Below are 55,718 nucleotides of genomic sequence, written 5' to 3' on the forward strand. Positions count from 1 at the left end.
ATTGGCAGCAGGTGGATTTGCGCCGCTTACCGCTGTATCTGAATGCCGACGCACCACTGGCCTGTGCGCTACATCAGGCGCTGACGTTGCACGCCCAAGCGGTGTATGTGCGAAAGGCCGGCCAAACTGAGCGCACGGCATTGGAGGTGGTGTTCAGGCCCAAGGGCTTTGCCCCCGAGGATCGCTTGTGGCCCAAGGGCGACGCCTCGTTCAGTGGCTATCAGTTGTTGCTGGAGTACTTCAGCTTCCGCGAAAAATTCATGTTTGTGACCCTGTGTGGTCTCGAGCAATTGGACCTCGCCGCGACGGTGCCCTGGTTTGAGCTGGACGTGGTGTTGGCCGAGCAATGGCCGCAGGGTTTCGCGCTGAATTCGCAGCATGCGCGCCTGCACTGTGTGCCGGTGATCAATCTGTTTGCGTTAGAGGCCGACCCACTGACCCTGGCGCCACTGCAGGCCGACTATCTGCTGCGGCCCATGCGCTTGCAGGATGGCCATACCGAAATCTACTCAGTGGACGAAGTGACCTCGTCACGCGAGGCCGATCGGCGCGCGTATGTGCCGTTCACCAGCTTCCGTCACAAGGGCGGCATGATGCGCGACGAGGCACCGGAGCGCTATTTCCATACCCGCCTCAAACGCGCGGCGAACGGCTTGCTCGATACCTGGCTGATTCTCGGTGGCGAAGGGTTTGATCAGGATTGCCTGGGGGAGCAGAGCAGCCTGTCGCTACGCCTGACCGGCACCAACGGCCAACTGCCACGCAAAGCCTTGCAAAGCACCTTGCTCGATACGGTGGTGCAGGCCACTCAGACAGCGCTGCGCGTACGCAATCTATGCGCGCCCACCCAGCCCTGTTACCCGCCGAACCGCGACCGCTTTCATTGGCGGGTATTGAGCCATCTGGGCTCCAACTTTTTGTCGATGCTCGATAGCGCTGAAGTGCTGCGTGGCACCTTGGCGCTGTATGACTGGACCCAGAGCGAACTGAATCGCAGGCGGCTGGAGGCCATCGTCGAAGTGCGCCATCACCTGATTCAGCGCTTTGAGCGCGGCTTTCTGCTGCGCGGCGTGGATATCGAAGTGACGCTCGATGCCCAGGGCTTTTGCGGGGAGGGCGACATCCACTTGTTTGGCGAACTGCTGAGCCGTTTTTTTGCGCTGTATGCCGATGTTCATCTGTTCAACCAGCTCACGCTGATTCTTCTACCCACTGGTAAATGCCTGCGATGGAACGAGAACCACAGCCCGCGTATTCCCGGCTAACCGACAGCGGCCTGTTGACGGCGCTGCATGGGCGGATCGCCCAGGCCGACGTGTACCGCGTCTGCCAATTGCTGGAGTTGGCGTTGCCCGGGCAGCCGCCGCTGGGCAGCACGGCGCATCCGGCGGACGACCCCGTGCGTTTTCGGCCCGATGCGGGGATGGGCTTTCCGGCTGGCGAATTGAAAAGCATCGAGCTGAACGCGCAGGGGCCAGCGACGATTCGTACACGATTGTTGGGCCTGTACGGTGTCGATTCGCCGCTGCCGTCGGCGTACCTGGACGACATCACCCAGCGCCGCGACGGCCACGAAGCCCTCGAGGCGTTTCTGGATATGTTCAACCATCGGATTTTTACCCAGTTCTATCGGATCTGGCGCAAATACTCCTATCCCGCCACGTTCCAGGCCGGCGGGGTGGATGCCACGTCGCAGTGCCTGCTGGGCCTGGTGGGGCTGGGGATACCGGGCACCGCTGAGCACATCGCCACGCCGGTTTCGCGCTTTCTGGCCTTGCTCGGGGTAATGGGCCTGCCGACGCGCAACGCCGAGGGCATTCAGGCGTTGGTCACGTTGCTGGCGCCTGATACGCGGGTGCAGGTGACGCCCCATTGGCCCCGGCGTGTGGTGCTGGCGCAGCGTCCTGGCTTGAGCGTCGGGCAGCCGCTGCGGCTGGATCACGGTGTGCCATTGGGCGGCGTGGGGTGCGATGTAAACAGCGAAGTGCGGGTGACGGTGTTTGCCGAGAACCTGAAACAGGCAAGCAGTTGGCTGCCGGGCGGGCAGTTGCTTGAGGATTTGCGGGTGCTGTTGCGGGTGTACCTCGGCTGGCGCTGTAGCGCCCGGCTGCAGCTGTCCGCACCGCTGAGCTGCTTGCCACAACCGGTTTTGGGCGCCGCTACCTTGCTGCTGGGAATGACCACCCGCCTGCAGGCACCTGCCGACGACAACGCGTTTGTCACCGTCAACCTGGGCCGCTATCAAGGCCTGAGCGGCAACCCTTGCGCGCGGGAGAGTCAGCATGTTGCCTACCGTTTTTAATCACGCGTTGTGGCTAGGGCTTTGCCTCTCGTTGGCCGGCTGCGGCCTGGTACAGTCGGTGGGCGATGCCACCGCCGACGGTGCCAGGGCAGTGTTTTACAAACAGGTGAAAACACTGCGGCTGGATTTTTCTGCACGGGCGGCGCTGAACACGCACACCGCGGACATGAACGCGTTGTCGACGACTACGTTGGTGCGGGTTTATCAGTTGCGCGACAGCAAACGCTTCGCGCAAGCCACCTACGAGCAGCTGCTGAATCAGGGTGCCGATGCCTTGGGCTCTGACCTGCTGGATGAGCGGGCAGTGGTGATCAAACCTGGGGAGGGGGCTCAACTGAGCGCGCCGATACAGCCTGAGGCCCGATACGTCGCCGTGGTTGCGCTGTTCCGCCAACCGGATCTGCAGCAAAACGCCTGGCGCCTGATTCTGTCGCGCGATGAGCTGGACCCGGAGCGGGCCCGGGTGGTGGAGCTGGCAGACAACCGTCTGCTGTTGCGCGCGCCGGTCGAGGAGTGAGTGATGCCCGAACTCGGCCCGTCGCTGTATGAGTTGTTGCTGCAAAATTTTTCCGGCGAATTGGCGCTTGAGCAGGTGCGCGAGCAGGACCAGGTGATGCTTTCCGTGCTCGATAATTTGCAGCGGTTGTTCAACAGCCGCGCCGGCACGCTGAGCCATCTGCCGGACTACGGCATTACCAATCTGGAGCTGGTTTTACACGGCGTGACCGGTGCGGCGCACGGCATGGTGGAGCAGATGCAGGGCCTGTTGCTCCGCTACGAGCCACGGTTGGCTGCGGTGGCAGTTCGCCTGTTGCCGCCGACCCAGGCCGGGCATCTGGATTACGCCCTTGATGTGCAACTCGAGAGTGGCGAGCTGGCCACGTTCGGTACCGCATTGGCGCCTGAGGGCCGGGTGTTGTTACGCCATCTGACGCAGCAGTATCGAGTGCCGGGATGAGTACCGGTATACACACCAGCGCATCTCGACTGGGTGGCGATCCACAGGAGTTTGTCGAGTACCAGGCACTGCGCGAGGAGCTGAGCAAGCTAAACCACCCCGCACGGCCCGACGTGGCGTGGGGCGTAGTCGAACGGCTGAGCCTGGAGTTGCTGCAGCGCAATGGTGCGGAGGTGCAGACGCTGGCCTGCCTGGCGTTGGCGCGCAGTTATCGCTTTGGCGTGGCCGGTGCCATTGAGGGCGTGACACTGATGGATAACCTGCTGCGGGTGCACGATACGCGAGCCTGGCCGACGGGGACCGGCCAGCGCCTGGAAATTCTGGCGTGGCTGTTTAGCCATCTGCACATGCAACTGCGCGGCGTGCAGTGGGCAGTTAACGAGCAGGTCGCCGCGGCAGAGTTGGAGCGTGTGCTGGGGCACCTGCATGAGCTGTTGGACCGGCAACTTCAACGGCCTTTGCTGCAGCTTCATAGCTTGCGTCACCTGTTGCGCAGCGTTAGCCAGCGCTTGCAGCGCGAGGGGCGGTCATTCGCGCCGCAACCGCCAGGCGAGGCGTTGGTATTCAGGCTGGTGCCCGCCAAGGTGGGTGTGTCTCGGCGTCGATGGCTGTGGGGCGTGCTCGCAGCTGTTTTGGTAGGCGGGTTGTGGTGGGGGCGAACGCTACTGGGTGTCCCCGGGCAACCGCTGGAGTTGGCGTCGCCGGGTTCTGTCGTGACGGTCGCGACCGCAGAGCACCTGGCCAGCTTGGCGATCTTTCAGCCGGGCAGTGCGGAGCTGGGCGAGGAGTCGACCAAGGCATTGATCGGCGTGTTGGCCGGTATTCAGGCTACGCCAGGCTGGTTGCTGGAGATCACGGGCCACAGCGATGGTACGGGTGACGACGAGGCCAATCGGCGGTTGTCGCGGGCGCGGGCGACAGCGGTACGGGATTGGTTGCAGCGCGTTTCCGGCATTGCCGAGCACTGTTTCGTCATTCAAGGTGTGGGTGCCAGTCAGCCGATGGTCAGCAACGAAACGGCTGCCGGGCGAAGGGCCAATCGCCGTGTGGATATTCGGCGGGTGCCGGCGGAAGGGGCGTGTGTGGGTTTGCAGCCATAAAAAAACCCTCACGAGGAGGGCTTTTTTGTGTGGCTCTTTGCGGTTAAACGTTGAAGCGGAAGTGCATTACGTCGCCGTCTTTGACGATGTAGTCCTTGCCTTCCAGGCGCCATTTACCGGCTTCCTTGGTGCCAGCTTCACCTTTGTATTGGATGAAGTCGTCGTAGGCGATCACTTCTGCGCGGATAAAGCCTTTTTCGAAGTCGGTGTGGATTACGCCAGCGGCTTGGGGTGCAGTGGCACCGACGCGGACGGTCCAGGCACGTACTTCTTCAACGCCAGCGGTGAAGTAGGTTTGCAGGTGGAGCATTTCGTAGCCGGCGCGAATTACGCGGTTCAGGCCCGGCTCTTCCAAGCCCAAGGCCTCGAGGAACATGTCTTTTTCTTCGCCGTCATCGAGCTCGGCAATTTCTGCTTCGATCTTGTTGCACACCGGCACCACGATCGCGCCTTCTTCGTCGGCGATGGCTTTTACCACGTCGAGCAGCGGGTTGTTCTCGAAGCCGTCTTCGGCAACGTTGGCGATGTACATCACCGGCTTGGTGGTCAGCAGGTGGAAGCCGCGCACGATCAGTTTTTCGTCGGCGCCCCAGTTCTTCATCAGGCTGCGCGCTGGCTTGCCTTCGGTGAAGTGGTTGATCAGTTGTTCCAGCAACGCTTTCTGGGCGACGGCATCTTTGTCGCCGCCCTTGGCGTTACGGGTAACTTTCTGCAGTTGTTTTTCGCAGCTGTCGAGGTCGGCGAAGATCAGTTCGAGGTCAATGATCTCGATGTCACGCTTGGGGTCGACGCTGTTGGAAACGTGGATCACGTTTTCGTCTTCGAAGCAGCGCACCACGTGGGCAATGGCGTCGGTTTCGCGAATGTTGGCCAGGAACTTGTTGCCCAGACCTTCACCTTTCGAGGCGCCCGCTACCAGACCTGCGATGTCCACGAATTCCATGGTGGTCGGCAGAATGCGCTTGGGGTTGACGATGGCCGCCAGGGCGTCGAGACGCGGGTCGGGCATCGGCACGATGCCGCTGTTCGGCTCGATGGTGCAGAACGGGAAGTTCTCCGCCGCGATACCGGATTTGGTCAGGGCGTTGAACAGGGTGGACTTGCCGACGTTGGGCAGGCCGACGATGCCGCAGTTAAATCCCATGGTGTAATCCTCGCGGAAGAAATTCGCTGAAAAAGAGTGGTCAGGCCTTTTGGCTGTGCAGAAGTTTCATCGCCCGGTTCCATTCCCCGGCGTAAACCTCTGGCATCACGCCGAGGGCAAAGTCGATGCTGGCATCCAGTTTTTCCTGTTCGGCGCGGGGCGCTCGACCGAGAACAAAACCGGACACTTTACTGGCTTCACCGGGGTGGCCAATGCCGAGGCGCAGACGGTGAAAGGTATTCTGATTGCCGAGTTGCGCAATGATGTCGCGCAAACCGTTATGCCCGCCATGGCCGCCGCCTTGTTTGAATTTGGCAACGCCGGGGGCATGTCGAGTTCGTCGTGGGCCACCAGAATCGCGTCTACCGGAATGCGGTAGAAACCGGCCATGGCAGCAACTGCCTGGCCACTGCGGTTCATAAAGGTGGTGGGAATCAACAGACGAATATCGTGACCCTGATGGCTGAAACGCGCCGTCAGGCCGAAAAATTTGCGCTCTGCTACCAGGCTGACCCGTTGGGCCGCGGCGAGACGCTCAACAAAAAGGGCCCCTGCGTTATGCCGGGTCTGTTCGTATTCAGCGCCTGGATTACCCAGGCCGACGATCAGTTGTACGGCAGTCACGACAGGAGCCCTTCCTTAGACGAGGCGAGTATTACTCGGCTGCGCCTTCTTCTTCATCTTTCGGTACGCGCGAAGCGTGGATGTTGGCAACCGGCAGGTCTTTGCCGTGGGCCAGAGCAACCAGTTCAACGCCGGCTGGCAGAACCAGGTCCGACAGGTGAACGATTTGGCCGATTTCCACTTTAGCCAGGTCGACGTTGATGAATTCCGGCAGATCTTTCGCTTCGCAGGAAACTTCAACTTCAGCGGCGGTGTGGGAAACTTCGCCACCTTGCTGCTTCACGCCAACTGCAGTTTCCTGGTTGATGAAGTGCAATGGAACGAGAACGGTCAGTTTCTGGCCAGCTACTACGCGAATGAAGTCAGCGTGCAGAACGTGACCCTTGGCTGGGTGACGTTGCAGAGCTTTGATAACTACAGTTTCAGTCGCGCCGCCAACGGACAGGGCGATTACGTGGCTGTAGGCAGCTTCGTTTTCCAGCAGCTTGGCAACTTCTTTGGCCAGCAGGGTGATGGAAACAGGAGCTTTGTCACCGCCGTAAACTACGGCAGGAACTTGGGCGGCGAGACGACGCAGGCGGCGGCTCGCACCTTTCCCCAGGTCGGAACGCACTTCAGCATTCAGGGCAAAATCAGTCATGGTGAATCTCCAAAATAAACTTCGCCGCCTTTATTGCTTGCGACCGGCAATGGAAGGCGGTGAGGCAAAAAGCCCCGCACGAGGCGGGGCACTTTCGTTCTGCGTGATGCAGCCAGGGATTTGACCCTTAGCGGAACATCGCGCTGATCGATTCTTCGTTGCTGATGCGGCGTACCGCTTCAGCCACTACCGGCGCGATATCCAACTGGCGGATACGTTTGCAGGCTTGAGCAGCTGCCGACAACGGAATGGTGTTGGTCACCACCAGTTCGTCGAGCATTGAATTTTCGATGTTCTCGATGGCACGACCGGAGAGAACAGCGTGGGTTGCGTAGGCGAAAACCTTGGCAGCACCGTGTTCTTTCAGGGCCTTGGCCGCGTGGCAGAGTGTGCCGGCGGTGTCGACCATGTCATCCACGAGGATGCAGGTACGGCCTTCAACATCACCGATGATGTGCATCACTTCGGAGTGGTTGGCCTTCTCACGACGCTTGTCGATGATGGCCAGATCCACGCCCAGCGACTTGGCGACAGCGCGAGCACGCACTACACCGCCAATGTCCGGAGACACGATCATCAGATTTTCGAAACGTTGATCTTCGATATCGTCCACCAGTACTGGCGAACCGTAGATGTTATCTACTGGAATATCGAAGAAGCCCTGAATCTGGTCGGCGTGCAAATCAACAGTCAGAACGCGGTCGATACCGACAACGGTCAGCATGTCAGCCACCACTTTGGCGCTGATAGCAACCCGGGCAGAACGCGGACGGCGATCCTGACGGGCGTAACCGAAGTAGGGGATCACGGCTGTGATTCGAGTAGCCGAGGAGCGGCGGAAGGCATCAGCCATTACCACCAGTTCCATCAGGTTATCGTTGGTTGGCGCGCATGTCGGCTGGATCAGGAAGACGTCTTTACCTCGGACGTTCTCGTTGATCTCAATGCTGATTTCGCCGTCGGAAAACTTTCCAACGGAGGCATCGCCGAGTGGGATATGCAGCTGACGTACGATACGTCGCGCCAGATCGGGGTTAGCATTCCCCGTAAAGACCATCATCTTGGACACGCGCAGTACCTGCCGGCTGAGGGTATACCTGGATGAGTATAGAAAATGGCAGGGGCGGCTGGATTCGAACCAACGCATGGCAGGATCAAAACCTGCTGCCTTACCGCTTGGCGACGCCCCTGTAATGTGCAACTGGATGCTTAGCATCCGCTTCTCAGGACAGTTTTTGTAACCGCTGGTGCAACATCGAAACGTTACAACCTTTAGCAACAAACCCTGGCAGGGAGGCTGGAAGTTGGGCCGCGACTTTATCAGCTTCGGCTTTGTTAGGGAAGCTCCCAAAAACACAACATCCAGTGCCGGTTAATCTAACTGAAACAAATTTGTTTAGCAAGATCAAAGCGTTACGAACATCTGGGTAACGCCTCTCGACCACCGACTGACAGTCATTACGACCGCCCCGCTCGAGAACGGCCGACAATGTAATCGCCGGAGTATCGCGTGTCAACTCCGGGTCTGAGAAAATTTCTGCTGTGCTGACAGATACTTGCGGTATCGCTACAAGAAACCACGGTTCGTCCAACTCAACCGGCGTCAGCACTTCGCCTACACCTTCAGCAAATGCGGCGTGGCCACGGACAAATACCGGTACATCGGCGCCCAAGCCCACACCCAATTGGGCCAATTGATCAAGGCTCCAATCCAGCGCCCAAATATGGTTAAGGCCCAACAGGGTGGTGGCCGCATCGGAGCTGCCGCCACCAATTCCGCCACCCATGGGCAGCTTTTTTTCCAGCCAGATATCTGCGCCAAGCCGACACGCGCTTTTTTCTTGCAGCTGTCGTGCGGCTTTTACGATCAGGTTGCTGTCGTGGGGGACGCCTTCAATTTCGGTGTGCAAACGAATTTCGCCGTCATCGCGAAGATCGAAGGTCAGTTCGTCGCTGTAATCGAGAAACTGAAACAGGGTTTGCAATTGGTGATAGCCATCGGCACGGCGGCCGAGGATATGCAGCATGAGATTGAGCTTTGCCGGCGCCGGCAACGTGATACGCGCAGCCGACATCACTGACCCAGCTGGCGCGGTTGCCAGTCCTTGATCACCAGGGTGACGTCAAGGTTACGGCCGTGCAGCTTCATGCGCTCCGGCAGCCAATAGCCGTTCTGCTCGGCGTAGCTCAGGTATTCCACGTCCCAGCCGTCCTGGTTCAAACGCTGCAGGTGGCTTTCGGTATCGAGCACCACGGTGCTTTTGCTATCCGGCGCAGGTAGACCGCGCACCCACCAGGTCAGATGAGAGATGGGCAGCTTCCAGCCCATCTGCTGCTCCAGCAACTCTTCTGGTGTGGACGCCTGATAGCGACCCTGATTGGCCACTTCCAGCGTTACATCGCCGGCATGCCCGGTCAGCCGTGCCGCGCCGCGACCCAGTGGGCCGGACAGGCGAATATCGAAGTAGTCCTGGCGTTGCAGCCAGAACAGCGTGCCGCTGCCGGAATCTTTCGGCGCACGAATGCCCACCTTGCCGCTGATTTGCCAGCCATTGAGGGCGACGGTGCGGTCTTTGTGGGCTTGCCATTTGGCCGGGTCGCCCTGGCCTTCCAGCGATTCGTGGGAGGTGAGGCCTGCACAACCGCTAAGCACGGTGAGCAGGCCAATTACGAGGAGGTGGCGCAAACGCATGGGTTAAAGCTTCTCGGAACCGGTCAGGCGCAACAGGGTTTCGCGCAGGATGGTGTTGTCGGGTTGTTCTTTCTGCGCCGCAGCCCAGACTTTTCGTGCTTCCGTCTGTTTGCCGTTGGCCCACAGCACTTCGCCCAGGTGAGCGGCGACTTCCGCATCGGGGAACCGCTCTAGCGCCTGGCGCAGCAAGCTTTCAGCTTCGTCGAGGTTGCCGGTGCGGTAGTTGGCCCAGCCCAGACTGTCGAGAATGGCCGGGTCATCCGGGCTCAACTTGTGCGCGCGCTGAATCAGATCGCGGCCTTCGGCGTAGCGTGTGGTGCGGTCCACCAGGGTGTAACCCAGGGCGTTCAGCGCCATCGAGTTATCCGGTTCGCGGCTGAGGATGGTGCGCAAGTCGGCTTCCAGTTGGCCCAGGTCGTTACGCTTTTCCGCCAGCATCGAGCGGGTGTACAGCAGGTTCAGATCGTCCGGGTACTGTTTGAGCGCTTTCTGAATCACCGCCCAGGCTTCGTCGTACCGCTGCCGACTGGATTGCGCTTCGGCTTCGATCAGATACAGCTGAATGGCGTAATCGGGCTGACTGTCGCGGGCTTCGCTCAGCAGCTTCGAGGCTTCGCCGGTGCGGCCTGTGTCGAACAGAATGTTGGTCTGGCGCAGTTGCGCCGGCAGGTAATCATTGCCCGGGCCGACCAGACTGAACTCCTGCAAGGCGCTGTTCGGGTCTTTCAATTCTTCATACGCGCGACCGAGGTTGAAGTGCGCGGCGTCGACGTGGCTGTTGCGCTCCACCAGGTCTTGCAGATAACCGATCGCTTCCTGCCAGGCTTCGGCTTCCAGGCATACGAGTGCCAGGGAGAAGCGCAGGTCATCGTCATCGGGGTATTGCTGCACCAGGGAGGCGAACTCGACCTTGGCGTCGTCCAGTCGGTTCTGTTCCACCAGCAGACGGGCGTAGGCCAGACGCAGGCGTTTGTCGTCCGGGTGTTGCTTGATGCCTTTTTCCAGCAGCGGGATGGCTTCATCGCCGCGCTTCATGCTTTGCAGCAGACGCGCACGTAGCAGCAGCGGGGCCACATCGTGGGTCGCCGCTTTCTGGTCTTCAAGCAATTTCAGCGCGGTGTCCGGGTGGCCGTCCTGCTGCAGCAGCAGAGCTTTGCCGAACAGCAATTGGCCGTTATCCGGGTACTTCACCAGCAGCCGGTCGAAGCTTTGCAGCAGGCCTGCGCGGGTATCGGGGTCGGTTTCGGCGGCGGACAGAGCAAGGAAATCGAAGTGGGTGTCGCCCTGGCCTTGCAGGACTTTTTCCATGTACACCATGGATTCGTCATAGCGGCCGGCGCGGGCCAGTTGAATGGCCACGGCGCGTTGTGCTTCGAGATTGTCCGGGGCGTTTTTGGCCCAGATCAGCGACAGTTCCAGTGCCGGTTCATCGGCGCCTAGGTACTCGGCAATCCGGAAACCACGTTCGGCTACGCCGGCATCCTGGGTTTCGTTGGCTTGCTGGATATAGTTTTCCAGGGCGATATCGAAGCGGTTGCGTTGCCCGGCAAGCTCGGCGGTGAGCAGCGACAGCAGGGTGTCCTCGCTAAACGAGCCGTACACCTGTGGCTTGGCAACAACGGCCGGCGCGGTGTCTTCCACCGGCGGCGAACCGTCCTGGCTGGAGGGGCTCAGGTTGGCGCAGCCCCCGAGAAACATGACGGCGGCGAACAATGGCAGCGATTTATTCATATATAGGAAAGGGCGACTTACCTGCGGTTTGGGCATCATGACACAAGCCGTGGGGCAAAACCCATGGGGCAAGCGCCTATCTATGGTTGGCTCTGCGCGAGACAGGCTACCGGCTATTAGGACAATGGTCAGCGGTGGTTGTTCTCAATCTGGTGAAGTAGGACAATTGGCGGCTTCCCGTTTCTGTCAGCGACCCTGCATGACCTTTCTTGCCCTCGGTATCAACCATAAGACCGCCTCGGTGGACGTCCGCGAGCGTGTGGCGTTCACCCCGGAGCAGTTGGTTGATGCATTGCAGCAGTTATGTCTGCGCACCGCCAGCCGCGAGGCGGCCATCCTCTCGACCTGCAACCGCAGTGAGCTCTACATCGAGCAGGACAGCCTGACCGCCGACAGCGTGTTGGCCTGGCTGGCCGACTACCACAAGCTTAGCCTCGACGAATTGCGTGCCTGCGCCTACGTGCATCAGGACGATTCCGCCGTGCGCCATATGATGCGCGTGGCCTCGGGGCTCGACTCCATGGTGCTCGGCGAGCCGCAGATTCTCGGCCAGATGAAATCCGCCTATGCCGTCGCCCGCGAGGCCGGCACCGTCGGCCCGCTGCTCGGTCGGCTGTTTCAAGCCACCTTCAGCACCGCCAAGCAGGTGCGCACTGATACCGCCATCGGCGAAAACCCGGTCTCGGTGGCCTTTGCCGCCGTCAGCCTGGCCAAGCAGATTTTCAGCAACCTGAACAACAGCTCGGCGCTGCTGATCGGTGCTGGCGAAACCATCACTCTGGTGGCCCGTCACCTGTATGAGCAAGGCGTAAAACGCATCGTTGTCGCCAACCGCACCCTGGAGCGTGCCAGCCAGTTGGCCGAGCAGTTCGGCGCCCATGCGGTGTTGCTCTCAGAGATTCCGCAAGAACTTATCCACAGCGACATCGTGATCAGTTCCACCGCCAGCCAGTTGCCGATTCTGGGTAAGGGCGCGGTAGAAAGTGCGCTGAAGCTGCGCAAGCACAAACCGATTTTCATGGTCGATATCGCCGTGCCTCGGGATATCGAGCCGGAAGTGGGCGAGCTGGATGACGTGTACCTGTACACCGTCGACGACCTCCACGACGTCATCGCCGAAAACCTGAAAAGCCGCCAAGGCGCTGCCCAGGCCGCCGAAGAGCTGGTGGCCATTGGCACCAGCGATTTCATGTCGCGCCTGCGTGAACTGGCTGCCGTCGATGTGCTCAAGGCTTATCGCCAACAGGCCGAACGCCTGCGCGACGAAGAACTCTCCAAGGCCCAGCGCATGCTGGCCAACGGCACCTCCGCCGAAGAAGTGCTGGCGCTGCTGGCGCGCGGCCTAACGAATAAATTGCTGCACGCCCCCAGCGTGCAACTGAAAAAACTCTCGGCCGACGGGCGCATCGATGCGTTGACCGTGGCTCAGGAACTCTTTGCGCTCGACGAGAGCACCACGGATAAAACCCCGCAATGAAAGCGTCACTGCTGAACAAACTGGACATGATCCACGACCGCTACGAGGAACTGACGGCGCTGCTTGGCGACGCCGAAGTGATCAGCGATCAGACCAAATTCCGCGCCTATTCCAAGGAATACGCCGAGGTCGAGCCCGTGGTTCAGTTGCTGCTGGAGTTCCGCAAAGTCACCGCTGACATGCAGGGCGCCCAGGCGTTGCTCAAAGACAGCGACCCGGACATGCGCGAAATGGCCGAGCAGGAAGTGGCCGACAGCAAAGAACAGCTCGCCGATCTGGAAGCCCGCCTGCAACGCATGCTGCTGCCCAAAGACCCCAACGACGGCCGCAACGTGTTCCTTGAAATTCGCGCCGGCACCGGTGGCGACGAGGCGGCGATTTTCTCCGGCGACCTGTTCCGCATGTACTCGCGCTATGCCGAGAAGCGCGGTTGGCGCGTGGAGATTCTCTCGGAAAACGTCGGCGAACACGGCGGCTACAAAGAAGTGATCGCCCGCGTTGAAGGCGACAACGTCTACTCCAAACTCAAGTTCGAATCCGGTGCCCACCGTGTACAGCGCGTGCCGGAAACCGAGTCGCAAGGCCGTATTCACACCTCCGCCTGCACCGTCGCCGTATTGCCCGAGCCCGATGAACAGCAAGCCATCGAGATCAACCCGGCCGATCTGCGCGTCGACACCTATCGCTCCTCGGGCGCTGGTGGTCAGCACGTGAACAAGACCGACTCGGCGATCCGCATTACCCACATTCCGTCCGGTATCGTCGTCGAGTGCCAGGAAGAGCGTTCGCAGCACAAGAACCGCGCCAAGGCCATGGCCTGGCTGTCGGCCAAGCTCAACGACCAGCAGGAAGCCGCCGCGCACAAAGAGATTTCCGATACTCGCCGTTTGCTGGTGGGCTCCGGTGATCGCTCCGAGCGCATCCGCACCTACAACTTCCCCCAAGGCCGGGTGACCGATCACCGCATCAACCTGACCCTCTACAACCTGGACGATGTCTTGGCCGGTAGCGTCGACGCCGTGATCGAACCGCTGCTCAGCGAATACCAGGCCGACCAGTTGGCCGCGTTGGGGGACTGACCCTTGGCAGGCTTTGGCGGCGCCTCAACCATTCAGCAGCTACTCGCCAGCGTCGCGTTGCCGGGGTCGGACACCGCGCAGCTGGATGCCGAGTTGTTGTTGGCCGCCGCGTTGGGCAAGCCGCGTAGCTACCTGCGCACCTGGCCGGAACGTGAGCTGAACGACGAACAATTGCAGCGGTTTCAAGCCGCCATTGCCCGTCGCCAGCAAGGCGAGCCGGTGGCCTATATCCTCGGCCAGCAAGGCTTCTGGAGCCTCGATCTGGAAGTCGCGCCGCATACGCTGATCCCGCGGCCCGACACCGAGCTACTGGTGGAAACCGCCCTCGAACTGTTGCCGCACAACCCAATTGCCGCCCTCGATCTGGGCACCGGCACCGGCGCCATTGCCTTGGCCCTGGCCACTGAACGACCGGGCTGGACCGTCACTGGCGTCGACCGCGTGCCCGAGGCCGTCAGCCTCGCCGAACGCAACCGCAGCCGGCTGAAGCTGACCAATGTGCGCTTCAGCGAGAGCCACTGGTTCAGCGCCGTCGCCGGGCAACGCTTCACCCTGATCGTCAGCAACCCGCCTTATATCCGCGCCGATGACCATCATCTGGGCGAAGGCGATGTGCGCTTCGAGCCGGCCAGTGCACTGGTGGCCGGTGAAGATGGGCTAGACGATATCCGTTTGATTATTCAGCACGCCCCCGCGCACCTGGTGGCCGGTGGCTGGCTATTGTTGGAACACGGTTTTGACCAGGCTGCCGCCGTCCGTGAGCTGTTGGCAGGCCAAGGCTTTACTGAAATCGCAAGCCGCTTGGACTTGGGCGGCCATGAACGAATCAGCCTGGGGCGCTACACGCATGAATGACTCACTGAACGACGAGGAACTGCTGCGCTACAGCCGGCAGATTCTGCTCAGCCAAATTGATATCGACGGCCAACTGCGCCTGAAAAACAGCCGCGCTCTTATCGTCGGTCTCGGCGGTTTGGGCTCGCCGGTGGCGCTGTACTTGGCCGCTGCCGGCGTAGGCGAATTGCACCTGGCCGACTTCGATACGGTGGATCTGACCAACCTGCAACGGCAGATCGCCCACGACACCGCGAGCATCGGCCAGAGCAAAGTCGACTCCATGAGCGCGCGCCTGCTGGCCATCAATCCGCACCTCACCCTGCACGCTCACCGCACCGCGCTGGACGTCGACAGCATGGCCGCTGCCGTCGCGGCGGTGGACCTCGTACTCGACTGCTCCGACAACTTCGGCACCCGAGAGGCGGTGAATGCCGCCTGCGTGGCCGCCGGCAAACCGCTGGTGAGCGGCGCCGCCATTCGCCTGGAAGGCCAGCTGTCGGTATTCGATCCGCGTCTGCCAGCAAGCCCGTGCTACCACTGCCTGTACGGCCACGGCAGCGAAGCCGAACTCACCTGCAGCGAAGCCGGCGTGGTCGGCCCGCTGGTGGGCCTAGTCGGTTCATTGCAGGCCCTGGAAGCCCTGAAATTACTGGCCGGTTTCGGCGAGCCGCTGGTGGGTCGGCTGTTATTGATCGATGCCCTCGGCTCGCGCTTTCGCGAACTGCGGGTCAAACGCGACCCGGCGTGTGCCGTGTGCGGGCCGCGTCCATGAATAAGTCGGCGCCTATCGGTGTATTCGATTCCGGCGTCGGCGGCCTCTCGGTGCTGCTGGAAATTCAGCGCCTGTTGCCCAACGAAACCCTGCTGTATGTCGCCGACAGCGGCCACGTGCCCTACGGCGAAAAGACCCCTGAATTTATCCGTGAGCGCAGCACGGTTATCACCGACTTTTTGCTCGAGCAGGGCGCCAAGGCGCTGGTGGTGGCGTGCAATACCGCCACTGCCGCCGGCATCAACGAGCTGCGCGCGGCGTACCCGCAGTTGCCCATCATCGGCATGGAACCCGCGGTAAAACCGGCGGCGGCTGCCACTCGCAGTGGCGTGGTCGGCGTATTGGCCACCACCGGTACGTTGCAGAGCGCCAAGTTCGCCGCCTTGCTGGATCGCTTTGCCAGCGATGTGCGGGTGATTACCCGGCCGTGCCCGGGGTTGGTGGAACTGATCGAAGCCGGCGAATTGCACTCGCCTGTAACCCGCGAGCTGCTGCGCGGTTACGTCGAGCCGCTGCTGGCCGAAGGCTGCGACACCCTGATTCTGGGCTGCACCCATTACCCCTTTATCAAACCGCTGCTGCTGGAATTGGTGCCGCCTTCGGTGAGCCTGATCGATACCGGCACGGCGGTGGCCCGGCAGCTGAAACGGCTGTTGGGCGAACGAGAGCTGTTGGCCGAAACGCCGGGGCGCGACATTCGCTTATGGTCCAGCGGCACGCTGTCGAACCTGAAACAGGTGCTCCCGCTCTTGCTTGGCAAAGAGATCAGCGCCGCTGCCTTGCTGCGCTAAGTCCGGCGTTCAACTCAATCGCTTTATGTTCAGTTGCGGCTTTCGTTTATAGCGAACGTTTCTATAATCAGGCCCTACGCAGATATCTGTGATCAACCTGATACAAAAAGGATGTTGCGATGAAGTTGATTTCCTTGGCTGCGGCTGCAGCCCTCTCCTTGGGTATTTCCCTTTCCGCTCACGCTGCTGACCTCACCGTGGCTATAGGCCAAACCGGTGAGTCCACGATGGTGTATCGCCTCGGCGCGCAATTCGACTTTGACACCAAGTGGTGGCAGAGCGATGTCGGTTACCTGACCGGTTATTGGGATGCCGGCTACACCTATTGGGATGGCGACGACTCGTCCAGCAACCACAGCATTTCGTTTGCGCCAGTGTTCGTTTACGAGTTCGCCGGCGAAAACGTGCGGCCGTATGTCGAGGCGGGGGTTGGCGTGGCGCTGTTTGCCAATACCGAGGTGGAAGGAAACAAGCTGGGTTCGGCGTTTCAGTTTGAAGATCGCCTGGGCGTAGGCCTGCGTTTCGCTGGGCAGGAAGTTGGGCTTCGTGCGATTCACTATTCGAACGCGGGTATTAGTCAGCCGAACGATGGCGTTGAGGCGTACACCGTCCATTACCGCCTTTCCTTCTAAACAAAAAGCCCGGCAAAACGCCGGGCTTTTTGTTTATACATCTCCCGCTTCACCCACCGTCATCCCAGCGCAGGCTGGGATCCAGAGTTGCGCGTCGAGCACAAATTCGCGACTCATCCAAAATTCTGGATCCCAGCCTTCGCTGGGATGACGGATGTAGGTTTCGCAGCTGAGTAATTACTTCAGTTCGTAGCCTTGAACTGGCAAGTGAGATACCGATTGCTAAACCCATACCGCAGCATCGACCCCACGCGCGCCAGCAAATAAAACGGATGCGCGCGGTAGTACTGCAACACCGCATTGCCCACGCCCTCCGAGCGGTGTTGTTTCTGGTGGTCGGGTTTCTTGCTGAACAGCCCTTTGAATTGCCACCACTGAATCTGCTCGAACTCCTTTACCGAACGCAGGCCCTGGCTGCGAAACAGGCGGGCGAACGAGCCTTTGCTGAAGTCGTGCAAATGGTGCGGGTTGCCGTCCAGAGTCGGGGTGATCGGCACCGAGGCAATCACCTGGCCGCCGCTGGCCAACAAGCGGCTGTAGTTGGCCACTAACCGCGCCGGGCTGGGTAGGTGTTCGATGGTTTCCAGGCTCACGATGGTGTCGAAGCCGTGCTCGCTGGCAAAGGTTTCGGCGTTGCCGCACACGTAGGTGAGGTTGGGCAGTTGGTAGTGTGCCTGGGCATAGGCGATGGCGTCCGGGTCGATGTCCACGCCCGTCACGCTTTTATCCGGGTTCTGTTCGGCCAACAGCGCCGTGCCGTAACCGCAGCCGCAGGCCATATCCAGAATCCGCTGACCGCTGAGCAGGCCGGAGGCGAATTCGTAGCGCTGCATATGGATGGTCAGGGTGGCTTGGTCGGCGGGGTTTTGCGGGTCCAGGTCCATTGGATAAATGCGTTCGATGCTGTGCAACGTCATTCCTAATCCCTTAGCGATAAATGGTGGTCAGCTGCTCGCGCTCTTCCAGGCATTCGGGCGAGCCTTCTTCAAAAATCCGGCACACCCATGGCCGGTTTTCGTAGATGGTGCAGCGCATGGTGTCGCGGTCCAGGGCGATGCACCAGCCATCGTCCAGGCGCGCCATCACCTCGCCGCCCCACTCATCGGTGTCGATATAACGCTCGGGCACGCCGGTGTCGGTCAGCAACATCACTTCCAGCTGGCAGCAGCAGGCCGCGCAGTTGGTGCAGGCAACCGCAGGGGTAGGCTCAATGTTGACGACGGGAATGGGGGGGAGGGCGCTCATGGGGGCGATAGTCTACAGACTGCGCCGGCCCCTTGGCTGCAAATCGACCGGCTGCAAGCGCAGGGCCACCTGATGGAGCAGCGGCAATAACACTGCCCACAGCGCCGCCAACACCAGCAAGCTGGGCCAAAGCCCGAAGGGCAAACCGACGCCAGCCAGGCGAGCGCCGGCGTAGTACGACAGCGGCGCGGTAGTGGCGCCAAGCACGCTGGCCAACCACCAGGGCCGTGCAGTCCAGGCCAGGCAGTGGCGCAAGGTGGTGGCCAGCAGTGTCCACATCAGCACCAGCCAGGTTGGAATCAACCAGCGCGGTTCGCCAAACTCGAATAGCCCAACGTGCATTAACAGGCTGTCGATCAGCGTGCCCAGCACCGTGATCGCCACCAGTAATTTCAGTTCGCCCCGCCCAATCCACAGCAGATGCACCAAGGCCACCAGCAGCGGCACCAGCAATAGCGCGGGCTGCTGCGGGCTGAAAACAGTGGCGAACCAGGCCAGTTGAAACAGCCCGGCGTTCGCCAGGTTGTTAAGCATCAAAGCGGCCTAGCAAGGGCGCCGTTTGTGCCGCCGGTTTGGCCAGCAAAAGTTGTGCGGTGCCGATGGTGCGCTCGATAAAACCGCCCTCGCAGTAGCACAGGTAAAACTCCCAGAGGCGGAAGAAACTCTCGTCGTAGCCTTGCTCGTGCAGGCGATGGCGGGCGTTGCGCAGGTTGTCGTGCCAGATGCGCAAGGTGCGCGCGTAGTGCAGGCCGAAGTCTTCCATGTGCAGCAGGTTCATATCCGTGTCGCGGCTCAGCACCGTCAGCATATTGGTCAGCGAGGGCAGGGCGCCGCCGGGGAAGATGTAGCGCTGAATAAAGTCGACGCTGCGCTTGGCCTGCTCATAGCGCTGGTCGCGGATGGTGATGGCTTGCAGCAGCATCAGGCCGTCGTCTTTGAGCAGGTGCGCGCACTGCTGAAAATAGGTGGGCAGAAATTCGTGGCCCACCGCTTCGATCATCTCGATGGACACCAGCTTGTCGTACTGGCCGTCGAGGTCGCGGTAGTCCTGCAGCAGCAGGGTGATGCGGTCCTGCAAACCCTGCGCTTCGATGCGTTGCTGGGTGTAGGCGAACTGCTCGCGAGACAAGGTAGTCGTGGTCACTCGGCAGCCGTAATGCACGGCGGCATAAATCGCCATGCTGCCCCAGCCGGTGCCGATCTCCAGCAGATGGTCGCTGGGCTTTAGTGCCAGCTTCTGGCAGATGCGTTCGAGCTTGTTCAACTGCGCCTGTTCCAGGCTGTCTTCGGCGCTCTGGAACATAGCGGCCGAGTACATCATGGTCGGGTCGAGAAACTGTTCGAACAGGTCGTTGCCCAGGTCGTAGTGGGCGGCGATATTTTTCTGCGAGCCTTGGCGCGTATTGCGATTCAGCCAATGCAAACCGGCCATCAACGGCCGACCCAGCTTGGCCAAGCCGCGCTCCATGGCATCCAGTAAATCCAGGTTGCAGACGAACAGACGGATCACGGCGGTGAGGTCCGGGCTGTTCCAGTAACCGTGGATATACGCCTCGCCGGAACCGATGGAGCCGTTGCTGGCAACCAGCGCCCATACCGCCGGGTCGAGCACCTGAATCTCCGCCTGCAACTCGGCACCCGGCTGGCCGAACACCAGGCGCTCGCCGTTTTCGACAATGCTCAGCTGGCCGTGGCGCAGTTGCCCGAGCAGGCGCAGCACACCACGGCGCAACAAGCCGGCACCGATGCCGCTGCCGCTACGAATAAAGGATTTACTGCTCAGGCTAGGGCTTTTCATCGAGGCGGTCCGGCGAGGCCACGCGCACAGAACCCTGCGCTGGCTGGTGGGAAAACAAAGGCGTGCGTTTAACCAGCAGGCGCAGGGCCTGCCAATAGATGGCCAACAGCGTTTTTGCCGTCATCCACGGAAAGCTCAACAAGTGCCCGTGCAGGCTGGCGCGCGACAGTTCTTGCCGGCGCAGGCTGAGGCTGGCGTCGAACAACTTGAGATCGCCCTGCCAGTCGGCCATGTGCACGCCGAGGCGGTTGGTCGGCAGGCTGAAGCGCATGCGGTATTCCAGTTCGAGCGGCAAAAACGGCGACACATGAAAGGCTTTGTTCACCCGCACCTGGTACGGGCCGGGCACGCCGTCCGGGCAGGGCAGCACATAGTGGTATCGCTCTTGCCACGGCGTATTGCGCACTTCGCAAAGCACCGCTTGCAGCTGGCCGATGCTGTCGTAGCAATAGAAAAAACTTGCCGGATTAAACGCCAGCCCCCAACTGCGCGGCTGCGCCAACAGGCAGATACGGCCGAGCAGCGGTTGCCCCAGCGCTTCGCTGACCACCTGGCGCACGGCATCACTCAGGCGCATGCCGTGCTGGGTAAAGGTCGGCAGAAAATCGCCTTCACGAAAGGCAAACGGCGCCCAGCGCCCACGCCCGGCCAGCGGCGATAAACCCAGCACTTCGTCCTGTTCATCGAGGTCGAGAAACAGCAGCCCCATGCGGTAGCGAAACGCGTGGGCGCGCGGGCTAAAGCGCCGGTGCTGCACCCAGCCGCTGTACAGGGCGCTGTTCATGCCAGCGCCTCGCCGAACACCTGGCCAACGCGCAGCGCGCTGACTACGCCGTCTTCATGAAACCCATTGGCCCAGTAGGCGCCGCAGTAATAGGTGTGCTGCACGCCGAGCAATTCTTGCCAGCGCGCCTGCGCGGCAACGCCGGCCAGGCTGTATTGCGGATGGGCATAGGTGTGGCGCGACAGCACGGTGGCAGGGTCGATGGCATCGCTTTGGTTGAGGCTGACGCAGAAGGTCGTGTCGCTCTGAATACCCTGGAGGATATTCATGTTGTAGGTCACCGCTGCCGCGCGGCCGCGGTCGCCGTCGGGCGGGCCTTCAAGGCGGTAGTTCCAGCTGGCCCACGCCAGGCGCCGGGTCGGCAGCAGGCGCGTGTCGGTGTGCAGCACCACGTCGTTTTCGGCGTAAGGCAGGGCGCCGAGAATGCTCTGTTCGGCCTCGCTGGGTTTGGCCAACAGACGCAGCGCCTGATCGCTGTGACAGGCGAACACCACCTTGTCGAAACGCTCGCTGCCCTGGGCGCTGTGTACGGTTACGCCATGCTCATCGCGCTCGACTTGATGCACCGGGCAATTGAGCCGGATGTGCTGGCGGAACGAGGCGCACAGCGGCTCCACATAGCTGCGCGAGCCGCCGCTGACCACGTGCCACTGCGGGCGATTGGTCACCGACAGCAGGCCGTGATTTTTGAAAAAGCGGACAAAAAACTGCAGCGGGAAATTGAGCATTTCTCCCAGCGACATCGACCAGATCGCCGTGCCCATCGGCACGATGTAGTGGTCGATAAACCGTTGCCGGTAGCCGCGTGTGTGCAGGTAGCTGCCCAGCGTGGTGGCGGCGTCGATGCGTTGGTTCTGCAGGTCGTCGATGGCCTCGCGGTTAAACCGCAGAATGTCGCGCAACATGCCCCAGAACGCCGGCGACAGCAGGTTGCGCCGCTGGGCGAACAGGCTGTTGAGCGTGTTGCCGTTGTACTCCACGCCGCTGTGTTGATCGTGCACCGAAAAGCTCATTTCTGTCGGCTGATAGCCCACGCTCAGGTGGCTGAGCAGGCGGATAAAGTTGGGGTAGGTCCAGTCGTTGAACACGATAAAACCGGTGTCGATCGCGTGGCTGCGCCCGTTCACCTGCACGTCCACGGTATGGGTGTGGCCGCCGATCCAGTCGCTGGCTTCGAACACCTGAATCTCGTGCTGACGGTTAAGCAAGTAGGCCGTTGTGAGGCCGGAAATACCGCTGCCGATAATGGCAATTTTCATGACGCGTCCTTGCTTTTTTCGGTGCGCGCCATGCGTTTGCCGAGGGCCAGTTGCAGGCCGGTGGGCAGACTGGCGAGCAGTTTCAGAATGGCGATAAAGGGGCCGGGAAAGGCGATTTCATGGGGGCGTTTGTCGAGGCGTTTGGCGATGTGCGCGGCGGCTTTTTCGGCCGACCAGCGCATGGGCATGGCGAAGTCATTGCGCGCTGTCAGCGGCGTGTCGACAAAGCCCGGGCTGACCAGCGTGACGTCGATACCCTCGGCCGCCAGGTCGATGCGCAGCGCTTGCAGCAAATAGCGCAGCCCGGCCTTCGACGCGCCATACGCTTCGGCACGCGGCAGCGGCAGGTAGGTGACGGAACTGGCGACCGCCACAAGGTGCGGTTCATGACCAACACGCAGCAACGGCAGCGCAGCCTCGATGCAGTAGCTGGCCGACAGCAGGTTGGCGCGCAGCACGCGCTCGACCATGGCTGCCTCGAAGTGCTGGGCATCGATATATTCACAGGTGCCGGCATTCAGAATGGCGCCATCCAGCGCGCCCCACTGCTGAGCAATCTGCTCGCCGATTTCGCGCACTTGCTGGGCATCGCCCAAGTCGCCCGGCAACACCAACACCTGCTGTGGATAACGGTCGGCCAACGCCTGCAATGGCTCCACACGCCGAGCACTCAGCACCAGACGCGCGCCACTCGTCAGCAGTTGTTCAGCCAGCGCAGCACCAATGCCGCTGCTGGCGCCGGTCAGCCAGATACGCCGGGCGCCGCTCATGCGAGGCGACCTTTGAGCCAGCGAATCAACCGGCCCATCACCGGGAGGTGTTCGTAGAGCAGGGCGCCGGCATCGAAGTAGTCACGGTGGAAGTACACCTTGTCGCGCCACAGCAGGTGCGAGCAGCCGTCGACGTCGATGGGCTGGCCGCCTTTAAGGCGCGGGTGGCGGTAGGTCATTTTCCAGCGCAGGTAACCGGCGCCGGGATACAGCTGGTCGAAGCCGTAGAACTGGAAATGCAGGTCCTGCACATTGCTATACAGCTCGCGGAAATAGTCCTGCATGGCGGGCAGGCCCTGGATCTCATGCAGCGGGTCTTGAAAGCGCACATCGTCGGTGTAGAGCTGGTTCAGGCGTTCGAGGTTGTCGGCATTCAGGCTGGCAAAGGCGGTGGCGAAGCGCTGAAGAAATTCGCGCTGCACCTGTTCGCGGTCCGGGGTTTCTGCTCGTTCGAACTTCATGACGTCAGTTCCTCCAGGGGGCTTCGCTGTCATCGTCAAACAACGGCGGCAGCTTTGCCTCGCTCAGGCTTTTGAACGCGCTGATGGCGCGGGTACGGCTGCTGCTTAAATCGACGATGGGCGCCGGGTAATCCAGGCTGGCGAACAGATCGCCACCTTTGCGCGCCTGCGGGTTATGCACGTCCTTGTCGCTAAGGGCGTTCAACTCAGGCAGCCAGTGACGGATAAACCGCCCCTGGGCATCGAAGCGCTGCGACTGGCTGACCGGATTGAAAATGCGGAAATACGGCACCGAGTCGGTACCGGTGGACGCGCTCCACTGCCAGCCGCCGTTGTTGGCCGCCAGGTCGCCGTCGATCAGGTGCTGCATAAAAAGCGCTCGCCCTCGCGCCAGTCGATCAGCAGGTTTTTGGTCAGGAACATCGCCACCACCATGCGCAGGCGGTTGTGCATCCAGCCGGTGGCCAAAAGCTGCTTGATTGCCGCGTCGATCAGCGGAATGCCGGTGCGGCCTTCCTTCCAGGCGGCCAGGTCTTGCGGTGCATCACGCCACGGCAAGGCTTCGGTTTCCTGGCGGAAGGCGCGGTGGCGCGACACCCGTGGGTAGCCGGCGAGAATATGTTTGTAGAACTCGCGCCAGAGGAGTTCGTTGATCCAGGTGATGATGCCGGTGTTGCCGCTTTCGAACTCGCCCTGGTTGCTCATCAGCGCGCGGTGCAAGCACTGGCGCGGCGACAGCACGCCGGCGGCGAGGTAGGTGGAGAGCTGGCTGGTGCCGGGCTTGGCCGGCAGGTCGCGTTGTTCGTGGTAGTAGCCGATCGCCTCGTCGGCAAAGGTTTCCAGGCGCTCATGGGCCTCGGCTTCGCCAGCCGGCCAGTAGGTGCGCAGGCTTTCTTCGGGGGTGGCAAAACCCGGTACTGAATCGGGTACGACGTCGGCCTTGATACCCAGGGTTTTCTGTTTCGATGGCAGCGCTACCAACGGCGGCAAGGCGGTGTGCAGACGGCTGTAGCAAACCTTGCGGAACTGGCTGAACACCTGGAAATAGTTGCCGGCTTTGGTCAGCACGCTGCCGGGCTGGAACAGCAATTGGTCGAGGTGACTGCGCCAGTGAATACCCTGCTCGCCGAGGCGGTCGGCCACGGCATGGTCGCGCCGGGTTTCGTTAATGCCGTATTCCTCGTTCACCTGCACGGCGGTGATTTCATGCTCGTTGCACAGCTCGGCGATCACCTGCGGCGCCTGGTCCCAGGTGTCGGCTTTGCGAATCAGCAGCGGCACGCCCAATTGCCCAAGGGCTTCACTCAGCTGGCTCAGGTTGCGCAGCCAGAAGTCGACCTTGCACGGCGCGTCATCATGCTGCTGCCACTGCGCGGGGCTGAGCAGAAACACGGCCACGGTCGGTCCGGCCTGCATGGCGGCGGCCAGGGCGCTGTTGTCCTGAACCCGCAGGTCGGTGCGAAACCACATGAGCTGGCGCATTACGGCTTGGCCTTGTGTTGGCCGAGCAGGTCGAGCTGCTGCAGGGTTTCCAGGGCCAGCAACGGGTCATCAGCCAGGTGCAGGCCATTGAGCTGGGTTTGCAGGGCGAGCAGGTCGGCCTGATGAATACGCACAGTCGGGCCGACCAAGAGGCGCGGGCAACTGCTGTCGGCGAGCAGTTTTGGCAGCTGTGCGCTGGCCAGCGCCTGGCCGGAATACAGCAGGGTGGCGCGTGGTTTGATGTGCTCGATGGCCAGCGCCAGTTCCAGCGGCGGCAGCGGCCAGTCGAACACCTCCACAGCGCAGTCGGCGCTGCTCAGCAGCCAGGCGGAGAGCCACAGCGCCGGCTCCATCGGCAGGTCGGACAGGTTCACCAACAGCAGCGGCGCGCCGCCCAGCTGACGGTTGTTGAGGTAGATGCGTGCACCCAGTTTGCTGCGCAGCCAGGAGTAGAAAAAAACCTGCTCCAGCCGCGCACCGAACTGGCCTTGCCAGCGCTGTTCGAGCTCGGCCAGCAAGGGCAGAAGCAGCTGTTCGCAGAGCAGTTTCGGCGGGTACAACTTTTCCACGCGCTTGAAGACATCGTCCAGGCGCCGCTCGGCTTGTTCGCTGATGGCGCTCAGCAGCGCTTCGCGGGCGTTGCTCCAACCGTCGCTGTCGACATGGGCGTTGGGCAGGGCGGCAGTTTTCAGCAGCGCTTTCACTTGGCTGACCGCCACGCCGCGATTGAGCCAGGTGAGAATCGCCTGAATGCGGGCGATATGGTCTTGGGTATACAGGCGATGACCCTTGGCCGTGCGCTGCGGCACGATCAAGCCATAGCGGCGTTCCCAGGCGCGCAGGGTTACCGGGTTCACGCCGGTGGTGCGCGAGACTTCGCGAATCGGCAGCAGGTTATTGGCGAGCGCGGCTTGCAGCTCGGCATCGGTGCTGTCTTCAAGTTCATCGAGTTGGGCGGTGTTTTTGCTCATGGTGTGTGCGTACGTTCCAGGTTAGAGCGCATTGCGCAGGCTCAGGGTGGCCGGGTGGGGCTGCAGGTACACCTGCTGCGCAATGTAGCGATCGGGGTGCAAAAGAAAGTGGTGCTTGAGCAGGGTCAGCGGCACCACCAGCGGCACATAGCCACGGCGGTACTGTTCGATCAACTGCTGCATTTCAATTTTTTCTTCGCTGCTTAATGTCTGCTTCAGATAGCCGCTGATGTGCTGCAGCACATTGCTGTGGGTGCCGCGGGTGGCGCATTTGCGCAGGGCTTCCATCAGCGCGCTGAAATAACGCGGCGCGAGCTCGTGCAGGTTGTGTTTGTCGAGGCCGCCGAGCAGTTGACCGAGGAGGCGGTACTGCTCCGGGTGGGTGGCCAGCAGCAGGTATTTGTAGCGAGCGTGAAAGTGGGTGAGGCGATGGCGGGTGAGGCCGCGTTCCAGTAGCTCATGCCAGTCGGCGTAGGCGAACACGCGGGTGAGGAAGTTTTCCCGCAGCACCGGATCGTTCAGGCGGCCTTCTTCTTCCACCGGCAAATCCGGCAGGGCGGCGCAAAAGCTTTCGGCATACAGCCCGCGTCCACCACCTGGGGCGGGCAGGCCGTTGGCCTGATAGACCTTGACCCGGTACAGCCCGCACGACGGCGACTTCTGCATAAAGATGTAGCCGCTAATGCCCTTGAGCTGTTCAGCCATTTGGCTGCCGTAATCGCGCAAGGCGGTGCTGACATTCAACTCGGGGTGCACGCTGCCTACGGCCTGCGGTGCGGCGATATCGCCGACCAGGCGGATGGGTTCGCGTGGGGTGCCCAGGCCAATGGCTACTTCCGGGCAGACGCCCACCAGGTCTACATGGTCGGCCAGACGCTCAGCGCAAAGCTCCGAGCGCTTGTGCCCGCCGTTGAAGCGCACTTCATCGCCCAGTAGACAGGCGCTGATGGCGATTTTCGGCTTGCTCTGACCCATGACGGCCCCTGGTGGTTAGTTGTACAAGGTTGAGTTCTTGTACAGCTTTAGGGTCAGCATAGAGAGATTGTTGTACAGGTCAAGTTTCTTGTACAAGTTTTTGCTGGGGGGCGTGCAGGACCAGCAGCCGTCATTCCCGCGAAGGCGGGAATCCAGAGTTTTGCAAGAGACGGTGCTCGACGCGCCATTCTGGGTCCCCGCCTACGCGGGGACGACGGAGTTTTCGCCGTGATGGGGGTGTCGGCTAGCGCCGAACCAACAAAACCCCGGATTCCATATGGTGCGTATACGGAAACTGATCAAACAACGCACACCGCTCCACCCGGTGCGTGTCATTGAGCTGAGCAATGTTCGCCGCCAACGTCTCCGGGTTGCAGGAGATATACAGAATGTTGTCGAAGCGCCGGGTCAGTTCGCAGGTATCCGGGTCCATGCCCGCACGCGGCGGTCTACAAATACGCTGCCGAACTCGTAAGCCTTGAGATCAATGCCCTGCAACCGGCGGAACGGTCGCACTTCATTCAGCGCTTCGGTTAGCTCTTCAGCGGACAACCGCACCAGCGTGACGTTAGCCACCTGGTTGTCATCCAGATTGGCCAGCGCGGCGTTCACCGAGGTCTTGCTGATCTCGGTGGCCAGCACCTTACGTACGCGGGTGGCCAGCGGCAGGGTGAAGTTGCCGTTGCCGCAGTACAACTCCAGCAGGTCGTCGCTGCGCTCGCCGAGCGCTTCATAGGCCCAGTTGAGCATGTGCTGGTTCACCGTGCCGTTGGGCTGGGTGAAGGCGCCTTCGGGCTGACGGTAGCTGAAGGTGCGGCCGGCGATGTCGAGTTTTTCCACAACGTAATCACGGTCTACCACCAGCCGCTGACCGCGCGAACGGCCAACGATGCTGACGCCCAGATCGCTCGCCAGTTGCGCGGCCGCCACCTGCCATTCGTCATTCAACGGGCGGTGGTAGCACAGGGTAATGAGCCCGTCGCCGGCCAGGGTGGTGAGGAATTCCACCTGGAACAATTTGAAACCCAGCGCCTTGCTGCCCTGCCACGCGGCTTTCAGGCGCGGCATCAGTTCATTGATGCGCTGGCTGGCGATGGGGAAATCTTCCATCAGGATCGGCGTGTGTTTGTCGCCGGCGGCGAACATCGCGTAGAAGCGGTCTTCGCCTTCACGCCACAGGCGAAATTCGGCGCGCAGGCGATAGAACTCGCGCGGCGACTCGAATACCTGCGGGGCCGGGGCGTCGAAGGGCGCCAGCAGGTCTACCAGGCGCTGCTTTTTTTCCGCCAGTTGGGCGTCGTACGTGCTTGGGTCGAATTGCGGCGCACTCATGCGTTGAACCAACCCAGCTTGATCACGAACAGAATCGACAGAATCACCAGCGCCGGGCTCAGTTCACGCCAGCGGCCGGACAGCAGTTTGATGGCGGTCCAGGCGATAAAACCAAAGGCGATGCCGTTGGCGATGGAGAAGGTCAGCGGCATGGCCAGCGCGGTGATCACCACCGGGGCGGCGACGGTGATGTCGCTCCAATCGATTTCCGCCAGGCCGGCGGTCATCAGCACGGCCACGAACAGCAAGGCCGGCGCGGTGGCAAAGGCCGGTACGCTGCCCGCCAATGGCGCCAGGAACAAGGCCAGCAGGAACAAAATGGCGACGACCACGGCAGTCAGACCGGTACGGCCGCCGGCACTCACGCCGGCTGCGGATTCGATATAGCTGGTAGTAGTCGAGGTACCGAGTACCGAACCGACCATCGCCGCGCTGCTGTCGGCGATCAGGGCGCGGCCCATCTTCGGCATATGGCCGTCGGCGCGCATCAGGCCGGCTTTTTTCGCCACGGCGATCAGGGTGCCGGAGTTATCAAAGATATCAACGAACAGAAAGGCGAACACCACGGTGACCAGGCCGATATTCAGCGCGCCCTTGATATCCAGCTGCATAAAGGTTGGGGCCAGCGACGGCGGCATGGAGAACACGCCACCGAATTGCGACACGCCCAGGGCGATGCCGGCAGCGGTGGTGACCAGAATGCCGATCAACACGGCACCAGTGATTTTGCGGGCTTCCAGGGCAACGATGATAAAGAAACCGAGGATGGCCAGCAGGGGCTCGGGCTTGCTCAGGTCGCCCATGCCCACCAGGGTGGCCGGGTTGGCGATGACAATGCCGGCTTCTTTTAGGGCAATCAGCGCCAGGAACAGACCGATACCGGCGGCAATGGCCGAGCGCAGTTCCAGGGGGATGCTGTTGATGATCCATTCACGGATACGAAAGATCGACAGCAGAAAGAACATGCACGCCGAGAGAAACACCGCGCCGAGCGCCACCTGCCAGGTGTGGCCCATGTGCAGCACGACGGTGTAGGTGAAGAAGGCGTTCAGGCCCATGCCCGGGGCGAGGGCGATTGGGTAGTTGGCGATAAAACCCATGATCGCCGAACCAATGGCGGCTGCCAGGCAGGTGGCGACGAAGACGGCGCCTTTGTCCATGCCGGTCTCGCCGAGGATGCTCGGGTTGACGAACAGGATGTAGGCCATGGTCAGGAAAGTCGTGATCCCGGCAAGGATCTCGGTGCGCACCGTGGTGTTGTGTGCGTTGAGTTGGAACAGTCTTTCCAGCATGGGGTTGGGCTCCGCGGATGTGATCAGTGGCCGTCTTGTTTATAAACCGAGTGTTTAGAAGCAAAGCACAGCCGCCTGGGCGGCGCCGGTTTTGCCCGTTCTCGGTCTACAGGGTGCGGCGAAAAAAGCGGCGCATCATACCAGTTCGCACGGCGGTGCTTGTGCCTTGTATCGGGCACATGACTGAAAGGAGGCAAGTCAGGGAAGGAGAGTGAAACGGGCCCGCATACGGGAAATGTATGTAGGAAGCGGCTGATTGACGCTAGCCGGACTTCCGACTTTAACGAGACGGTGCGGGTACGCCAAGGGCTTTTCGTCGCACTGAAAAATAAACCTGGCAAACGCAAAAATTACTTTTTCCTGTCACGTTTTTTGGAGTATCTAAAAGGCAGACCGTCGAATGCTGAAGCACAGCACATGTGTACAGTTTTCCCCCGCTGCGGCCGGGGATATTGACGGTTTGTGCGGCGGAGCGCTGTTACGGCATTCCGTCGCTTGGCTCCTATAAGAAGGTGACCGAGTATGGATGACCACGGACGCTCCAGCCCTACTGCTCCAATCCTCTACGCCCTCGATACCAACGTTCTGATCCACGACCCCAACGCCTTACTGAACTTCCAGGAACACCACGTCGCCATCCCCATGACAGTTCTGGAGGAACTGGACAAGTTAAAGACCGGCAAGCAAGGCGTAGCAGCAGAATGTAGGCAAGCCATTCGCCTGATCGACAAGATTCTGGGCGGTGCCACCCCCGAAGAAGTGGAACACGGTGTCGCCATCCAGCGCGACAAAAGCGGTCCCTGCGGTTACCTCTCCATCCTTATGAGTCGGCGCGCCGAGCCCATCACCTGGCTGCCGGAAGACCTCAACGACAACAAAATCATCAACCAGCTTGTGGACCTGAAAGCCCGCAAGCCGGGCCTTTCAGTTGTGCTGGTCACCAAAGACATCAACATGCGCCTCAAGGCGCGCGCCTGTGGCATTGAATCCGAGGACTACCACACCGACCAGTTGGTCGACGATATCTCGCTGTTGCCCCGTGGTTACCACACCCTTACCGGTTCGTTCTGGGACCGCGTGAGCAAGGTCGATACCCGTCAGGATCGCGGCCGTGCCTGGCACCGCGTGCAAATGACCGACAACTTGCCGGCCGTGCATATCAACGAATTCATCATCGACGAGCAGGGTTTTGTCGGCTGGGTCAAAGGCATCAAGGCCGATGAGCTGCTGATTCTCGACCTGCATCAGGAGCCATTGCTGCATCAGGAAGCCTGGGGCCTGCGCCCACGGGATATCTACCAGAGCCTGGCGCTGTTCGCCTTGCTTGATCCGGACATTCACCTGGTCAACCTGTCTGGCGCTGCCGGTTCGGGGAAAACCATCCTGGCGCTCGCCGCCGCCATCGAACAAACCATGGTTACCAAGCGTTATCGCCGCATCATCGCCACCCGCAGCGTGCAGGGGCTGGACCAGGAGATCGGCTTTTTACCGGGTACCGAAGCGGAAAAAATGGAGCCGTGGTTGGGCGCCATCACCGACAACCTCGAAGCCCTGCATATGGACGACGAGAACACCCACGGCAGCGTGGACTACATCCTTGGCAAGGTGCCACTGCAGTTCAAATCGCTTAACTACATTCGCGGGCGCAGCTTCCAGCAGAGCCTGATTCTGATCGACGAATGCCAGAACCTGACGCCGCACCAGATGAAAACCATCATCACCCGTGCCGGCACCGGTTCCAAAGTGGTGTGCCTGGGTAACCTGGCGCAGATCGATACGCCGTATCTGTCGGCACCAAGCTCGGGGCTTACCTATCTGACGGAGCGCTTCAAAGACTTCCCGCATGGGGTGCATATCACCTTGCAAGGGGTGCCGCGCTCGGTGTTGGCGGAGTATGCAGAGGCGAATATGTAGGAGGGTGGTTTGTCGTAGTAAAGCCGGGCCTTGTGCCCGGCTTTTTATTGCGCGATTTCTCACGACGGTGTTTGGCTCGAAACTCTGGATTCCCGCCTGCGCGGGAATGACGGTGTTCTTAGCAAAGTCCTCCGTCATTCCCGCGAAGGCGGGAATCCAGAATATTGTGGCGTACGCCATGGTGTGCACAGCACACCCTACGTGGCGTCCGCTTGCCACGCCTCGATCACTTCCTGCGCAGCACGAAACGCCTCGCCTACAGCCGGCACGCCGGCATAGGCGGCGCAGTGCAGCAGCGTTTCGCGAATTTCTTCCACCGTACAGCCGTTATTCAACGCGCCGCGCACATGGCCTTTCAGCTCCTGCGGGCACTTCAAGGACGTAAGCGCGGCGAGGGTGATGAGGCTGCGGATTTTCAACGGCAGGCCGTCACGGCTCCACACCGAACCCCAGGCGTGCTCGTTGATAAAGTCTTGCAGCGGTTGGGTGAAGTCGGTGGCGTTGTTCAGCGCGCGGTCGACGAAGGCGTCGCCCATGACCTGGCGGCGTACCTGTTCGCCGGATTTGGTTTGCTCAGTCATAACGGTCTCCTGATTCAGTCGAGGCTTTGCACGCGCACCGGGGCTGTGCCGGTCTTCAGCATGTCCAGCTGTTGGGCGGCGGACTTGGAAATATCGATCAGCCGCTTACGGTTGAACGGCCCACGGTCGTTGATGCGTACGACCACGGATTTGTTGTTGTCCAGGTTCGTCACCCGCACTTGGGTGCCGAAGGGTAGGGTGCGGTGGGCGGCGGTGAGTTGCGCCTGGTCGAAGCGCTCACCGCTGGCGGTTTTCTTGCCCTGGTGCTTGGCGCCGTAATAGGAGGCTTCGCCACTTTCGTTGTAGTGGCCGTTGTAGCGGTCAGCGTCGTTGTCGTCGCTGGGGGTGTTGCGAAAAGAGGGGGTGGTACAGGCGCTCAGTAGAGCGAGAAAGCTTCCTGCCAGTAGAACGCGCCACATACCTGTGTCTCCGAAAATTAGAACCCTCTCCCCCAGCCCCTCTCCCGCAAGCGGGCAGAGGGGAGCTGATCGGCAACTCGGTCTAGTTCCCTCTGCCCGCTGGCGGGAGAGGGCTAGGGAGAGGGTTTTGCCGTTAGCCTTCCAGCTTCTGCTTCAACAGTTCATTCACCTGCTGCGGGTTGGCTTTACCCTTCGATGCTTTCATCGCCTGCCCGACAAAGAAGCCGAACATCTTGCCCCGCTTGGCTTCATCGGCGGCGCGGTACTGTTCAACCTGCTCGGCGTTGGCCGCGAGCATTTCATCGAGCACGGCGGAAATTGCGCCGCTGTCGGTTACCTGCTTGAGGCCCTTGGCTTCGATGATGTCGTCGGCGCTGCCTTCGCCATTGGCCATGGCTTCAAACACCATCTTGGCGATCTTGCCGGAGATGGTGTTGTCGGTGATGCGCTTGAGCATGCCGCCCAGTTGCTCGGCGCTGACCGGCGAGGTGTCGATTTCCACGCCTTGCTTGTTGAGCAAACTGCCCAACTCAACCATCACCCAGTTGGCCGCCAGCTTGGCGTCGCCGCTAATGCCCACCACTTGCTCGAAGTAGTCAGCCTGCTCACGGCTGGAGGCCAGCACACTGGCGTCGTAGGCCGACAGACCGAACTGCGCCTGGAAGCGCTCGCGTTTTTGCGGCGGCAGTTCCGGCAGGGTAGCGCGGGTGGTGACGAGGAAGGCGTCATCGATGATCACCGGCAGCAGGTCAGGGTCGGGGAAGTAACGGTAGTCGTTGGCTTCTTCCTTGCTGCGCATGGCGCGGGTTTCGTCTTTGTTCGGGTCGTACAGACGGGTTTGCTGAATGACCTTGCCGCCGTCTTCGATCAGTTCGATCTGGCGCTGCACTTCGGTGTTGATCGCCTTCTCGATAAAGCGGAACGAGTTGACGTTCTTGATCTCGCAGCGGGTGCCGAACTCGACTTGGCCTTTCGGGCGAACCGACACGTTGCAGTCGCAGCGCAAGGAACCTTCAGCCATGTTGCCGTCGCAAATCGCCAGGTAACGCACCAGGGCGTGAATGGCTTTTACATAGGCCACAGCCTCTTTGGCGCTGCGCATGTCCGGCTCGGAAACGATTTCCAGCAGAGGGGTGCCGGCGCGGTTCAGGTCGACGCCGGTCATGCCGCTGTAGTCTTCGTGCAGGCTCTTGCCGGCGTCTTCTTCCAGGTGCGCGCGGGTGATGCCGACGCGTTTGACCGTGCCGTCTTCCAGGGTGATATCCAGGTGACCCTTGCCGACGATAGGCAATTCCATCTGGCTGATCTGGTAGCCCTTGGGCAGGTCTGGGTAGAAGTAGTTTTTGCGCGCAAACACGTTGTGCTGGCCGATCTCGGCGTCAATCGCCAAACCGAACTTCACCGCCATACGCACGGCTTCTTCGTTGAGTACCGGCAGAACGCCGGGCATGCCCAGGTCGATCAGGCTGGCCTGGGTGTTCGGCGCGGAACCAAAGGTGGTGGCGCTGCCGGAGAAAATCTTTGATTGGGTGGCGAGCTGGGTGTGAATCTCCAGGCCAATAACAACTTCCCATTGCATGGTGTATCTCCTCAGAAGCCTGTCGGTGTGCGCGTGTGCCAGTCAGTGGTGAGCTGATACTGGTGAGCGACGTTGAGCAGGCGACCTTCCTGGAAGTAAGGCGCGAGCAGTTGTACGCCAACCGGCAAACCGTCGACGAAACCGGCTGGCATGGAAATACCCGGCAGGCCCGCGAGGTTGGCGGTGATGGTGTAGACGTCTTCGAGGTAGGCGGCGACGGGGTCGTTATTTTTCGCGCCGATCTTCCAGGCCGGGTTTGGCGTGGTAGGACCGAGGATCAGGTCGACATCCTGGAATGCCGTCATGAAGTCGTTCTTGATCAGGCGACGAATCTTCTGCGCTTGCAGGTAGTACGCGTCGTAGTAACCGGCCGACAGGGCGTAGGCGCCGACCATGATGCGGTTCTGTACTTCCACGCCGAAGCCTTCGGCGCGCGAGCGCTTATAAAGGTCGGTGAGGTCTTTCGGGTCTTCGCAGCGGTAGCCGAAGCGCACGCCGTCAAAGCGCGACAGGTTGGACGATGCTTCGGCCGGAGCGATGACGTAGTACGCCGGGATGGCGTGCTGCATGTTCGGCAGGCTGATTTCCTTGACCGTCGCGCCGAGCTTTTCCAGCTCCTTGACACTGGCGTGAATCAGCTCGGCAATGCGCGGGTCGAGGCCGGCACTGAAGTATTCCTTCGGCAAGCCAATGCGCAGGCCTTTGATGGAGTCGCCCAAGGTGGCGGAGTAATCCGGCACCGGCTCGTCGACGCTGGTGGAATCTTTGGCATCGAAGCCAGCCATGCCTTGCAACAGCAGGGCGCAGTCTTCAGCGGTGCGGGCCAGCGGGCCGCCCTGGTCGAGGCTCGAGGCGTAGGCAATCATGCCCCAGCGCGAAACGCGGCCGTAGGTGGGCTTGAGGCCGGTTGAGGTTGGTCAGTGCCGCTGGCTGGCGAATCGAGCCGCCGGTGTCGGTGCCGGTGGCGGCTGGCAGCAAGCGTGCAGCTACGGCGGCAGCGGAACCGCCGGACGAGCCGCCCGGAACGTGTTCCAGGTTCCACGGGTTTTTACCGCGCCGTAGTGGCTCGACTCGTTGGCCGAACCCATGGCGAATTCGTCCATGTTGGTTTTGCCCAGGCTCACGGCGCCGGCGGCGGCGAGCTTGGCGACTACGGTGGCGTCGTAAGGCGCGGTGAAGTTGTCGAGCATCTTCGAGCCGCAGCTGGTGCGAATGCCTGGGTGCAGAACAATCTTTGTGCGCGAGCGGCGCGCCGAGCAGGGCGCCGGTTTCGCCAGCAGCACGACGGGCGTCAGCGGCTTGGGCCTGCTGCAACGCGCTGTCCTGGGTGACGGTAATAAAGCTGTTGAGCTGCGGGTCGAGTTGGGCGATACGCGCCAGCAAACTCTGGGTCAGCTCAACAGAGGAGAATTTTTTGGCTTCAAGGCCACGGGCAATCTCGGCCAGGGTCAATTGGTGCATGTCCACGTCCTTACTCAATAACCTTGGGAACCAGATACAGGCCGTCTTGCACGGCCGGGGCGATGGCTTGGTACGCGTCGCGCTGATTCTGTTCGGTCACCTGGTCTGCACGCAGGCGTTGGGTGGCTTCCAGCGGGTGGGCCAGCGGTTCGATGCCGGTGGTGTCTACCGCTTGCATCAAATCGATCAGGCCGAGGATGTTATTGAGTGTTTCAGTGGTGCGGGGGATATCGGCTTCGTTCAGACCCAGTCGGGCCAAATGAGCGATTTTCTCCACCTCGGAGCGTTCAAGCGCCATCGGGTGTTCTCCAATTAATAGAACGGCCTGTGAGAGGCGAGTAGAAGTCCGTAGGGATTGTCGTACGGAACGGATAAGATCAGCGCGCGGTCATAAGCCGCTAACTGGGCGCCAATGCCGGGAAAAGGCGCCAATTTAACATATTGGCGCCTTGCCCAAAATCCCCGTCGTGTTAGAGTTTGCGCCACTTTTTTACCCACGCGTTGCCTAGGGTCCCTATCCCATGTTTAAGAAACTGCGTGGCATGTTTTCCAGTGATCTCTCGATCGACCTGGGCACTGCCAATACCCTGATTTATGTTCGCGAACGCGGCATCGTGCTGAACGAGCCATCCGTGGTCGCCATCCGTACCCACGGCAACCAGAAGAGCGTTGTAGCGGTCGGCACCGAAGCCAAGCGCATGCTGGGCCGTACACCGGGCAACATCGCTGCTATTCGCCCAATGAAAGACGGCGTGATCGCCGACTTCAGCGTCTGCGAAAAAATGCTTCAGTACTTCATCAATAAAGTGCACGAAAACAGCTTCCTGCAGCCCAGCCCTCGCGTGCTGATCTGCGTTCCGTGCAAATCCACTCAAGTAGAACGTCGCGCCATTCGTGAATCGGCCCTCGGTGCCGGTGCCCGCGAAGTGTTCCTGATCGAAGAGCCAATGGCTGCTGCCATCGGTGCCGGCCTGCCGGTAGAGGAAGCACGCGGTTCGATGGTGGTAGATATCGGTGGTGGTACCACTGAAATCGCCCTGATCTCCCTGAACGGCGTGGTTTACGCCGAATCCGTACGTGTTGGTGGCGACCGTTTCGACGAAGCAATCATCACCTACGTGCGCCGTAACTACGGCAGCCTGATCGGTGAATCCACCGCTGAGCGCATCAAGCAGGAAATCGGTACTGCCTACCCGGGCGGCGAACTGCGTGAAGTAGACGTACGTGGCCGTAACCTGGCTGAAGGCGTACCGCGCAGCTTCACCCTGAACTCCAATGAAGTGCTCGAAGCGCTGCAAGAATCCTTGGCCACCATCGTGCAAGCGGTGAAAAGCGCCTTGGAGCAATCGCCGCCGGAACTGGCTTCCGACATCGCCGAGCGCGGCCTGGTGCTGACCGGTGGTGGCGCATTGCTGCGTGACCTCGACAAGCTGCTGGCCCAGGAAACCGGTCTGCCGGTGATCGTCGCCGAAGACCCGCTGACCTGCGTTGCACGTGGTGGTGGTAAGGCTCTCGAGATGATGGACCGTCATACGATGGATCTGCTTTCCAGCGAATAAGTTGGTCACGCAGTAGCCGTTGATGCAGTAGTCGTTGGGCCCACTCCGGTGGGCTCATTGCATTTACAACGGTGCTTAGCCTTACACTCCGTCCACCTGCCAGCGATGCGGACCGTATGAACATTCAATTCAGCGTTGGAGCACTTAGCCATTAAGCCGCTCTTTGCCAAGGGCCCCTCGTTAGGGGTACGCCTGCTGGTGCTGGTTGTACTGTCGGCCACGCTGATGGTGGTCGATGCCCGTTTTGAATCCCTCAAGCCCATGCGCAGCCAGCTCGGTCTGGTGCTGACGCCGTTCTATTGGCTGGCCGACTTCCCGGTACGCATGTGGGACGGCGCCACGCAGCAGTTCACCAGCCGCAGTGAGCTGTTGGGCGAGAACGAGAAACTCAAGGCCGAAGCCCTGCTGATGCAGCGTCGCCTGCAAAAGCTCGCGGCTTTGACCGAGCAGAACGTGCGCCTGCGTGAGTTGCTCAACTCCTCGTCCCTGGTGGATGAAAAAGTGTTGGTGGGCGAGCTGATTGGCGTCGACCCCAACCCCTTCACTCACCGCATCCTGATCGATAAAGGCGGCAAAGACGGCGTGTTCCTCGGTCAGCCGGTGCTCGATGCGCGCGGCCTGATGGGTCAGGTTGTCGAAGTGATGCCCTATACCTCGCGGGTGTTGCTGCTCACCGATATCACCCACAGCATTCCGGTGCAGGTAAACCGCAACGGCCTGCGCGCCATCGCCAGCGGCACCGGCAACCCGGAGCGCCTGGAACTGCGCCATGTGGCCGACACGGCGGATATCAAAGAAGGTGACCTGCTGGTGAGTTCGGGCCTTGGCCAGCGCTTCCCGGCCGGCTACCCGGTCGCGGTGGTGAAAGAAGTGGTGCACGACTCCGGTCAGCCATTCGCCATTGTTCGCGCCGTGCCGACTGCCGCGCTTAACCGCAGCCGCTACGTATTGCTGGTGTTCACCGACACTCGCAGCCCGGAGCAACGCGCCAGCGATTCGGCTGAAGCGCAGGAAAAAGTTGATCGTCAGGCCGAGCAGAAAGCGGCTGAAGCGCTGCAAGGCCCGGCACCGGCTACCACTCCGGCGCCGGCCGCTGCGCCAGCTCCGGCACCTGCTGCACCCGCCGCTACACCGGCAAAACCTGCCGCTACGCCAGCCAAACCGGCTGCAACTCCAGCCAAACCAGCCACGCAAGGAGAGCGTCGATGATTGGTCTGCGCCCGCGAAATGGCTGGGTCATCTGGTTCAGCCTGGCGGTGGCACTGCTGCTCAGCGTCGCGCCGTTGCCAGACTTTATGGAAGTTGGCCGCCCGCTCTGGCCGGCCTTGATCCTCACTTACTGGGTATTGGCCCTGCCGCATCGCGTGGGCATGACCACTGCCTGGCTACTTGGCCTCGGCGTAGATGTGCTGTACGGCACACTGCTGGGGCAGAACGCGTTGATCCTCACGCTAATTACCTTCCTGGTACTCAGCCTGCACCAACGCCTGCGCATGTTCCCCATGTGGCAACAAAGCCTGGTGTTGCTGGTGGTGTTTGGCTTGGCCCAGTTGGTGCAGTTGTGGCTCAATGCGTTGACCGGTAACCGCCCGCCAACCCTGGCCTTTGTGCTGCCAGCGCTGGTCAGCGCCTTGCTCTGGCCCTGGGTGTCGGTGGCATTGCGCGGTATACAGAAGCGTTTGAACGTCAACTAAGCGCGGCAGGCCGTTTCCTGCTGGCGCACTGCTCGACAGGGAGAGGTCTGCATGGCCACGCTATACCTGGCCTCCGGGTCTCCACGCCGGCGCGAACTGCTGACGCAAATCGGCGTGGCCTTCGCGACCCTTGCTGCCCCCATCGACGAAAGCGTACTGCCCGGCGAAACCGCCGAGGTTTACGTGCAACGTCTGGCTCTGGCCAAAGCCAAGGCAGGCCTGTCGACTCTTTCCCATTCTTCCGATGCCGTGGTGCTGGGCGCCGACACTGCCGTGGTGGTCGACGGCCAGATTCTCGGCAAACCCGCAGACCAGGCCGACGCCCTGGCTATGCTGCAACTGCTTTCCGGCCGTGAGCATCAGGTGCTGACCGCCGTCGCATTGGCCGATGGCCAGCGTAGCGACGTGCGTTTGATCAGCAGCGACGTGCACTTTCGCCCGATATCAATTTCCGAAGCCAACACCTATTGGGCCAGCGGCGAGCCGCAGGACAAAGCCGGCGGCTACGCTATCCAGGGCCTGGCGGCGGTGTTCGTCAGTGGCATGCGTGGCAGTTATTCGGCTGTGGTCGGCCTGCCGCTGTGTGAAACTGCAGCCTTACTCGCCGAATTTGGCATCCCTTGCTGGCTAAGCGTGAATGACCAGCGCATTGAGCGAGAGCCGTCATGAGTGAAGAAATTCTGATCAACATCACCCCCATGGAATCGCGCGTGGCGGTGGTGGAAAACGGTGTGCTGCAGGAAGTGCACGTGGAGCGCACCCAGCGCCGCGGGATTGTCGGCAACATCTATAAAGGCAAAGTGGTGCGCGTGCTGCCGGGTATGCAGGCGGCCTTTGTCGATATCGGTCTGGAGCGCGCGGCCTTTATTCACGCCTCGGAAATCTCCACGCGCGAAGGCGCGGCGGTGGAAACCATCAGCGCCCTGGTGCATGAAGGCCAGAGCCTGACCGTGCAGGTGACCAAAGACCCGATCGGCAGCAAAGGCGCACGCCTGACCACCCAGCTGTCGATTCCCTCGCGCTACCTCGTGTATATGCCGCGCACCAGCCATGTGGGCATTTCGCTGCGCATCGAAGATGAAGTCGAGCGCGAACGCCTGAAAAAAGTGGTGGCCGATTGCATCGCCGCTGAAGGTATCGAAGAGGCCGGCGGCTTTATTTTGCGCACCGCCGCCGATGGTGCGGGTGCCGAGGAAATCGTCGCCGATATCCGCTATCTACGTCGGCTGTGGAGCCAGATCGGCAGCCAGATGAAAACCGCGCCAACGCCGTCGGTAATCTACGAAGACCTCAGCCTGGCCCTGCGTACGCTGCGCGACCTGGTCAGTTTGCGTACCGAGAAACTGCGCGTCGACTCGCGGGAAACCTTCCAGAAGGTGGCGCAGTTCGTCGACGAGCTGATGCCGGAAGTGGCCGACCGTATCGAGCATTACCCCGGCGAGCGGCCGATTTTTGACCTCTACGGCGTCGAGGATGAAATCCAGAAAGCCCTGGAACGCAAGGTGCCACTCAAATCCGGCGGCTACCTGATCATCGATCCGGCCGAGGCGATGAGTACCATCGACGTCAACACTGGCGCCTTCGTCGGTCACCGCACCCTCGAAGAAACCATCTTCAAGACCAACCTCGAAGCGGCCACCGCCATCGCCCGCCAGCTGCGCCTGCGCAATCTGGGCGGCATCATCATCATCGACTTTATCGACATGGAAGATGAGGAGCACCAGCGTCAGGTACTGCGCACGCTGGAGAAGCAACTGGAGCGCGACCACGCGAAGACCAACATAATCGGCATCACCGAGTTGGGCCTGGTGCAGATGACCCGCAAGCGCACCCGAGAGAGCCTTGAGCAAATTCTGTGTGAGCCGTGCATCAGCTGCCAGGGTCGGGGAAAACTGAAAACCCCGGAAACCATCTGCTACGAAATCTTCCGCGAAATTCTGCGTGAAGCGCGCGCCTACCAACCGGAAGGCTATCGTGTGTTGGCCAACCAGAAAGTGGTGGACCGCCTGCTGGATGAGGAATCGGGTAATGTGGCCGACCTTGAGAGCTTTATTGGCCGCACGATTAAATTCCAGGTCGAGAGTATGTATTCGCAGGAACAATATGACGTGGTCCTACTCTGACTCCTCTCGTGACCTTTATCGCCCCGCTCCATAACGGCAGCTCCACCGAATTGACTCGGTCCAACAATAAAAGGAAAGCCGCCTGACCATGCAGCGCCTTGCTCGCTCGATTGCCACCCTGACGCGCTGGGGCCTGTACCTTTGCGCCACCGGGCTGATTGTGGCGGCGCTCTACGTCAGCATCGGCCGGCAGGTGGTGCCGCTGGTTGCCGACTACCGTCTGCAAGCCGAAGACCGTCTGCGTGAGGCCGTCGGCCTGCCGGTCAGCATCGGCAGCCTGGAAGGCAGCTGGCGCGGGTTTGCCCCGTTGCTGGTCGCGCATGACGTGCAAGTGGGCGAGGGGCCGAGCGCCCTGCGGCTGGACCAGATACGCGTGGTGCCGGATTTGCTGGCCAGTATCAAAGGTCAGCAAGTTCGGATCGGCACTCTGGAAGTCGATGGCCTGCAGCTGAGCGCGGTGGAAGACGCCGACGGTCACTGGGCCATGGAAGGGTTGCCCAAGCGCGACAACGACACGCCGCTGGACCCCGAACAACTGCTGCGCAGCATGAAGCGCATCAAACAGCTTTCGCTGTTTAACAGTCAGCTGACCCTCGAGCCCAAAGACGCGGCGCCGCTGACCCTTACCTATATCAACCTCGACCTGCTCACCGGCAGTATCAAGCAGCGGCTGGACGGTCGCGTCACCTTGCCCGATGGCCAGCCGCTGAGCTTCAGCATCGCAGCACGGGTAAAGTCCAAAACCTGGCGCGAGGCGCAAGCCGACATTTACCTGAGTCTGCCGCAAAGCGACTGGGCGCGTTGGTTGCCGGCGGGCCTGTCCCGCGACTGGCATCTGGAGCGTTTCCAGGCCGGTGGCGATTTCTGGCTGGCCTGGGCCGACGGTGCCGTTCAGCGCGCGGTGGCGCGTGTGAATGCGCCCGAGCTGCGCGCCGCCTACGCCAAGCGTGAACCGGTGCAGTTGGATGACGTGGCGGTGATGGCGTATCTGAACCGCACCGAACAGGGCTACACGCTGCTGCTCAATTCGCTGGCCGCCACGTTGGGCAAAACCCGCTGGGGCGAAGTGCAGGTCGGCATGACCTACCAGCAAGCCGCCGCCGACCGCCCGCAAAGCTGGCAAATTACCGCCGACCGCCTCGACCTCACGCCGCTGATGTCAACCATCGAGGCCCTGGCCCCGCTGCCGGAAAAAGCCGCCGAAGTGCTCAAAGGCTTGGACCCGCAAGGCACGCTGCACAATGTGCAGGTGAGCATTACGCCGCAAGCCAGCAACCCGGATGAGCGCCTGCAATTTGCCACCAACCTGCAGCAGATCAACTTTAAGGCTTACGGCGGTGCGCCGGCGGCAGAGAACGTCAGCGGCAGCATTACGGGTGACCTTGGCCATGGCGAACTGCGCATGGACACGGAAAATTTCGCCCTGCATCTCGACCATCTGTTTCCCAAACCCTGGCGCTATCAGAAAGCCAATGCGCGCCTGACCTGGACCCTCAACGCCGACGCGTTCACCTTGATCGCGCCATATATGAAGCTGGTAGGCGACGAGGGCAAGCTGGCCGGTGACTTCCTGATTCGCCTGACCCTGGCGCCGGACACCGAAGACTATATGGACCTGCGCGTCGGCCTGCAGCAAGGTGACGCCCACTACGTCGAGAAATACCTGCCGACCCTGGTGCCGAGCTTTAGCCAGGACCTGGCCAAATGGCTGACCACCGCCATCCACAGCGGCGCCATCGACGAAGGCTATTTCCAATACCAGGGTTCGCTGAACCACGGCGCCGAAGACGCGGCCCACAGCATCAGCCTGTTTTTTAAAGTGCATGACACCGAACTGGCTTTCCAGCCGGGCTGGCCGGTACTGAAAAACGTCAGCGGCGATGTGCTGATCGAAGATACCGGCGTGCGCGTGCGGGCGCCTAGCGGGCAATTGCTGAACAGCACGGTGAGCGATGTAAACGTCGATGTGCCGCATGCCGCCAAAGGCCAGCCGTCGCGCTTGTTGATTACCGGTGATGTCGACAGCAGCATGGCCGATGCCCTGAAAATTCTGCAGGAAGCGCCGATTGGTACGGCCTCGATATTTAACGGCTGGGGCGGCGAGGGCGACCTCAAGGGCAAGCTGAATCTGGATATTCCGTTGGGTCAGGGCCCGCCCACACGGGCCATCGTCGACTTTACCGCCGACGGCGCCAAGCTCAGCATGCCGACGCCCAAGCTCGAACTTAGTCAGGTGAAAGGTTCGTTCCGCTACGACACCGCCACCGGCCTCAGCGCTCCGGATATCCGTGCCCAGGTGTTCGGCAAGCCGGTGCGCGGCAAGGCCATCGCCAGCAAAACCGTCGGCAAGCCCACCAGCCGTATCGAAGTTGCCGGGCAGATGCCGTTGAAAAGTCTTACTGATTGGCTGGGCGTCACCCGGCCGATTCCGGCGTCGGGCGATCTGCCGTTCCAGTTGGCGGTGACCCTGGATGGCGACAACAGCCAGCTGCAAGTCGACTCGAACTTGAAAGGCCTGACCATCGATTTGCCCGCGCCGCTGGGCAAAGCGCCGGCAGATGAGCGCGCCACGCAGTGGAGCATGAGCCTGCAAGGTGCCGAACGCAGCTATGCGCTCACCTACGCGAACCTTGCCAGCTTGGCGGCCAGCGCGCCGGCCAGTGGCTTTAATGACGGCCGTGCCGAGTTGCGCCTCGGCAGCACAGCCGCGCGCGTGCCTACGGCCAAAGGGTTGCAGGTAAACGGCGAGATCAGCGAATTGGACGCTACCGCCTGGCAGGACGTGGCCAAGCGTTATGCCGGCGATCAGGCAGCCAGCGCCAAACAGTTCTTCAATAGCGCCGACCTGCATATCAACACCTTCCACGGCCTGGGCGCCGATATCGATAACCTCGACGTGAGGATGACCCGCATCGACAGCGGCTGGACCATCGACCTGGGCAGCGCCAAGGTCAGCGGCCAGGTCGGTTTGCCCGATGCCGATGGCGCTCCCATTGATATTCAGCTCAAACACCTGCGCTTCCCGCCGTCGCAACCGCCACAACCTGCCGTCGCCAATGCGCCGGAAGTGGAAGAGCCAGACAGCCTGGCCAGTGTCGACCCTCGGCAGATTCCGGCCCTTAACCTGAATATTGCCCGCGTCTACCAAGGCGACGCGCTGCTCGGCGCCTGGTCGCTAAAAGCGCGGCCCAATGCCAACGGCATAGTGTTCAGCGACGTGAACATGGGTCTCAAAGGGTTGCAGGTTGAAGGCGACGTAGGCTGGGAGGGCGCGCCGGGCGCCTCCAGCAGTTGGTTCAAGGGCCGTATCGGCGGCAAGAACCTCGCCGATGTATTGCTGGCCTGGAGCTTTGCGCCGACTGCCACCAGCGAAGACTTCCATATGGATATCGACGGCCGTTGGCCAGGCTCGCCGGCCTGGATCAGCCTGAAACGCTTTAGCGGCACCCTCGACCCAACGTTGCGTAAAGGCCAGTTCGTCGAAGCGCAAGGCTCGACCGCCGCGCTGCGGGTATTCGGCCTGCTCAACTTCAACTCCATCGGCCGCCGTCTGCGCCTGGACTTCTCCGACCTGCTGGACAAAGGCCTTAGCTACGACCGGGTAAAAGGTTTTCTGGTCGCCACCAACGGTGTGTACCTGACCAAAGAGCCCATCACCCTGGTCGGCCCGTCGAGCAATCTGGAACTGAACGGCACTCTGGATCTGGCCAGTAACCAAGTGGACGCCAAGCTGCTGGTGACCCTGCCGCTGACCAACAACTTGCCGTTGGCGGCGCTCATCGTCGGTGCGCCGGCCATTGGTGGTGCGTTGTTTGTTGTGGATAAATTGCTGGGCAAGCAGGTGGCCCGCTTCGCCAGTGTGCAGTACAGCGTCAAAGGCTCCTGGCAGGACCCGCAGATCACTTTCGACAAACCCTTTGAAAAACCTCGCTAACCTTAAAGTGGTAAAGCGGACCTCGGAGTGCGTATGTCCCTCGCGGTAATTCAAATGGTCAGCCAGGACGATGTGCTGGCCAATCTGGCCCAGGCGCGCCTGCTGTTGCAGCAGGCCGCCGAGCAGGGCGCAAAGCTTGCAGTGTTGCCGGAAAACTTCGCCGCCATGGGCCGCAGCGACCTGGCGGCCATCGGCCGTGCCGAGGCTGAAGGCACAGGGCCGATTCTGCCGTGGTTGAAACAGACCGCCCGCGACCTCAACTTATGGATAGTGGCCGGCACATTGCCCTTGCCGCCGGTGGGGCAGCCTGCCGCCAAGTCCCACGCCTGTTCGCTGTTGGTCGACGAACACGGCGAAGTGGTGGCGCGCTATGACAAGCTGCACCTGTTCGATGTGGATGTGGCTGACAGCCGTGGTCGCTACCGGGAGTCGGACGATTACGCGTTTGGCAGTAATGTGGTGGTGGCCGATACGCCCGTAGGGCGACTGGGCCTGACCGTGTGCTACGACCTGCGTTTCCCCGAGCTGTACAGCGCATTGCGCGAGGCCGGGGCGGAACTGATTACGGCACCGGCGGCCTTTACTGCGGTGACCGGCGCGGCGCACTGGCAGGTATTGCTCAGGGCGCGGGCGATCGAAACGCAGTGCTACATCCTCGCCGCCGCACAAGGCGGCCTGCACCCGAAAGGGCGCGAAACATTTGGCCATGCGGCAATCATCGACCCCTGGGGTCGGGTGCTTGCCGAGCAGGCTCAAGGCGCGGCTGCGCTGCTGGCCAACCGTGATGCGGTTGAGCAGGCGGCCATCCGCCAACGTATGCCGGTGTACACACACCGCCGTTTTGCTGTGTCGTCGCTGAAGGCGTCGACCTGAAGGCACCGTTTTAAAGGCCACAGCGCCTATTGGAGTGACTATGAGCGACATGTTGCTGTCCGTCAGCGAGCACCTGTTGGGGCCCGGCGGTTTGAGCATTGACCACTTGCCGGGCGTGCTCGGTGAATTGGCCGGGCCGGGAATCGACGCCGCCGATCTGTACTTCCACGGTCAGGTCTCCGAGACCTGGGTGCTGGAAGACGGCATCGTCAAGGAAGGCAGCTTCAACCTCGACCAGGGTGTGGGCGTGCGTGCCCAGTCTGGCGAGAAAACCGGTTTTGCCTACAGCAACGCCATTACGCCGGAAGCCCTGAGCCAGGCCGCCCGCGCCGCGCGCTCGATTGCCCGAGCCGGTCAGCAAGGCAGCGTACAAGCTTTTGTCAGCCCGGAAGTGGCGCGTCTGTATGCGCCGGAAAACCCGCTGGAAGTGCTGACCCGCGCCGAGAAGGTCGAGCTGCTCAAGCGCGTCGACGTCGCCACTCGCGCGCTGGACCCGCGTATTCAGCAAGTGACCGTCAGCCTCGCTGGCGTATGGGAACGCATTCTGGTGGCCGCTGCCGATGGCAGCCTGGGCGCCGATATCCGTCCGCTGGTGCGCTTTAACGTCAGCGTGATCGTCGAGCAGAACGGCCGTCGCGAGCGCGGCGGGCAGGGCGGTGGCGGGCGTTCCGACTACCTATATTTTCTGACTGAAGACCGCGCCATGGGCTATGCCCGTGAAGCGCTGCGCCAAGCCTTGGTAAACCTCGAAGCCATTCCCGCACCGGCCGGCTCCATGCCGGTGGTGATGGGCGCCGGTTGGTCCGGCGTGTTGCTGCACGAGGCGGTGGGCCACGGCCTGGAAGGCGACTTCAACCGCAAAGGCAGCTCGGCCTACAGCGGCCGCGTCGGCGAGAAAGTGGCATCGAGCCTGTGCACCATCGTTGACGACGGAACCCTGTTCGGCCGTCGTGGCTCGCTGAGCATGGACGACGAAGGCACGCCCACCCAATGCACAACCCTGATCGAAAACGGCGTGCTCAAGGGCTATATGCAAGACAAGCTCAACGCCCGTCTGATGGGCGTTGCCGCCACCGGTAACGGCCGCCGCGAAAGCTACGCGCACCTGCCGATGCCGCGCATGACCAACACCTACATGCTGGCCGGCGAAAGCGACCCGGAAGAAATCATTCGCTCGGTGAAGAAGGGTATTTACTGCGCCAACCTCGGCGGCGGCCAAGTGGATATCACCAGCGGCAAGTTCGTGTTCTCCACCAGCGAGGCCTACCTGATCGAAGACGGCAAAATCACCGCCCCGGTCAAAGGCGCGACGCTGATTGGTAACGGGCCGGAGGCGATGAGCAAAGTGTCGATGGTCGGCAACGACCTGGCGCTGGACAGTGGCGTGGGCACTTGCGGCAAGGATGGGCAGTCGGTGCCGGTCGGCGTGGGGCAGCCGACGTTGAAGATTGATTTGATTACGGTGGGTGGGACCGGCGCCTAAAGCAATGGGTTTCGCTGCGCTCTACCCATCCTACGGGTACTCGTAGGATGGGTAGAGCGCAGCGAAACCCATCAATTTTGCGGCTTAACGCAACCCGCGCTTGGTTTCATCCAGATCGCGGATGTATTTGAAGATTTTACGCGTGGCAGCTGGGGCTTTGTTTTGTGCCGCTTCGTGCTGGGCCTGGCGGATCAGCTGACGCAAATGGGTGCGGTCGGCGTCCGGGTATTCGGCGACGAAGGCTTCAAGCACGTCGTCGGTGCCGGTGGTCAAACGATCACGCCAGCGCTCGAGGTTGTGGAAGCGTTCGTTGTACTGCCGGGTCGAGGCATCAAGTTGATCCAGCAGCACCAGAATTTCATCGATGTTCTGATCACGCATCAGCTTGCCGATGAACTGGATATGCCGTTTACGGGCGATGTGCGCCGTGTGTTTCGGCGCATCTGCCAGGGCACGGCGCATGGCGTCGGTCAGCGGCAGTTTGTCGACCAGGGCAGGTTTGAGCGTGGTCAGGCGCTCGCCGAGGTCAACCAGGGCGTGAAGCTCGCGTTTGACCTGAGTTTTGCTCTTCTCTTCGGAGAAGTCGTCGGAATAGTCAGACATGGGGCAGATCCAGTTGGAAACGCCGCCATGATAACGAGTCAAAGGCCGCTTGTCCGGCCTGGCCAGGTGACTGGTCTTTGAACTGGAGTTGTAGGTTATGAGTGCAGCAGACGTAGTTGGGCCTTCGGCCCTGCCGCAATTGCAGGAGCAGGTGGCGCAAATCATCGCCGAAGCCAAGGCCCAGGGCGCCAGCGCCTGCGAAGTCGCGGTGTCGGTGGAGCAAGGGCTGTCGACCTCGGTGCGTCAGGGCGAGGTTGAAACCGTCGAGTTCAACCGCGACCAGGGTTTTGGTATCACCCTCTACCTCGGCCAGCGCAAAGGCTCGGCCAGCACCTCGGCCAGTGGCGCAGCGGCCATCCGCGAAACGGTGGCGGCAGCGTTGGCCATCGCCAAACACGCTTCCGAAGATGAATGCTCGGGCCTGGCCGACGCCGACCTGATGGCCCGCGATATGCCGGACCTCGACCTCTACCACGCCTGGGACATCACCCCGGAGCAGGCCATTGAGCGCGCATTGGAGTGCGAAGCGGCGGCGTTTGCCACCGACTCGCGCATCAAGAACGCCGACGGCACCAGCCTTAATACCCACCAGGGCTGCCGCGTATACGGCAACAGCCACGGTTTTGTTGGTGGCTATGCCAGCACCCGGCAGAGCCTGAGCTGCGTGATGATCGCCGAGGCCGACGGTCTGATGCAGCGCGATTATTGGTATGACGTGAGCCGCCGCGGCGAAGACCTGGCAAGCGCCGTCAGCATCGGCCGCCGCGCCGCTGAACGTGCGGTGAGCCGCCTGGGCGCGCGCCCGGTGCCGACCTGCGAAGTGCCGGTGCTTTTCGCCGCCGAGCTGGCGGGCGGCTTGTTCGGGCATTTCCTCGGCGCGGTGTCGGGCGGCAATCTGTACCGCAAATCCTCGTTCCTCGAAGGCAGCCTCGGCCAGTTACTGTTCCCTGAATGGCTGAGCCTGGAAGAGCGCCCGCACATTCGCGGCGCCCTCGGCAGCGCGACGTTCGACGGTGATGGCCTGGCCACCTACGGCAAGCACTTCGTCGAAAACGGCGTGTTGCAGTCCTACATTCTCGGCACCTATTCGGGCCGCAAGCTGGGCATGCCGAGCACCGCCAACTCAGGCGGCGTGCATAACCTGTTTGTCAGCCATGGCGACGAAAACCAGAAAGCCCTGCTCAAGCGCATGGGGCGTGGTCTGCTGGTGACCGAGCTGATGGGCCAGGGTCTGAATATGGTCACCGGCGATTATTCGCGCGGGGCGGGCGGTTTCTGGGTCGAGAACGGTGAGATTCAGTTCCCGGTGCAGGAAGTGACCATCGCCGGCAACCTGCGCGATATGTTTAAGCAGATCGTTGCCGTGGGTAACGATCTGGAGTTGCGCAGCAATATCCGCACGGGCTCGGTGTTGATCGAGAAAATGACCGTCGCCGGCAGCTGAATTTTTTCGTACAAGGCGCACGACTGGGCGTGCGCCAAGGCTTTTTTCTCCCTGCTCTGCGTTGATTTCCTTTCCCCGTTTATCTCGCGTGTTCTGCTTGATCGCAGAAGATGGGCGCATTTTTACGCCTTAAATTCGATCTTTAAATCGACTGTTGATTATTCTTCCTAAATAAGAATAAATGTCATCAAGTCTTTTAGAGGTTGAGCCATGGCGCTGCGATCCCCGTTTGGCCCTTGTCTGGACTGCTGGTATTGGCAGGGTTTGCGCATTCGCTGCGCCCTGCTGCCGAACGAACCGCGCCTGCTCGAAGTGCACTGGACGCAGGGCTGCGAGCTGGTCGAACACGGCCAGTTGTGCCCGTGGAAGATGTCGGTCAGTACCCTGAATCTGCTCCTCGATACCGCCTGCGACCCCGTGCTGCCCTGGCATTGGCGCAGCCTGTGCCTCGACCACGCCTACCGCTCGCTTTACGCCATCCAGCACCTGGCCCAGGAACGGGCCCAGCACAGCACGCTAAATCGGCTGCGCAATCGGCTGGCCACGCTGCAGATGACGCCCTCCATCGCTTTTTCTGAACTGGCACAAGGAAATCCCTATGAGTAACTTCCGCACCGAACGCGACAGCATGGGTGAGCTGGCGGTCCCTGCCGAGGCGTTGTACGGCGCGCAAACCCAGCGCGCTGTGGATAACTTCCCGATCTCGGCGCTGCGTATGCCGACCCCGTTTATCCGCGCGCTAATTCTGGCCAAAGCCGCCGCCGCGCGGGCCAACGTCGAGCTCACGCAAATCACCCCGGAACAGGGCGAAGCGATTGTGGGTGCGTGCCAGGAATTGCTCGCGGGCGATTTTATGGCGCACTTCCCGGTGGATGTATTCCAGACCGGCTCCGGCACCAGTTCCAATATGAACGCCAACGAAGTGATCGCCACCTTGGCCAGCCGCATTCTCGGCGAGCCGGTGAACCCGAACGATCACGTCAATTGCAGCCAGAGCAGCAACGACATCATTCCGACCACTATCCACGTCAGCGCCGCTATCGAATTGCAGGAGCGTTTGCTGCCGTCGCTCGGCCATTTGCTTAGCGCGCTGTGTGAAAAGTCGCTGCAAGTGCAGCCCTATGTGAAGACCGGTCGCACACACTTGATGGATGCGATGCCGGTGCGCATGAGCCAGGTGCTCGACGGTTGGGCGCAGCAGATTCAAAGCAATATCCAGCACCTGCGCCTGCTGCTGCCGAGCCTGCAAGCGCTGGCCCAAGGCGGCACGGCGGTGGGTACTGGCATCAACGCCCACCCGCGTTTTGCCGAAACCTTCTGCATTGAGCTGAAAGAACTGACCGGCCTGCACTTCACCCCTGGGGATAACTTCTTCGCCCTGATCGGCTCGCAAGACACCGCCGTTGCAGTATCCGGCCAGCTGAAAACCACCGCCGTGTCGCTGATGAAAATCGCCAACGACCTGCGGTGGATGAACTCCGGGCCGCTGGCCGGGCTTGCGGAAATCGAGCTGGAAGCGCTGCAGCCGGGATCCTCGATCATGCCGGGCAAGGTCAATCCAGTAATTCCGGAAGCCGTGGCCATGGTCGCCACCCAGGTGATCGGCAACGATGCCGCCATCACCGTTGCCGGCCAATCGGGCAACTTCGAACTGAACGTGATGCTGCCGGTGATCGCGCAAAACCTGCTGTACAGCATCGAGCTGTTGAGCAATGTCACGCGGCTGCTGGCCGACCGCGCCATCACCACCTTCAAGGTCAACCAACCCAAGCTCAATGAAGCGCTGGCCCGTAACCCGATTCTGGTTACGGCGTTGAACCCGATCATTGGCTACCTGAAGGCCGCCGAGATCGCCAAGCAGGCCTACAAGGAAGGCCGCGCGATTATCGATGTGGCGCTGGAGCACACCGATCTCAGCCGCGACCAACTGGAGCAGTTGCTTAATCCGGAAAAACTCACCGCCGGCGGCTTGTAACCCTCTCGATCTGAACCTGCGCAGGAGCGGACCATGAAGCATTGGCAAGGCATGATGAAGATTGGCAATCAGCTGTTCGGCGCCGGTGATTTCTATTCGGCGCGTGAGCAGTATCTGCAGGCGCTGGCTCTGGCACAGGTGCTGTTCGATCGCTGGGCCAATACCGATGAAGCGGTGGCCGCGCTGGTGATTTCCCACCACAACCTGGCTGATTTACACCTGCGTATCGGCCAGCCGGAAGAGGCGGCCGAATACCTCTGCGCCGTGCATGAATATTTGCTGGAGGCGTCGGAAAATCCGCGCCTCTCCAACATCCTGCGCGACACCGCTCTACGCCATAGCCAGCGCACCTACACGGAACTGCTCGGTTTTATCAGCGAACACGGCCAGTACCCGAGCACCGAGTACCTGTTGGCCTGCTCGCGCATTACCCACAAGCCACAGCTGGTGATCAAGTCTGGTCACCGGGTGTTGAGTCATCGCGTTTATGGAGAGTCCTAACATGACCTACAGCCTGCCCCCGCTGCCGTACGCCTATGGCGCGCTCGAGCCGGATATCGACACGCAGACCATGGAGATTCACCACAGCAAGCACCATCAGACCTATATCAACAACCTCAACGCGGCGCTGGAAGGCAATCCGCTGGGGCAGTTGCCGGTGGAAGAGTTGCTGACTCGTTTGAAGGACGTGCCGGAAAGCCTGCGTGGTGCGGTGATCAACAACGGCGGCGGCCACGCCAATCATTCGTTGTTCTGGCAGGTAATGGCCGAGAACGCCGGTGGCTTGCCGCAAGACGAATTGGCGCAAGCCATCGACGGGAGCTGGGCGGCTTCGACAAATTCAAGGAAGCCTTTACCAAGGCAGCGTTGACTCGTTTCGGCAGCGGCTGGGCGTGGCTGAGCGTCACCCCGGAGAAAAAACTGCTGGTGGAAAGTAGCGGTAACCAGGACAGCCCATTGATGACTGGCAACACGCCAATTCTCGGCCTGGACGTGTGGGAACACGCCTATTACCTGCGTTATCAGAACCGTCGGCCGGAATACATAGGCGCGTTTTTCAACGTGATCAATTGGCCCGAAGTGTTGCGCCGTTATCGTCAGGCGTTGAGTTGAAAACACCGGCGTCGGTGGTTTGCTGACAAGGTTTGTTCATGCCCGTTTCGTTGCAAACGCTGGCCGCCGCTGGCGGTAAAATACTGCGTCGCTCGCTGGGCTTTGCCATCTTGCTGGCGGGCGGCTTTCTGCTGTTTCGCCAGGCCGAGGCGCTGCTGGTTGCCCATCCTCACCTGTGGCGTGCGCCGCAGGGCAGCGTGCCCTGCTCGTTGGATGATGCTGCTGGACGCCGCGCTGACGCGCTGAGTGGGGGAGGGGATTACTCGCCTTCGTCGAAGCGGTTGTTGATCAATTCCACCAATGCAGCCAGGGCTTCATCGCCCTGTTCGCCGTCTGTGCTCAGGTGAATGGCGGTGCCTTTGCCGGCGGCCAGCATCATGACGGCCATGATGCTCTTGCCGTCTACACAGCTTTCGGGGCTGCGGCCGATGCGGATCTGGCACGGAAAACGACCGGCTACGCCGACAAATTTGGCGGCGGCGCGGGCGTGAAGGCCGAGCTTGTTGATGATGGTGATTTCGCAGGCAGGCATTGCTGCTTAAGTCCTTCTATAAGGCCTCGCGACTCTAAAGGTCGCGATGACGAACCTGGATGTTTTTCAGGGTTTTTTTCAGTTCTTTGCCCAGCCGGTCCGCCAGGTAGACCGAGCGATGATGACCGCCCGTACAACCAACAGCGACTGTGACATATGAGCGGTTACTGGCGGCGATACGCGGTAGCCATTTGTGCAGGTAGGCGTAAATATCGTCGTACATTTCCTGTACGTCGGGCTGTTCCTGCAGGTATTCGGCAACCACCGAATCCAACCCCGAATGCTCACGCAGTTCGGGCTTCCAGTAGGGGTTGGGCAGGCAGCGCACGTCGAATACCAGATCGGCATCCACCGGCATGCCGCGCTTGAACCCGAACGACTCCACCAGAAATGCCGTGCCTGGTTCGGGCTTGTTCAGCAGGCGCAGCTTCAAGGTGTCGCGCAGTTGGTAGAGGTTCAGGTGGGTGGTGTCGATCTTGAGATCGGCCAGATCGGTGATCGGGCTCAGCAGCACGCTTTCGTCGTGAATTGCTTCGGCCAGCGAGCGCTCGTCGGTGGTCAGCGGGTGGCGGCGACGGGTCTCGGAAAAACGCTTGAGCAGGGTGTCGTCGTCGGCGTCTAGGTACAACACATCGCAGTGGATATGCCGGGCACGCACTTCGGCGAGAATTTCTGGAAAACGTTTGAGCTGGCTGGGCAGGTTGCGCGCATCGATGGACACGGCTACCAGCGGTTGCAGCAATTCGGTGTGCAGCAGGGAGCGTTCGGCAAGCTCGGGCAGAAGCCCGGCGGGCAGGTTATCGATGCAGTAAAAGCCGTTGTCTTCGAGCACATCCAGCGCTGTGCTCTTGCCTGAACCGGACCGGCCACTGACGATGATCAAACGCATGCACAGTCACCCGTTCGCCTAGCGGCCGTTTTGTACGTCTACGACAACCTGATAAAGACGTTCGCTGGTGGGGGCGTGGCGCAGTTGGTCGCGGACATCGCTGCGGTCAAGCATGCTGGCGATCTGGCGCAACAGCTCCAGGTGTTCATCGGTGGCGGCTTCGGGTACCAGCAACACAAACAGCAGGTCTACCGGCGCGCCGTCGATGGCGTCGAAATCAACCGCCGACTCCAGGCGCAACAAGGCGCTGATCGGCGCCGTGCAGCCGGGCAAGCGGCAGTGGGGAATGGCGATGCCATTGCCAAAGCCGGTGGAGCCCAGTTTTTCCCGGGCCACCAGGCTTTCGAAAATGTCTTGGCCGTCCAGGTCGGGCAATTCACGCGCGACCAGGTTGGCGATTTGTTCGAGTACACGCTTTTTGCTGCCGCCCGGCACGCCCACAAGGGAGCGGCCGGGGGTCAGGATATTTTCAAGTCGAATCATGGGTTGGGTTGGTGTCAGCGGACTGTGGCGCCTTGCAGGCGACCCAGCTGCTTTTCCTTATGTTTGATAAGTTGGCGATCGAGTTTGTCGGTGAGTAGATCGATGGCAGCGTACATGTCGTCATGTTCGGCGTTGGCGACCACTTCGCCTCCGGCGATGTGCAAAGTCGCTTCGATTTTCTGCTTGAGCTTCTCGACCTCCATGGTCACTTGCACGTTGGTGATCTTGTCGAAGTGGCGTTCCAATCGACTGAGTTTCTCGTCGATGTAGTCGCGTAGGGCGTCGGTCACATCCAGCTGATGTCCACTGATGTTGACTTGCATACCGCTTTCTCCTTATTGCCGTGTGTAAGAGACAAGCTATCGGGCTTGTCGCCGGAACACTTTGGCCTTGGATCAGTGTAGTCGTCTTGCCAGAGCAGGGTTCGCCGGGCGAACCCTGAATAACGTTTACATCAGTCGCTTACGTTCACTGGAGGGCGCTATCCCGAGGGATTCGCGGTACTTGGCGACTGTGCGACGGGCTACCTGAATGCCCTGTGCCTCCAGTAAACCAGCGATCTTGCTGTCACTCAACGGCTTTTTCGCATTTTCCGCGGCAACCAGTTTTTTGATGATTGCGCGGATCGCCGTGGACGAGCATTCGCCGCCTTCGGAGGTGCTGACGTGGCTGGAAAAGAAGTACTTCAGCTCGTAAATGCCACGCGGGGTGTGCATGAACTTCTGCGTGGTAACGCGTGAGATGGTCGATTCGTGCATGCCCACCGCTTCGGCGATGTCGTGCAGCACCAAGGGTTTCATCGCTTCGTCGCCGTAGTCGAGGAACCCACGTTGGTGCTCGACGATCTGGCTGGCCACTTTCATCAGCGTTTCGTTGCGGCTTTGCAGGCTTTTGATAAACCAGCGCGCCTCTTGCAGCTGATTGCGCATGAAGGTGTTGTCGGCGCTGGAGTCGGCACGACGCACGAAACCGGCGTATTGCGGGTTGACCCGCAGACGCGGCATCGCTTCCTGGTTCAGCTCCACCAGCCAGCGATCGTTGTGCTTGCGCACGATAACGTCAGGCACCACGTATTCCGGTTCGCTCGCTTCGATCTGCGAGCCCGGGCGCGGGTTGAGGCTTTGAATCAGCTCGATGACCTGGCGCAGCTCGTCTTCCTTGAGCTTCATGCGGCGCATCAGTTGGCTGTAATCGCGGCCGCCGAGCAGGTCGAGGTAGTCGCCAGCCAAACGCTGGGCCTCGGCCAGCCATTGGGTTTTGGCGGGCAGCTGACGCAGTTGCAGCAGCAGGCATTCGCGCAGGTCGCGCGCGCCAATGCCGGAGGGTTCGAATTGCTGGATGCGGTGCAGCACGGCTTCGACTTCGTCGAGCTCGATGTCGAGCTCCGGGTCGAACGCGTCCAGCACTTCTTCGAGGGTTTCTTCCAGGTAGCCCTGGTCGTTGATGCAGTCGATCAGGGTGACGGCAATCAGCCGGTCCTTGTCGGACATCGGCGCCAGGTTGAGCTGCCAGAGCATATGGCTTTGCAGGCTTTCACCGGCCGAGGTGCGGGTGGTGAAGTCCCACTCATCATCGTCGTTGGAGGGCAGGCTGCTCGCGCTAGTCTGGTAGATGTCTTCCCAGGCGGTGTCGACGGGAAGCTCATTGGGAATGCGTTCGTTCCATTCGCCTTCTTCCAGGTTGTCGACGGTAGGCGCCGAGGTTTCCTGGTAGCTGGTGTCCTGGTAGGACTCTTCGCTGTTCGGCGCGGCGGGCGCGCTTTCGGCGCCATCGGCCAGCGGATCGCTATTGTCGAAGTCCTCGCCTTCTTCCTGGCGTTCGAGCATGGGATTGGACTCCAGCGCCTCCTGAATCTCTTGTTGCAGATCCAGGGTCGACAGTTGGAGTAAGCGGATGGCTTGTTGCAGCTGC

General features: G+C 61.2%; 50 protein-coding genes, 1 tRNA gene and 6 pseudogenes (2 of these 57 cut by a window edge). 25 read left to right on the forward strand and 32 right to left on the reverse strand.

The annotated features are described in order from the left end of the window. The 5 genes in view from tssF to AC0V2S_RS14825 are tightly spaced (at most 3 nt apart) and all read left to right on the forward strand, a layout consistent with a single transcriptional unit that may run on beyond the window. A protein-coding gene (gene tssF / locus AC0V2S_RS14805; RefSeq protein WP_475510406.1) for a type VI secretion system baseplate subunit TssF crosses the window boundary here: on the forward strand, nt 1-1,265 show its 3' portion. The gene continues 499 nt to the left of window position 1, outside the view; 1,265 of the gene's 1,764 nt are visible here — the last part of the coding sequence; its start codon lies beyond the left edge, outside the window; it ends in the stop codon at nt 1,263-1,265. Beyond that, entirely contained in the window at nt 1,229-2,302 is a 1,074-nt protein-coding gene (tssG, locus tag AC0V2S_RS14810; protein WP_475510407.1) for a type VI secretion system baseplate subunit TssG, read from the forward strand. The genes tssF and tssG overlap by 37 nt, the downstream gene beginning before the upstream one ends. Then, on the forward strand, nt 2,283-2,819 hold the full coding sequence (gene tssJ, locus AC0V2S_RS14815; RefSeq protein WP_475510408.1) for a type VI secretion system lipoprotein TssJ: 537 nt from the start codon (nt 2,283-2,285) through the stop codon (nt 2,817-2,819). The genes tssG and tssJ overlap by 20 nt, the downstream gene beginning before the upstream one ends. A 3-nt stretch (nt 2,820-2,822) precedes the next feature. Beyond that, nucleotides 2,823-3,260 carry a type VI secretion system baseplate subunit TssE gene (gene tssE, locus AC0V2S_RS14820; RefSeq protein ID WP_475510409.1) on the forward strand — a complete coding sequence of 146 codons (438 nt, stop codon included), beginning with the start codon at nt 2,823-2,825 and terminating at the stop codon, nt 3,258-3,260. Then, nucleotides 3,257-4,360: an OmpA family protein gene (locus tag AC0V2S_RS14825; protein ID WP_475510410.1), complete on the forward strand. Its 1,104-nt coding sequence runs from the start codon at nt 3,257-3,259 to the stop codon at nt 4,358-4,360. Before tssE ends, AC0V2S_RS14825 begins: the two co-directional genes overlap by 4 nt. 43 nt (nt 4,361-4,403) lie before the next feature. Here AC0V2S_RS14825 and ychF read toward each other — a convergent pair whose 3' ends face one another. The 8 genes and pseudogenes from ychF to AC0V2S_RS14865 form a co-directional block, all read right to left on the reverse strand. After that, nucleotides 4,404-5,504 (reverse strand): redox-regulated ATPase YchF, encoded by a 1,101-nt coding sequence (gene ychF / locus AC0V2S_RS14830; RefSeq protein WP_475510411.1) that lies wholly within the window; start codon nt 5,502-5,504, stop codon nt 4,404-4,406. A 40-nt stretch (nt 5,505-5,544) separates the two neighbouring features. Then, nucleotides 5,545-6,128: pseudogene (pth, locus tag AC0V2S_RS14835) on the reverse strand (aminoacyl-tRNA hydrolase). A gap of 31 nt (nt 6,129-6,159) precedes the next feature. After that, nucleotides 6,160-6,768 carry a 50S ribosomal protein L25/general stress protein Ctc gene (locus AC0V2S_RS14840; protein ID WP_475510412.1) on the reverse strand — a complete coding sequence of 203 codons (609 nt, stop codon included), beginning with the start codon at nt 6,766-6,768 and terminating at the stop codon, nt 6,160-6,162. 127 nt (nt 6,769-6,895) lie between these two features. Continuing rightward, nucleotides 6,896-7,837 (reverse strand): ribose-phosphate pyrophosphokinase, encoded by a 942-nt coding sequence (locus tag AC0V2S_RS14845; protein ID WP_108098481.1) that lies wholly within the window; start codon nt 7,835-7,837, stop codon nt 6,896-6,898. 46 nt (nt 7,838-7,883) lie between these two features. After that, nucleotides 7,884-7,958: transfer RNA gene (locus AC0V2S_RS14850), tRNA-Gln, on the reverse strand. A 33-nt stretch (nt 7,959-7,991) separates the two neighbouring features. After that, complete coding sequence (ispE, locus tag AC0V2S_RS14855) at nt 7,992-8,843, reverse strand: 4-(cytidine 5'-diphospho)-2-C-methyl-D-erythritol kinase (protein ID WP_475510413.1); 852 nt, start codon at nt 8,841-8,843, stop codon at nt 7,992-7,994. Further along, nucleotides 8,843-9,460 (reverse strand): lipoprotein insertase outer membrane protein LolB, encoded by a 618-nt coding sequence (lolB, locus tag AC0V2S_RS14860; protein ID WP_475510414.1) that lies wholly within the window; start codon nt 9,458-9,460, stop codon nt 8,843-8,845. Before lolB ends, ispE begins: the two co-directional genes overlap by 1 nt. Nucleotides 9,461-9,463: 3 nt before the next feature. Further along, nucleotides 9,464-11,191, reverse strand: coding sequence for a tetratricopeptide repeat protein (locus AC0V2S_RS14865; RefSeq protein WP_475510415.1), 1,728 nt, complete (start codon nt 11,189-11,191; stop codon nt 9,464-9,466). Between the two features lie 199 nt (nt 11,192-11,390). Here AC0V2S_RS14865 and hemA point away from each other — a divergent pair, with 199 nt between their 5' ends. The 6 genes from hemA to AC0V2S_RS14895 all read left to right on the forward strand — a co-directional run bounded on the left by hemA (nt 11,391) and on the right by AC0V2S_RS14895 (nt 16,779). After that, nucleotides 11,391-12,668 (forward strand): glutamyl-tRNA reductase, encoded by a 1,278-nt coding sequence (hemA, locus tag AC0V2S_RS14870; protein ID WP_475510416.1) that lies wholly within the window; start codon nt 11,391-11,393, stop codon nt 12,666-12,668. Continuing rightward, entirely contained in the window at nt 12,665-13,747 is a 1,083-nt protein-coding gene (gene prfA, locus AC0V2S_RS14875; protein WP_475510417.1) for a peptide chain release factor 1, read from the forward strand. Before hemA ends, prfA begins: the two co-directional genes overlap by 4 nt. A 3-nt stretch (nt 13,748-13,750) precedes the next feature. Then, the gene (gene prmC, locus AC0V2S_RS14880; RefSeq protein WP_475510418.1) at nt 13,751-14,602 is read left to right on the forward strand and encodes a peptide chain release factor N(5)-glutamine methyltransferase; all 852 of its coding nucleotides are present in this window, start codon (nt 13,751-13,753) and stop codon (nt 14,600-14,602) included. Next, complete coding sequence (locus AC0V2S_RS14885; protein WP_475510419.1) at nt 14,595-15,356, forward strand: molybdopterin-synthase adenylyltransferase MoeB; 762 nt, start codon at nt 14,595-14,597, stop codon at nt 15,354-15,356. Before prmC ends, AC0V2S_RS14885 begins: the two co-directional genes overlap by 8 nt. Next, nucleotides 15,353-16,147, forward strand: a complete 795-nt coding sequence (gene murI, locus AC0V2S_RS14890; RefSeq protein ID WP_475510420.1) for a glutamate racemase — start codon at nt 15,353-15,355, stop codon at nt 16,145-16,147. Before AC0V2S_RS14885 ends, murI begins: the two co-directional genes overlap by 4 nt. 119 nt (nt 16,148-16,266) lie before the next feature. Continuing rightward, a complete protein-coding gene (locus tag AC0V2S_RS14895) occupies nt 16,267-16,779 on the forward strand; it encodes an acyloxyacyl hydrolase (protein ID WP_475510421.1) in 513 nt (170 codons plus the stop codon). Between the two features lie 182 nt (nt 16,780-16,961). On the opposite strand, the gene AC0V2S_RS14900 is transcribed toward AC0V2S_RS14895, so the two are convergent. The 13 genes and pseudogenes from AC0V2S_RS14900 to AC0V2S_RS14960 form a co-directional block, all read right to left on the reverse strand. After that, the gene (locus AC0V2S_RS14900; RefSeq protein ID WP_475510422.1) at nt 16,962-17,696 is read right to left on the reverse strand and encodes a class I SAM-dependent methyltransferase; all 735 of its coding nucleotides are present in this window, start codon (nt 17,694-17,696) and stop codon (nt 16,962-16,964) included. A 10-nt stretch (nt 17,697-17,706) separates the two neighbouring features. After that, on the reverse strand, nt 17,707-18,024 hold the full coding sequence (locus AC0V2S_RS14905) for a YkgJ family cysteine cluster protein (RefSeq protein WP_475510423.1): 318 nt from the start codon (nt 18,022-18,024) through the stop codon (nt 17,707-17,709). Nucleotides 18,025-18,036: 12 nt separating this feature from the next. Continuing rightward, the gene (locus tag AC0V2S_RS14910; protein ID WP_475510424.1) at nt 18,037-18,558 is read right to left on the reverse strand and encodes a DUF2878 domain-containing protein; all 522 of its coding nucleotides are present in this window, start codon (nt 18,556-18,558) and stop codon (nt 18,037-18,039) included. Beyond that, a complete protein-coding gene (locus AC0V2S_RS14915; RefSeq protein ID WP_475510425.1) occupies nt 18,551-19,822 on the reverse strand; it encodes a class I SAM-dependent methyltransferase in 1,272 nt (423 codons plus the stop codon). Before AC0V2S_RS14915 ends, AC0V2S_RS14910 begins: the two co-directional genes overlap by 8 nt. Next, entirely contained in the window at nt 19,809-20,606 is a 798-nt protein-coding gene (locus AC0V2S_RS14920; RefSeq protein WP_475510426.1) for a DUF1365 domain-containing protein, read from the reverse strand. The genes AC0V2S_RS14915 and AC0V2S_RS14920 overlap by 14 nt, the downstream gene beginning before the upstream one ends. Further along, complete coding sequence (locus AC0V2S_RS14925; RefSeq protein WP_475510427.1) at nt 20,603-21,865, reverse strand: NAD(P)/FAD-dependent oxidoreductase; 1,263 nt, start codon at nt 21,863-21,865, stop codon at nt 20,603-20,605. The genes AC0V2S_RS14920 and AC0V2S_RS14925 overlap by 4 nt, the downstream gene beginning before the upstream one ends. After that, nucleotides 21,862-22,635, reverse strand: a complete 774-nt coding sequence (locus AC0V2S_RS14930) for an SDR family NAD(P)-dependent oxidoreductase (protein WP_475510428.1) — start codon at nt 22,633-22,635, stop codon at nt 21,862-21,864. The genes AC0V2S_RS14925 and AC0V2S_RS14930 overlap by 4 nt, the downstream gene beginning before the upstream one ends. Then, a complete protein-coding gene (locus AC0V2S_RS14935) occupies nt 22,632-23,096 on the reverse strand; it encodes a nuclear transport factor 2 family protein (RefSeq protein WP_475510429.1) in 465 nt (154 codons plus the stop codon). Before AC0V2S_RS14935 ends, AC0V2S_RS14930 begins: the two co-directional genes overlap by 4 nt. Nucleotides 23,097-23,100: 4 nt before the next feature. Then, nucleotides 23,101-24,578: pseudogene (phrB, locus tag AC0V2S_RS14940) on the reverse strand (deoxyribodipyrimidine photo-lyase). Continuing rightward, nucleotides 24,578-25,549 carry a MerR family transcriptional regulator gene (locus AC0V2S_RS14945; protein WP_475510430.1) on the reverse strand — a complete coding sequence of 324 codons (972 nt, stop codon included), beginning with the start codon at nt 25,547-25,549 and terminating at the stop codon, nt 24,578-24,580. Before AC0V2S_RS14945 ends, phrB begins: the two are co-directional and overlap by 1 nt. 21 nt (nt 25,550-25,570) lie before the next feature. Further along, entirely contained in the window at nt 25,571-26,524 is a 954-nt protein-coding gene (locus AC0V2S_RS14950; protein WP_475510431.1) for a YbgA family protein, read from the reverse strand. 244 nt (nt 26,525-26,768) lie between these two features. Beyond that, nucleotides 26,769-27,856, reverse strand: a pseudogene (gene trmA / locus AC0V2S_RS14955) (tRNA (uridine(54)-C5)-methyltransferase TrmA). After that, a complete protein-coding gene (locus AC0V2S_RS14960) occupies nt 27,853-29,148 on the reverse strand; it encodes an NCS2 family permease (protein WP_475510432.1) in 1,296 nt (431 codons plus the stop codon). The pseudogene trmA and the gene AC0V2S_RS14960 overlap by 4 nt, the downstream one beginning before the upstream one ends. A 522-nt stretch (nt 29,149-29,670) precedes the next feature. Between AC0V2S_RS14960 and AC0V2S_RS14965 the strand changes: the two genes are divergently transcribed. Beyond that, a complete protein-coding gene (locus tag AC0V2S_RS14965) occupies nt 29,671-31,062 on the forward strand; it encodes a PhoH family protein (RefSeq protein ID WP_475510433.1) in 1,392 nt (463 codons plus the stop codon). A gap of 197 nt (nt 31,063-31,259) precedes the next feature. Here the strand turns inward: AC0V2S_RS14965 and AC0V2S_RS14970 are convergent, their stop codons facing one another. The 5 genes and pseudogenes from AC0V2S_RS14970 to gatC all read right to left on the reverse strand — a co-directional run bounded on the left by AC0V2S_RS14970 (nt 31,260) and on the right by gatC (nt 35,400). Further along, nucleotides 31,260-31,643 carry a carboxymuconolactone decarboxylase family protein gene (locus tag AC0V2S_RS14970; protein WP_475510434.1) on the reverse strand — a complete coding sequence of 128 codons (384 nt, stop codon included), beginning with the start codon at nt 31,641-31,643 and terminating at the stop codon, nt 31,260-31,262. A gap of 14 nt (nt 31,644-31,657) precedes the next feature. Beyond that, nucleotides 31,658-32,062, reverse strand: a complete 405-nt coding sequence (locus AC0V2S_RS14975; RefSeq protein WP_475510435.1) for a septal ring lytic transglycosylase RlpA family protein — start codon at nt 32,060-32,062, stop codon at nt 31,658-31,660. Nucleotides 32,063-32,195: 133 nt separating this feature from the next. Beyond that, complete coding sequence (gatB, locus tag AC0V2S_RS14980) at nt 32,196-33,641, reverse strand: Asp-tRNA(Asn)/Glu-tRNA(Gln) amidotransferase subunit GatB (protein WP_475510436.1); 1,446 nt, start codon at nt 33,639-33,641, stop codon at nt 32,196-32,198. An 11-nt stretch (nt 33,642-33,652) separates the two neighbouring features. Beyond that, nucleotides 33,653-35,102 (reverse strand): annotated as a pseudogene (gene gatA / locus AC0V2S_RS14985) (Asp-tRNA(Asn)/Glu-tRNA(Gln) amidotransferase subunit GatA). 10 nt (nt 35,103-35,112) lie between these two features. Further along, the gene (gene gatC, locus AC0V2S_RS14990; protein ID WP_475510437.1) at nt 35,113-35,400 is read right to left on the reverse strand and encodes an Asp-tRNA(Asn)/Glu-tRNA(Gln) amidotransferase subunit GatC; all 288 of its coding nucleotides are present in this window, start codon (nt 35,398-35,400) and stop codon (nt 35,113-35,115) included. A 223-nt stretch (nt 35,401-35,623) separates the two neighbouring features. Here gatC and mreB point away from each other — a divergent pair, with 223 nt between their 5' ends. The 8 genes from mreB (at nt 35,624) to tldD (ending at nt 46,768) form a co-directional block, all read left to right on the forward strand. Then, on the forward strand, nt 35,624-36,661 hold the full coding sequence (gene mreB, locus AC0V2S_RS14995) for a rod shape-determining protein MreB (RefSeq protein ID WP_475510438.1): 1,038 nt from the start codon (nt 35,624-35,626) through the stop codon (nt 36,659-36,661). Nucleotides 36,662-36,811: 150 nt separating this feature from the next. Next, entirely contained in the window at nt 36,812-37,870 is a 1,059-nt protein-coding gene (gene mreC / locus AC0V2S_RS15000) for a rod shape-determining protein MreC (protein WP_475510499.1), read from the forward strand. Next, nucleotides 37,867-38,355 (forward strand): rod shape-determining protein MreD, encoded by a 489-nt coding sequence (gene mreD, locus AC0V2S_RS15005; protein WP_457439063.1) that lies wholly within the window; start codon nt 37,867-37,869, stop codon nt 38,353-38,355. Before mreC ends, mreD begins: the two co-directional genes overlap by 4 nt. Nucleotides 38,356-38,406: 51 nt before the next feature. Then, the gene (locus tag AC0V2S_RS15010; RefSeq protein ID WP_475510439.1) at nt 38,407-39,024 is read left to right on the forward strand and encodes a Maf family protein; all 618 of its coding nucleotides are present in this window, start codon (nt 38,407-38,409) and stop codon (nt 39,022-39,024) included. After that, nucleotides 39,021-40,478 carry a ribonuclease G gene (rng, locus tag AC0V2S_RS15015; RefSeq protein ID WP_475510440.1) on the forward strand — a complete coding sequence of 486 codons (1,458 nt, stop codon included), beginning with the start codon at nt 39,021-39,023 and terminating at the stop codon, nt 40,476-40,478. The genes AC0V2S_RS15010 and rng overlap by 4 nt, the downstream gene beginning before the upstream one ends. 88 nt (nt 40,479-40,566) lie before the next feature. Then, nucleotides 40,567-44,412 carry a YhdP family protein gene (locus tag AC0V2S_RS15020; RefSeq protein WP_475510441.1) on the forward strand — a complete coding sequence of 1,282 codons (3,846 nt, stop codon included), beginning with the start codon at nt 40,567-40,569 and terminating at the stop codon, nt 44,410-44,412. 33 nt (nt 44,413-44,445) lie between these two features. After that, entirely contained in the window at nt 44,446-45,285 is an 840-nt protein-coding gene (locus AC0V2S_RS15025; protein WP_475510442.1) for a carbon-nitrogen hydrolase family protein, read from the forward strand. A 40-nt stretch (nt 45,286-45,325) separates the two neighbouring features. Beyond that, nucleotides 45,326-46,768 carry a metalloprotease TldD gene (tldD, locus tag AC0V2S_RS15030; RefSeq protein WP_475510443.1) on the forward strand — a complete coding sequence of 481 codons (1,443 nt, stop codon included), beginning with the start codon at nt 45,326-45,328 and terminating at the stop codon, nt 46,766-46,768. 84 nt (nt 46,769-46,852) lie between these two features. Here the strand turns inward: tldD and yjgA are convergent, their stop codons facing one another. After that, entirely contained in the window at nt 46,853-47,371 is a 519-nt protein-coding gene (yjgA, locus tag AC0V2S_RS15035; protein ID WP_475510444.1) for a ribosome biogenesis factor YjgA, read from the reverse strand. A gap of 97 nt (nt 47,372-47,468) precedes the next feature. Between yjgA and pmbA the strand changes: the two genes are divergently transcribed. The 5 genes and pseudogenes from pmbA (at nt 47,469) to AC0V2S_RS15060 (ending at nt 51,903) form a co-directional block, all read left to right on the forward strand. Next, nucleotides 47,469-48,815, forward strand: a complete 1,347-nt coding sequence (pmbA, locus tag AC0V2S_RS15040) for a metalloprotease PmbA (RefSeq protein ID WP_475510445.1) — start codon at nt 47,469-47,471, stop codon at nt 48,813-48,815. 384 nt (nt 48,816-49,199) lie between these two features. Further along, nucleotides 49,200-49,290 (forward strand): annotated as a pseudogene (locus AC0V2S_RS15045) (hypothetical protein); the annotation flags it as partial. Between the two features lie 123 nt (nt 49,291-49,413). Further along, nucleotides 49,414-50,790, forward strand: a complete 1,377-nt coding sequence (locus AC0V2S_RS15050) for a class II fumarate hydratase (protein ID WP_475510446.1) — start codon at nt 49,414-49,416, stop codon at nt 50,788-50,790. Between the two features lie 33 nt (nt 50,791-50,823). After that, nucleotides 50,824-51,291 carry a tetratricopeptide repeat protein gene (locus AC0V2S_RS15055; protein ID WP_475510447.1) on the forward strand — a complete coding sequence of 156 codons (468 nt, stop codon included), beginning with the start codon at nt 50,824-50,826 and terminating at the stop codon, nt 51,289-51,291. Nucleotide 51,292: 1 nt separating this feature from the next. Next, nucleotides 51,293-51,903 (forward strand): annotated as a pseudogene (locus AC0V2S_RS15060) (superoxide dismutase). A gap of 259 nt (nt 51,904-52,162) precedes the next feature. Here the strand turns inward: AC0V2S_RS15060 and AC0V2S_RS15065 are convergent. The 5 genes from AC0V2S_RS15065 to AC0V2S_RS15085 form a co-directional block, all read right to left on the reverse strand. Next, nucleotides 52,163-52,435 (reverse strand): HPr family phosphocarrier protein, encoded by a 273-nt coding sequence (locus tag AC0V2S_RS15065; protein WP_108096176.1) that lies wholly within the window; start codon nt 52,433-52,435, stop codon nt 52,163-52,165. Between the two features lie 34 nt (nt 52,436-52,469). Continuing rightward, nucleotides 52,470-53,324, reverse strand: coding sequence for an RNase adapter RapZ (gene rapZ, locus AC0V2S_RS15070; protein ID WP_475510448.1), 855 nt, complete (start codon nt 53,322-53,324; stop codon nt 52,470-52,472). Between the two features lie 18 nt (nt 53,325-53,342). Beyond that, the gene (gene ptsN / locus AC0V2S_RS15075) at nt 53,343-53,807 is read right to left on the reverse strand and encodes a PTS IIA-like nitrogen regulatory protein PtsN (protein WP_271195410.1); all 465 of its coding nucleotides are present in this window, start codon (nt 53,805-53,807) and stop codon (nt 53,343-53,345) included. Nucleotides 53,808-53,821: 14 nt separating this feature from the next. Beyond that, nucleotides 53,822-54,130: a ribosome hibernation-promoting factor, HPF/YfiA family gene (gene hpf, locus AC0V2S_RS15080; protein ID WP_457439073.1), complete on the reverse strand. Its 309-nt coding sequence runs from the start codon at nt 54,128-54,130 to the stop codon at nt 53,822-53,824. 126 nt (nt 54,131-54,256) lie between these two features. Next, nucleotides 54,257-55,718: the 3' portion of an RNA polymerase factor sigma-54 gene (locus tag AC0V2S_RS15085; RefSeq protein ID WP_475510449.1), read on the reverse strand. The gene runs 50 nt beyond the window's last position; the window shows 1,462 of its 1,512 coding nt (coding positions 51-1,512); its start codon lies beyond the right edge, outside the window — the gene reads right to left on this strand; the stop codon is at nt 54,257-54,259.

This window comes from Pseudomonas sp. CC11G (genome assembly GCF_056174845.1).

Bases quoted from the DNA above. Each gene is read 5' to 3' on its own strand.
- AC0V2S_RS14840 (WP_475510412.1), bottom strand. From the start codon at position 6,768: ATGACTGATTTTGCCCTGAATGCTGAAGTGCGTTCCGACCTGGGGAAA.
- gatC (WP_475510437.1), bottom strand. From the start codon at position 35,400: ATGGCGCTTGAACGCTCCGAGGTGGAGAAAATCGCTCATTTGGCCCGA.
- AC0V2S_RS14920 (WP_475510426.1), bottom strand. From the start codon at position 20,606: ATGAACAGCGCCCTGTACAGCGGCTGGGTGCAGCACCGGCGCTTTAGC.
- pmbA (WP_475510445.1), top strand. From the start codon at position 47,469: ATGAGTGCAGCAGACGTAGTTGGGCCTTCGGCCCTGCCGCAATTGCAG.
- murI (WP_475510420.1), top strand. From the start codon at position 15,353: ATGAATAAGTCGGCGCCTATCGGTGTATTCGATTCCGGCGTCGGCGGC.
- AC0V2S_RS15055 (WP_475510447.1), top strand. From the start codon at position 50,824: ATGAAGCATTGGCAAGGCATGATGAAGATTGGCAATCAGCTGTTCGGC.
- AC0V2S_RS14825 (WP_475510410.1), top strand. From the start codon at position 3,257: ATGAGTACCGGTATACACACCAGCGCATCTCGACTGGGTGGCGATCCA.
- AC0V2S_RS14950 (WP_475510431.1), bottom strand. From the start codon at position 26,524: ATGGGTCAGAGCAAGCCGAAAATCGCCATCAGCGCCTGTCTACTGGGC.
- AC0V2S_RS14915 (WP_475510425.1), bottom strand. From the start codon at position 19,822: ATGAAAAGCCCTAGCCTGAGCAGTAAATCCTTTATTCGTAGCGGCAGC.
- ptsN (WP_271195410.1), bottom strand. From the start codon at position 53,807: ATGATTCGACTTGAAAATATCCTGACCCCCGGCCGCTCCCTTGTGGGC.
- lolB (WP_475510414.1), bottom strand. From the start codon at position 9,460: ATGCGTTTGCGCCACCTCCTCGTAATTGGCCTGCTCACCGTGCTTAGC.
- AC0V2S_RS15050 (WP_475510446.1), top strand. From the start codon at position 49,414: ATGAGTAACTTCCGCACCGAACGCGACAGCATGGGTGAGCTGGCGGTC.
- AC0V2S_RS14905 (WP_475510423.1), bottom strand. From the start codon at position 18,024: ATGAGCGCCCTCCCCCCCATTCCCGTCGTCAACATTGAGCCTACCCCT.
- AC0V2S_RS14945 (WP_475510430.1), bottom strand. From the start codon at position 25,549: ATGAGCAAAAACACCGCCCAACTCGATGAACTTGAAGACAGCACCGAT.
- AC0V2S_RS15025 (WP_475510442.1), top strand. From the start codon at position 44,446: ATGTCCCTCGCGGTAATTCAAATGGTCAGCCAGGACGATGTGCTGGCC.
- AC0V2S_RS14930 (WP_475510428.1), bottom strand. From the start codon at position 22,635: ATGAGCGGCGCCCGGCGTATCTGGCTGACCGGCGCCAGCAGCGGCATT.
- ispE (WP_475510413.1), bottom strand. From the start codon at position 8,843: ATGTCGGCTGCGCGTATCACGTTGCCGGCGCCGGCAAAGCTCAATCTC.
- tssJ (WP_475510408.1), top strand. From the start codon at position 2,283: ATGTTGCCTACCGTTTTTAATCACGCGTTGTGGCTAGGGCTTTGCCTC.
- AC0V2S_RS14975 (WP_475510435.1), bottom strand. From the start codon at position 32,062: ATGTGGCGCGTTCTACTGGCAGGAAGCTTTCTCGCTCTACTGAGCGCC.
- tssE (WP_475510409.1), top strand. From the start codon at position 2,823: ATGCCCGAACTCGGCCCGTCGCTGTATGAGTTGTTGCTGCAAAATTTT.
- AC0V2S_RS14960 (WP_475510432.1), bottom strand. From the start codon at position 29,148: ATGCTGGAAAGACTGTTCCAACTCAACGCACACAACACCACGGTGCGC.
- AC0V2S_RS14885 (WP_475510419.1), top strand. From the start codon at position 14,595: ATGAATGACTCACTGAACGACGAGGAACTGCTGCGCTACAGCCGGCAG.
- ychF (WP_475510411.1), bottom strand. From the start codon at position 5,504: ATGGGATTTAACTGCGGCATCGTCGGCCTGCCCAACGTCGGCAAGTCC.
- AC0V2S_RS14910 (WP_475510424.1), bottom strand. From the start codon at position 18,558: ATGCTTAACAACCTGGCGAACGCCGGGCTGTTTCAACTGGCCTGGTTC.
- tldD (WP_475510443.1), top strand. From the start codon at position 45,326: ATGAGCGACATGTTGCTGTCCGTCAGCGAGCACCTGTTGGGGCCCGGC.
- AC0V2S_RS14865 (WP_475510415.1), bottom strand. From the start codon at position 11,191: ATGAATAAATCGCTGCCATTGTTCGCCGCCGTCATGTTTCTCGGGGGC.
- prfA (WP_475510417.1), top strand. From the start codon at position 12,665: ATGAAAGCGTCACTGCTGAACAAACTGGACATGATCCACGACCGCTAC.
- AC0V2S_RS15065 (WP_108096176.1), bottom strand. From the start codon at position 52,435: ATGCCTGCCTGCGAAATCACCATCATCAACAAGCTCGGCCTTCACGCC.
- mreD (WP_457439063.1), top strand. From the start codon at position 37,867: ATGATTGGTCTGCGCCCGCGAAATGGCTGGGTCATCTGGTTCAGCCTG.
- AC0V2S_RS14970 (WP_475510434.1), bottom strand. From the start codon at position 31,643: ATGACTGAGCAAACCAAATCCGGCGAACAGGTACGCCGCCAGGTCATG.
- rng (WP_475510440.1), top strand. From the start codon at position 39,021: ATGAGTGAAGAAATTCTGATCAACATCACCCCCATGGAATCGCGCGTG.
- AC0V2S_RS14935 (WP_475510429.1), bottom strand. From the start codon at position 23,096: ATGAAGTTCGAACGAGCAGAAACCCCGGACCGCGAACAGGTGCAGCGC.
- AC0V2S_RS15010 (WP_475510439.1), top strand. From the start codon at position 38,407: ATGGCCACGCTATACCTGGCCTCCGGGTCTCCACGCCGGCGCGAACTG.
- gatB (WP_475510436.1), bottom strand. From the start codon at position 33,641: ATGCAATGGGAAGTTGTTATTGGCCTGGAGATTCACACCCAGCTCGCC.
- AC0V2S_RS14925 (WP_475510427.1), bottom strand. From the start codon at position 21,865: ATGAAAATTGCCATTATCGGCAGCGGTATTTCCGGCCTCACAACGGCC.
- rapZ (WP_475510448.1), bottom strand. From the start codon at position 53,324: ATGCGTTTGATCATCGTCAGTGGCCGGTCCGGTTCAGGCAAGAGCACA.
- tssG (WP_475510407.1), top strand. From the start codon at position 1,229: ATGGAACGAGAACCACAGCCCGCGTATTCCCGGCTAACCGACAGCGGC.
- AC0V2S_RS14965 (WP_475510433.1), top strand. From the start codon at position 29,671: ATGGATGACCACGGACGCTCCAGCCCTACTGCTCCAATCCTCTACGCC.
- hemA (WP_475510416.1), top strand. From the start codon at position 11,391: ATGACCTTTCTTGCCCTCGGTATCAACCATAAGACCGCCTCGGTGGAC.
- hpf (WP_457439073.1), bottom strand. From the start codon at position 54,130: ATGCAAGTCAACATCAGTGGACATCAGCTGGATGTGACCGACGCCCTA.
- mreB (WP_475510438.1), top strand. From the start codon at position 35,624: ATGTTTAAGAAACTGCGTGGCATGTTTTCCAGTGATCTCTCGATCGAC.
- yjgA (WP_475510444.1), bottom strand. From the start codon at position 47,371: ATGTCTGACTATTCCGACGACTTCTCCGAAGAGAAGAGCAAAACTCAG.
- AC0V2S_RS15020 (WP_475510441.1), top strand. From the start codon at position 40,567: ATGCAGCGCCTTGCTCGCTCGATTGCCACCCTGACGCGCTGGGGCCTG.
- AC0V2S_RS14895 (WP_475510421.1), top strand. From the start codon at position 16,267: ATGAAGTTGATTTCCTTGGCTGCGGCTGCAGCCCTCTCCTTGGGTATT.
- AC0V2S_RS14900 (WP_475510422.1), bottom strand. From the start codon at position 17,696: ATGACGTTGCACAGCATCGAACGCATTTATCCAATGGACCTGGACCCG.